The sequence below is a fragment of the Streptomyces sp. NPDC027962 genome (assembly GCF_055566095.1).
The window spans coordinates 134,453-189,606 of sequence record NZ_JBVHTA010000005.1; the positions used below are offsets into that span (position 1 = coordinate 134,453).

55 protein-coding genes and 4 pseudogenes (1 of these 59 cut by a window edge) are annotated in these 55,154 nt (G+C 71.1%); 26 read left to right on the top strand and 33 right to left on the bottom strand.

Going from position 1 to position 55,154, the window contains the following annotated elements; genetic code table 11:
• Together ACZ4SA_RS06755 and ACZ4SA_RS06760 are read right to left on the bottom strand one after the other, a co-directional pair.
• Nucleotides 1–32 carry the beginning of a permease prefix domain 1-containing protein gene (locus tag ACZ4SA_RS06755; protein WP_468270563.1) on the bottom strand. 667 nt of this gene lie to the left of the window's left edge, so 32 of the gene's 699 nt are visible here — the first part of the coding sequence; it begins with the start codon at nucleotides 30–32; the stop codon falls past the left edge of the window.
• Nucleotides 29–373 carry a PadR family transcriptional regulator gene (locus ACZ4SA_RS06760; protein ID WP_468270565.1) on the bottom strand — a complete coding sequence of 115 codons (345 nt, stop codon included), beginning with the start codon at nucleotides 371–373 and terminating at the stop codon, nucleotides 29–31. The genes ACZ4SA_RS06755 and ACZ4SA_RS06760 overlap by 4 nt, the downstream gene beginning before the upstream one ends.
• 81 nt (nucleotides 374–454) lie before the next feature.
• Between ACZ4SA_RS06760 and ACZ4SA_RS06765 the strand changes: the two genes are divergently transcribed.
• Both ACZ4SA_RS06765 and ACZ4SA_RS06770 read left to right on the top strand, forming a co-directional pair.
• Nucleotides 455–928 (top strand): DUF2269 family protein, encoded by a 474-nt coding sequence (locus ACZ4SA_RS06765; RefSeq protein WP_468270567.1) that lies wholly within the window; start codon nucleotides 455–457, stop codon nucleotides 926–928.
• Nucleotides 925–1,194, top strand: coding sequence for a hypothetical protein (locus ACZ4SA_RS06770; RefSeq protein ID WP_468270569.1), 270 nt, complete (start codon nucleotides 925–927; stop codon nucleotides 1,192–1,194). Before ACZ4SA_RS06765 ends, ACZ4SA_RS06770 begins: the two co-directional genes overlap by 4 nt.
• Nucleotides 1,195–1,311: 117 nt before the next feature.
• On the opposite strand, the gene rsgA is transcribed toward ACZ4SA_RS06770, so the two are convergent.
• The 9 genes from rsgA to ACZ4SA_RS06815 form a co-directional block, all read right to left on the bottom strand.
• Nucleotides 1,312–2,475 (bottom strand): ribosome small subunit-dependent GTPase A, encoded by a 1,164-nt coding sequence (gene rsgA / locus ACZ4SA_RS06775; RefSeq protein ID WP_468270571.1) that lies wholly within the window; start codon nucleotides 2,473–2,475, stop codon nucleotides 1,312–1,314.
• 509 nt (nucleotides 2,476–2,984) lie between these two features.
• Entirely contained in the window at nucleotides 2,985–4,007 is a 1,023-nt protein-coding gene (locus ACZ4SA_RS06780; protein WP_468270573.1) for a DNA-directed RNA polymerase subunit alpha, read from the bottom strand.
• A gap of 192 nt (nucleotides 4,008–4,199) precedes the next feature.
• Entirely contained in the window at nucleotides 4,200–5,027 is an 828-nt protein-coding gene (locus tag ACZ4SA_RS06785) for a hypothetical protein (protein WP_468270574.1), read from the bottom strand.
• Between the two features lie 417 nt (nucleotides 5,028–5,444).
• A complete protein-coding gene (ppk2, locus tag ACZ4SA_RS06790) occupies nucleotides 5,445–6,416 on the bottom strand; it encodes a polyphosphate kinase 2 (RefSeq protein WP_468270815.1) in 972 nt (323 codons plus the stop codon).
• A 214-nt stretch (nucleotides 6,417–6,630) separates the two neighbouring features.
• Nucleotides 6,631–6,981 carry a PRC-barrel domain containing protein gene (locus tag ACZ4SA_RS06795; protein ID WP_468270576.1) on the bottom strand — a complete coding sequence of 117 codons (351 nt, stop codon included), beginning with the start codon at nucleotides 6,979–6,981 and terminating at the stop codon, nucleotides 6,631–6,633.
• A gap of 95 nt (nucleotides 6,982–7,076) precedes the next feature.
• Nucleotides 7,077–7,247, bottom strand: coding sequence for a hydrophobic protein (locus ACZ4SA_RS06800; RefSeq protein ID WP_468270578.1), 171 nt, complete (start codon nucleotides 7,245–7,247; stop codon nucleotides 7,077–7,079).
• Between the two features lie 168 nt (nucleotides 7,248–7,415).
• A complete protein-coding gene (locus ACZ4SA_RS06805; protein ID WP_468270580.1) occupies nucleotides 7,416–7,610 on the bottom strand; it encodes a CsbD family protein in 195 nt (64 codons plus the stop codon).
• Nucleotides 7,611–7,762: 152 nt separating this feature from the next.
• Entirely contained in the window at nucleotides 7,763–7,936 is a 174-nt protein-coding gene (locus ACZ4SA_RS06810) for a hypothetical protein (protein ID WP_468270582.1), read from the bottom strand.
• 89 nt (nucleotides 7,937–8,025) lie between these two features.
• Nucleotides 8,026–9,057 (bottom strand): PHP domain-containing protein, encoded by a 1,032-nt coding sequence (locus ACZ4SA_RS06815; protein ID WP_468270584.1) that lies wholly within the window; start codon nucleotides 9,055–9,057, stop codon nucleotides 8,026–8,028.
• Between the two features lie 333 nt (nucleotides 9,058–9,390).
• On the opposite strand from ACZ4SA_RS06815, the gene ACZ4SA_RS06820 reads away from it, so the two are divergent.
• Entirely contained in the window at nucleotides 9,391–9,828 is a 438-nt protein-coding gene (locus ACZ4SA_RS06820) for a subtilase-type protease inhibitor (RefSeq protein ID WP_468270586.1), read from the top strand.
• A gap of 55 nt (nucleotides 9,829–9,883) precedes the next feature.
• On the opposite strand, the gene ACZ4SA_RS06825 is transcribed toward ACZ4SA_RS06820, so the two are convergent.
• The 8 genes and pseudogenes from ACZ4SA_RS06825 to ACZ4SA_RS06860 form a co-directional block, all read right to left on the bottom strand.
• Nucleotides 9,884–10,681 carry a hypothetical protein gene (locus ACZ4SA_RS06825; protein ID WP_468270588.1) on the bottom strand — a complete coding sequence of 266 codons (798 nt, stop codon included), beginning with the start codon at nucleotides 10,679–10,681 and terminating at the stop codon, nucleotides 9,884–9,886.
• Nucleotides 10,681–11,961: a VWA domain-containing protein gene (locus ACZ4SA_RS06830; protein ID WP_468270590.1), complete on the bottom strand. Its 1,281-nt coding sequence runs from the start codon at nucleotides 11,959–11,961 to the stop codon at nucleotides 10,681–10,683. Before ACZ4SA_RS06830 ends, ACZ4SA_RS06825 begins: the two co-directional genes overlap by 1 nt.
• A gap of 185 nt (nucleotides 11,962–12,146) precedes the next feature.
• A complete protein-coding gene (locus ACZ4SA_RS06835) occupies nucleotides 12,147–13,379 on the bottom strand; it encodes a cation:proton antiporter (protein ID WP_468270592.1) in 1,233 nt (410 codons plus the stop codon).
• 6 nt (nucleotides 13,380–13,385) lie between these two features.
• Nucleotides 13,386–13,871: a cation:proton antiporter regulatory subunit gene (locus tag ACZ4SA_RS06840; RefSeq protein WP_468270594.1), complete on the bottom strand. Its 486-nt coding sequence runs from the start codon at nucleotides 13,869–13,871 to the stop codon at nucleotides 13,386–13,388.
• A gap of 623 nt (nucleotides 13,872–14,494) precedes the next feature.
• A pseudogene (locus ACZ4SA_RS06845) lies at nucleotides 14,495–14,725 on the bottom strand (hypothetical protein); the annotation flags it as partial.
• A 6-nt stretch (nucleotides 14,726–14,731) separates the two neighbouring features.
• Nucleotides 14,732–15,610 carry an ABC transporter substrate-binding protein gene (locus tag ACZ4SA_RS06850; RefSeq protein ID WP_468270596.1) on the bottom strand — a complete coding sequence of 293 codons (879 nt, stop codon included), beginning with the start codon at nucleotides 15,608–15,610 and terminating at the stop codon, nucleotides 14,732–14,734.
• A 124-nt stretch (nucleotides 15,611–15,734) separates the two neighbouring features.
• Nucleotides 15,735–16,853: a sensor histidine kinase gene (locus ACZ4SA_RS06855; protein WP_468270598.1), complete on the bottom strand. Its 1,119-nt coding sequence runs from the start codon at nucleotides 16,851–16,853 to the stop codon at nucleotides 15,735–15,737.
• A 5-nt stretch (nucleotides 16,854–16,858) separates the two neighbouring features.
• Entirely contained in the window at nucleotides 16,859–17,566 is a 708-nt protein-coding gene (locus tag ACZ4SA_RS06860) for a response regulator transcription factor (protein ID WP_468270600.1), read from the bottom strand.
• A gap of 110 nt (nucleotides 17,567–17,676) precedes the next feature.
• On the opposite strand from ACZ4SA_RS06860, the gene ACZ4SA_RS06865 reads away from it, so the two are divergent.
• Complete coding sequence (locus ACZ4SA_RS06865; protein ID WP_468270602.1) at nucleotides 17,677–18,069, top strand: VOC family protein; 393 nt, start codon at nucleotides 17,677–17,679, stop codon at nucleotides 18,067–18,069.
• Here ACZ4SA_RS06865 and ACZ4SA_RS06870 read toward each other — a convergent pair.
• Together ACZ4SA_RS06870 and ACZ4SA_RS06875 are read right to left on the bottom strand one after the other, a co-directional pair.
• Nucleotides 18,009–18,725: a helix-turn-helix domain-containing protein gene (locus tag ACZ4SA_RS06870; protein WP_468270604.1), complete on the bottom strand. Its 717-nt coding sequence runs from the start codon at nucleotides 18,723–18,725 to the stop codon at nucleotides 18,009–18,011. The two genes, ACZ4SA_RS06865 and ACZ4SA_RS06870, sit on opposite strands and share 61 nt — an antisense overlap.
• A 427-nt stretch (nucleotides 18,726–19,152) precedes the next feature.
• Nucleotides 19,153–20,391 carry an MFS transporter gene (locus ACZ4SA_RS06875; protein WP_468270606.1) on the bottom strand — a complete coding sequence of 413 codons (1,239 nt, stop codon included), beginning with the start codon at nucleotides 20,389–20,391 and terminating at the stop codon, nucleotides 19,153–19,155.
• A gap of 117 nt (nucleotides 20,392–20,508) precedes the next feature.
• Here ACZ4SA_RS06875 and ACZ4SA_RS06880 point away from each other — a divergent pair, with 117 nt between their 5' ends.
• The gene (locus ACZ4SA_RS06880; RefSeq protein ID WP_468270608.1) at nucleotides 20,509–21,063 is read left to right on the top strand and encodes a MarR family winged helix-turn-helix transcriptional regulator; all 555 of its coding nucleotides are present in this window, start codon (nucleotides 20,509–20,511) and stop codon (nucleotides 21,061–21,063) included.
• Between the two features lie 139 nt (nucleotides 21,064–21,202).
• Here the strand turns inward: ACZ4SA_RS06880 and ACZ4SA_RS06885 are convergent, their stop codons facing one another.
• Nucleotides 21,203–22,411, bottom strand: a complete 1,209-nt coding sequence (locus ACZ4SA_RS06885; RefSeq protein WP_468270610.1) for a YihY/virulence factor BrkB family protein — start codon at nucleotides 22,409–22,411, stop codon at nucleotides 21,203–21,205.
• 17 nt (nucleotides 22,412–22,428) lie between these two features.
• Between ACZ4SA_RS06885 and ACZ4SA_RS06890 the strand changes: the two genes are divergently transcribed.
• The 14 genes from ACZ4SA_RS06890 (at nucleotide 22,429) to ACZ4SA_RS06955 (ending at nucleotide 35,938) form a co-directional block, all read left to right on the top strand.
• Nucleotides 22,429–24,063: an acyl-CoA dehydrogenase family protein gene (locus ACZ4SA_RS06890; protein WP_468270612.1), complete on the top strand. Its 1,635-nt coding sequence runs from the start codon at nucleotides 22,429–22,431 to the stop codon at nucleotides 24,061–24,063.
• Nucleotides 24,064–24,354: 291 nt separating this feature from the next.
• Nucleotides 24,355–25,632, top strand: coding sequence for a helix-turn-helix domain-containing protein (locus ACZ4SA_RS06895; RefSeq protein ID WP_468270817.1), 1,278 nt, complete (start codon nucleotides 24,355–24,357; stop codon nucleotides 25,630–25,632).
• Between the two features lie 164 nt (nucleotides 25,633–25,796).
• Nucleotides 25,797–26,366, top strand: a complete 570-nt coding sequence (locus ACZ4SA_RS06900) for a GNAT family N-acetyltransferase (protein WP_468270614.1) — start codon at nucleotides 25,797–25,799, stop codon at nucleotides 26,364–26,366.
• Between the two features lie 153 nt (nucleotides 26,367–26,519).
• Nucleotides 26,520–26,603, top strand: coding sequence for a putative leader peptide (locus ACZ4SA_RS06905; RefSeq protein WP_310650533.1), 84 nt, complete (start codon nucleotides 26,520–26,522; stop codon nucleotides 26,601–26,603).
• 114 nt (nucleotides 26,604–26,717) lie between these two features.
• Entirely contained in the window at nucleotides 26,718–28,415 is a 1,698-nt protein-coding gene (locus ACZ4SA_RS06910) for a nitrite/sulfite reductase (protein WP_468270616.1), read from the top strand.
• Nucleotides 28,412–28,591, top strand: a complete 180-nt coding sequence (locus ACZ4SA_RS06915; protein ID WP_468270618.1) for a hypothetical protein — start codon at nucleotides 28,412–28,414, stop codon at nucleotides 28,589–28,591. The genes ACZ4SA_RS06910 and ACZ4SA_RS06915 overlap by 4 nt, the downstream gene beginning before the upstream one ends.
• Complete coding sequence (locus ACZ4SA_RS06920) at nucleotides 28,588–29,289, top strand: phosphoadenylyl-sulfate reductase (protein ID WP_468270620.1); 702 nt, start codon at nucleotides 28,588–28,590, stop codon at nucleotides 29,287–29,289. The genes ACZ4SA_RS06915 and ACZ4SA_RS06920 overlap by 4 nt, the downstream gene beginning before the upstream one ends.
• Complete coding sequence (gene cysC, locus ACZ4SA_RS06925) at nucleotides 29,289–29,855, top strand: adenylyl-sulfate kinase (protein ID WP_468270622.1); 567 nt, start codon at nucleotides 29,289–29,291, stop codon at nucleotides 29,853–29,855. The genes ACZ4SA_RS06920 and cysC overlap by 1 nt, the downstream gene beginning before the upstream one ends.
• Entirely contained in the window at nucleotides 29,852–30,787 is a 936-nt protein-coding gene (cysD, locus tag ACZ4SA_RS06930) for a sulfate adenylyltransferase subunit CysD (RefSeq protein WP_468270624.1), read from the top strand. The genes cysC and cysD overlap by 4 nt, the downstream gene beginning before the upstream one ends.
• Before the next feature lie 2 nt (nucleotides 30,788–30,789).
• Nucleotides 30,790–32,136, top strand: coding sequence for a sulfate adenylyltransferase subunit 1 (locus tag ACZ4SA_RS06935; RefSeq protein WP_468270626.1), 1,347 nt, complete (start codon nucleotides 30,790–30,792; stop codon nucleotides 32,134–32,136).
• Nucleotides 32,137–32,358: 222 nt separating this feature from the next.
• On the top strand, nucleotides 32,359–33,468 hold the full coding sequence (locus tag ACZ4SA_RS06940; protein WP_468270628.1) for an ABC transporter substrate-binding protein: 1,110 nt from the start codon (nucleotides 32,359–32,361) through the stop codon (nucleotides 33,466–33,468).
• 35 nt (nucleotides 33,469–33,503) lie between these two features.
• Complete coding sequence (locus ACZ4SA_RS06945) at nucleotides 33,504–34,298, top strand: ABC transporter ATP-binding protein (RefSeq protein ID WP_468270630.1); 795 nt, start codon at nucleotides 33,504–33,506, stop codon at nucleotides 34,296–34,298.
• Nucleotides 34,285–35,193, top strand: a complete 909-nt coding sequence (locus ACZ4SA_RS06950; RefSeq protein ID WP_468270632.1) for an ABC transporter permease — start codon at nucleotides 34,285–34,287, stop codon at nucleotides 35,191–35,193. The genes ACZ4SA_RS06945 and ACZ4SA_RS06950 overlap by 14 nt, the downstream gene beginning before the upstream one ends.
• A gap of 7 nt (nucleotides 35,194–35,200) precedes the next feature.
• Nucleotides 35,201–35,938, top strand: a complete 738-nt coding sequence (locus ACZ4SA_RS06955; RefSeq protein WP_468270634.1) for a sirohydrochlorin chelatase — start codon at nucleotides 35,201–35,203, stop codon at nucleotides 35,936–35,938.
• A gap of 101 nt (nucleotides 35,939–36,039) precedes the next feature.
• On the opposite strand, the gene ACZ4SA_RS06960 is transcribed toward ACZ4SA_RS06955, so the two are convergent.
• The 3 genes and pseudogenes from ACZ4SA_RS06960 to ACZ4SA_RS06970 all read right to left on the bottom strand — a co-directional run.
• The gene (locus ACZ4SA_RS06960; RefSeq protein ID WP_468270636.1) at nucleotides 36,040–36,588 is read right to left on the bottom strand and encodes a DUF1697 domain-containing protein; all 549 of its coding nucleotides are present in this window, start codon (nucleotides 36,586–36,588) and stop codon (nucleotides 36,040–36,042) included.
• A 287-nt stretch (nucleotides 36,589–36,875) separates the two neighbouring features.
• Entirely contained in the window at nucleotides 36,876–38,075 is a 1,200-nt protein-coding gene (locus ACZ4SA_RS06965) for a S8 family peptidase (protein WP_468270638.1), read from the bottom strand.
• A gap of 490 nt (nucleotides 38,076–38,565) precedes the next feature.
• Nucleotides 38,566–38,751, bottom strand: a pseudogene (locus tag ACZ4SA_RS06970) (glycosyl transferase); the annotation flags it as partial.
• Between the two features lie 95 nt (nucleotides 38,752–38,846).
• On the opposite strand from ACZ4SA_RS06970, the gene ACZ4SA_RS06975 reads away from it, so the two are divergent.
• Nucleotides 38,847–39,698: a phosphotransferase enzyme family protein gene (locus ACZ4SA_RS06975; protein ID WP_468270640.1), complete on the top strand. Its 852-nt coding sequence runs from the start codon at nucleotides 38,847–38,849 to the stop codon at nucleotides 39,696–39,698.
• A 50-nt stretch (nucleotides 39,699–39,748) separates the two neighbouring features.
• Here ACZ4SA_RS06975 and ACZ4SA_RS06980 read toward each other — a convergent pair whose 3' ends face one another.
• The 3 genes and pseudogenes from ACZ4SA_RS06980 to ACZ4SA_RS06990 all read right to left on the bottom strand — a co-directional run.
• Nucleotides 39,749–40,471 (bottom strand): exonuclease domain-containing protein, encoded by a 723-nt coding sequence (locus ACZ4SA_RS06980; RefSeq protein ID WP_468270642.1) that lies wholly within the window; start codon nucleotides 40,469–40,471, stop codon nucleotides 39,749–39,751.
• Between the two features lie 144 nt (nucleotides 40,472–40,615).
• Complete coding sequence (locus tag ACZ4SA_RS06985; protein ID WP_468270644.1) at nucleotides 40,616–41,851, bottom strand: SAV2148 family HEPN domain-containing protein; 1,236 nt, start codon at nucleotides 41,849–41,851, stop codon at nucleotides 40,616–40,618.
• Between the two features lie 90 nt (nucleotides 41,852–41,941).
• Nucleotides 41,942–42,103: pseudogene (locus ACZ4SA_RS06990) on the bottom strand (copper amine oxidase); the annotation flags it as partial.
• Nucleotides 42,104–42,769: 666 nt separating this feature from the next.
• Here ACZ4SA_RS06990 and glgX point away from each other — a divergent pair.
• Both glgX and treY read left to right on the top strand, forming a co-directional pair.
• Complete coding sequence (gene glgX, locus ACZ4SA_RS06995; RefSeq protein ID WP_468270646.1) at nucleotides 42,770–44,890, top strand: glycogen debranching protein GlgX; 2,121 nt, start codon at nucleotides 42,770–42,772, stop codon at nucleotides 44,888–44,890.
• Nucleotides 44,891–45,026: 136 nt separating this feature from the next.
• A complete protein-coding gene (treY, locus tag ACZ4SA_RS07000; RefSeq protein ID WP_468270648.1) occupies nucleotides 45,027–47,381 on the top strand; it encodes a malto-oligosyltrehalose synthase in 2,355 nt (784 codons plus the stop codon).
• An 80-nt stretch (nucleotides 47,382–47,461) separates the two neighbouring features.
• On the opposite strand, the gene ACZ4SA_RS07005 is transcribed toward treY, so the two are convergent.
• Nucleotides 47,462–48,010: an FHA domain-containing protein gene (locus ACZ4SA_RS07005; RefSeq protein WP_468270650.1), complete on the bottom strand. Its 549-nt coding sequence runs from the start codon at nucleotides 48,008–48,010 to the stop codon at nucleotides 47,462–47,464.
• A gap of 160 nt (nucleotides 48,011–48,170) precedes the next feature.
• Between ACZ4SA_RS07005 and ACZ4SA_RS07010 the strand changes: the two are divergent.
• Together ACZ4SA_RS07010 and treZ are read left to right on the top strand one after the other, a co-directional pair.
• Nucleotides 48,171–48,476 (top strand): annotated as a pseudogene (locus ACZ4SA_RS07010) (GNAT family N-acetyltransferase); the annotation flags it as partial.
• 206 nt (nucleotides 48,477–48,682) lie between these two features.
• Nucleotides 48,683–50,428 carry a malto-oligosyltrehalose trehalohydrolase gene (gene treZ / locus ACZ4SA_RS07015; protein ID WP_468270820.1) on the top strand — a complete coding sequence of 582 codons (1,746 nt, stop codon included), beginning with the start codon at nucleotides 48,683–48,685 and terminating at the stop codon, nucleotides 50,426–50,428.
• Between the two features lie 38 nt (nucleotides 50,429–50,466).
• Here treZ and ACZ4SA_RS07020 read toward each other — a convergent pair whose 3' ends face one another.
• The 3 genes from ACZ4SA_RS07020 to ACZ4SA_RS07030 form a co-directional block, all read right to left on the bottom strand.
• Complete coding sequence (locus ACZ4SA_RS07020; RefSeq protein ID WP_468270652.1) at nucleotides 50,467–50,943, bottom strand: hypothetical protein; 477 nt, start codon at nucleotides 50,941–50,943, stop codon at nucleotides 50,467–50,469.
• Nucleotides 50,944–51,085: 142 nt separating this feature from the next.
• Nucleotides 51,086–52,057: a hypothetical protein gene (locus ACZ4SA_RS07025; RefSeq protein ID WP_468270654.1), complete on the bottom strand. Its 972-nt coding sequence runs from the start codon at nucleotides 52,055–52,057 to the stop codon at nucleotides 51,086–51,088.
• Between the two features lie 48 nt (nucleotides 52,058–52,105).
• Nucleotides 52,106–52,792: a nucleoside/nucleotide kinase family protein gene (locus ACZ4SA_RS07030; protein ID WP_468270656.1), complete on the bottom strand. Its 687-nt coding sequence runs from the start codon at nucleotides 52,790–52,792 to the stop codon at nucleotides 52,106–52,108.
• A 44-nt stretch (nucleotides 52,793–52,836) separates the two neighbouring features.
• Between ACZ4SA_RS07030 and ACZ4SA_RS07035 the strand changes: the two genes are divergently transcribed.
• Complete coding sequence (locus ACZ4SA_RS07035) at nucleotides 52,837–53,268, top strand: VOC family protein (RefSeq protein WP_468270658.1); 432 nt, start codon at nucleotides 52,837–52,839, stop codon at nucleotides 53,266–53,268.
• A gap of 191 nt (nucleotides 53,269–53,459) precedes the next feature.
• On the opposite strand, the gene ACZ4SA_RS07040 is transcribed toward ACZ4SA_RS07035, so the two are convergent.
• Nucleotides 53,460–54,656 (bottom strand): lactonase family protein, encoded by a 1,197-nt coding sequence (locus ACZ4SA_RS07040; protein ID WP_468270660.1) that lies wholly within the window; start codon nucleotides 54,654–54,656, stop codon nucleotides 53,460–53,462.
• Nucleotides 54,657–54,832: 176 nt separating this feature from the next.
• Between ACZ4SA_RS07040 and ACZ4SA_RS07045 the strand changes: the two genes are divergently transcribed.
• Entirely contained in the window at nucleotides 54,833–55,126 is a 294-nt protein-coding gene (locus ACZ4SA_RS07045; RefSeq protein WP_468270662.1) for a gas vesicle protein GvpO, read from the top strand.
• The last annotated feature ends 28 nt before the right edge of the window (nucleotides 55,127–55,154 follow it).

A 55,154-nucleotide genomic window follows, 5' to 3' on the forward strand; every position in this document is an offset into this window, starting at 1 on the left:
AATGGGTCGGCCTGCCGACCTGCCGCCTTCATGTGGCGAGTCCGGGCGGCGGCCCGGCGGGGTTCAGGACCGAGCCGATCGCCGTGGTGAACTCGGCCCACGCCGTCCGTTCCCCGGCCAGGGTGTGCCGGCCCGCGTCGGTGAGCTCGTAGCACCGCCTGCGCCGTTCACCCTCGGACTGCCAGCTGCTGCTCAGCAGCCCGAGCCGCTCCAGCCGGTTCAGCGCCGGGTAGATCGTGCCCGTGCGCAGCTCGAGCACGCCTCCGCTGCGTCGCTGGACCGCGGCGATGATCGCGTAACCGTGCAGCGGGCCCTGTTCGAGCACGGCCAGCAGCAGTCCGTCCAGGTGCCCTCGCACCGCATCCGCCCTCATGAGTAGGCAGCCTACACAAAAGCACTGTAGACAGTGTATGTATTGGCAGCCAACGCAACTACGAAGGGGGAGGCACCCGCAGTGACCAAGCTGCTGCTGTCCATCCATGTCATCGCGGCGATCCTGGCGGTCGGATCGATCACCGTGGCCGCCTCGATGTTCCCGCGCTATGCGCTGCAGGCATCCGGCGGCGATGATCCGGGCGGGCGGGCCGCCGGGATCGCCGCACTCCTGCACCGGATCTGCCGCGGCTACGCCATCGCCGGCGTCGCTGTGCCGGTCTTCGGCGTCGCCACCGGTGCCCGGCTCGGCGTCCTCACCGACGCCTGGCTGATCGCGTCGCTGCTGCTGACCGTGATCGCCGCGGCCATGCTGGCGCTGGCCATCCTGCCCGCCCAGCAGCGGCTGCTCACATCGGCTCAGGAATCGCCGGCCGAGGACACCGCGCGCCCGATCGCAGCCCGGCTGACCATGCTCACCGGCATGTTCAACGTCCTGTGGGCCGTCGTCGTCGTCCTGATGATCGTCCGCCCCGGCTCCACGACGGGCGCGTGAGTGCCGTGCGCACCTTGCGGTTCGCCGCCGCCGTCGAGGCCGCCTCCTTCGTGGTGCTGCTCGGCAACCTGTTCACCACCCACGCACCGGCGGTCTCGACGCTTGCCGGCCCACTGCACGGCACCGCCTACCTCGTCGTCATCGCGGCCACCGCGGCGGCCCCCTCCGTCGCCTCCTCGGGCGCCCGGTGGCATGCCGCCGTGCCGGGACTCGGCGGGATCCTCGTCCTGCGGCGGATCCGAAGCCGATCCCGAACAGGGCCGTGAGCACGGGCGCAGTGAGGCAGGTGCCCATCACGGCGGTTTGCGGGGTCGTCGCCCCCATGGGCAGCCCACCCATGGGAGCGAGCACCCCCGGTGACGGCGCCTCAGCAGGACGCCGCTTCAGCGGAGACGGCCGCGCTTGGCAGCCATCGCCGCACGGCCCTCCGCGCCCTTCATCTTCCAGTCGCGCCGGATCTCCGCCCGCAGCCTCGCGTCCGTCTTCGCGACGATCCGCTGGTTCTCCCGCAGCAGCTTGCGGTAACTCTCCAGGCGGCGTTCCGGCAGCGCGCCGTCCTCGATCGCGGCGAGCACCGCGCAACCCGGCTCTGCCTCGTGCGCGCAGTCGTGGAACCGGCAGTGTTCCGCAAGGCCGTCGATCTCCGAGAACACCTGGTTCACACCGCTCGCCGCGTCCCACAGCCCCACTCCCCGCAGACCGGGAGTGTCGATGAGGACTCCCCCTGCGGGAAGGACGAGCAGGTTGCGGGTGGTGGTGGTGTGCCGGCCCTTGCCGTCGATATCACGGGTGGCCTGGACGTCCATGACGTCCTCGCCGAGCAGGGCGTTGGCGAGGGTGGACTTGCCCGCGCCGGAGGTGCCGAGCAGGACGCTGGTTCCGTCGGCGACGATCGCCTTCAACACCTCGATGCCCTCCCCCGAAGTGGAACTGACGGGCAGGACCTGGACACCGGGAGCGGCGGCCGCGACGTCCTGCACGAGGTGGGACAGGCCGGTGACGTCGGGCACGAGGTCGGCCTTGGTGAGGACGACGAGCGGTTGCGCACCGCTCTCCCGGGAGAGTGCCGACTCATGCAGCAGCGCATCACCACTGGAGCTGGACATCGCGAGTGCGAGGAACCGTTCGATCCTCCCGAGGTCGAGTTCGACCGCGAGGGAGACACAGATGACGATGTGATCGACGTTGGTGGCCAGCACCTGGCCTTCGGAACGCTTCGATGAGGTCGAGCGCACGAAGGCGGTACGGCGAGGCAGCAGGGTCCGCACGTACCGCGGATCGCCACCTTCAGGATCGACGGCGACCCAGTCCCCCGTGCACACGACCTTCATCGGGTCACGAGGAACGACGAACTCGGTGTCGGCCCGCACGATGCCGTCGGCGGTCATGACATCGCAGAGACCACGGTCGACCCGCACGACACGGCCGGGCAGCAGGCCCTGCCCGGCGTACGGGGCGAACTCAGTCTCCCAGTCCGCATCCCAGCCGTACGGCACGAGTGGGTGCGAGGAAGACGAGGACGAAGCCAGGAGAGAAGAGAAAGACAAGGGGTGACCCTTCACAAGGGTGGCCCCGGCACCGCGCCCACTGGCGCGGGAGAAGAGTGAGGTCAGCCGGAGGCCACGGAGGTGGACTTGATGAACTTCCGGATGCGGGCAGCGCCCATCTCAACGACAGCCATCGGTCACACCTCCCCAACCAGATCAAGTCACCCGCGACAACCCGGGTTGCCGCTCCAACAGAACGGACCCTAGAGGTACCCGGGCCGCGACGCCATCGAATTACGGCAACCAGTGCGGCGACGGGCGCGAGGCGGGCGCGGCATCGTCTGGAGCCCGTGCAGCGTGCGGGTCATGCCGCCAAGCGCTCGACGTGGACGTCATCGGACGAGGGCCGCGCTGCTCCACGCAGGCCACATCCGCGCCGCTGCCGCGGGAGCCGCCCCCACTCCGGTCGAGGAGGGAGGCACATCCTTGGCCGAGGGGCAACCGTCGGTGTGCCGTCTCCTCGTCGCCGGCTCCTCTGCCTTCCCAGCTCCCGCCACCCGGCGCAGCGTTCAGTACTGCTCGGTCTCGACGAAACCGGCGTCCGCGTCGTCGTCGGCGCCGAAGGCGTCGGCGGCGGCGGTCGGGTCGAATCCGGGCGGGCTGTCCTTCAGGGCCAGGCCCATGCCGGCCAGCTTCGCCTTGACCTCGTCGATCGACTTCGCACCGAAGTTGCGGATGTCGAGCAGGTCGGCCTCGGAACGCGCCACGAGCTCACCCACGGAGTGGATGCCCTCGCGCTTGAGGCAGTTGTACGAACGAACGGTGAGCTCGAGCTCCTCGATCGGCAGTACCAGGTCGGCGGCAAGGGCGGCGTCCGTGGGGGACGGGCCCATGTCGATGCCCTCGGCGTCGATGTTGAGCTCACGGGCCAGACCGAACAGCTCGACCAGGGTCTTGCCGGCCGACGCCATGGCGTCACGCGGGCGCATGGCCTGCTTGGTCTCGACGTCGACGATCAGCTTGTCGAAGTCGGTGCGCTGCTCGACTCGGGTCGCCTCGACCTTGTAGGTGACCTTGAGGACCGGGGAGTAGATGGAGTCGACCGGGATACGGCCGATCTCCTGGCCCACCTGCTTGTTCTGCACGGCGGAGACGTAGCCGCGACCGCGCTCGACGGTCAGCTCCATCTCCAGCTTGCCCTTGCCGTTGAGCGTGGCCAGCACCAGGTCGGGGTTGTGCACCTCGACACCGGCCGGCGGGGCGATGTCAGCAGCGGTGACCAGGCCGGGGCCCTGCTTGCGCAGGTACATCACGACCGGCTCGTCGTGCTCCGAGGAGACGACCAGCTGCTTGATGTTCAGGATGAGGTCGGTGACGTCGTCCTTGACGCCCGGCACGGTGGTGAACTCGTGCAGGACACCGTCGATGCGGATGGACGTGACCGCCGCACCCGGGATCGAGGAGAGGAGCGTACGGCGCAGGGAGTTGCCGAGGGTGTAGCCGAAACCCGGCTCCAGGGGCTCGATGAAGAACCGTGAGCGGTACTCGTCGACGACCTCTTCGGTCAGGGACGGACGCTGAGCAATCAGCACGAGGTGTTGCCTCCAGTGGTTCGGCGCCCGCTATGTGACGCCGTAGTCACCACGAAGGGTACGGGCGACACGGGCGATACGGCCTCCGAAGAGACCGAATCGCCCGACTCCGCCCGTCTGCCGGCCGGTCGGCGCGCCCAGCTCTTGCAGGAGTGGAGCCCACGATCAGCTGCTCCTACTCCTGGGCGTCAGTCATACGGAGGGGGGCCGGGACTGGTACAACCGGGTGTGATAGCGGCCTTCCGCCTCCAGTCCGGTGGGGTCGTCGCCGGCACGGAGCACCTGCTCGACGGCGCGACGCTGTTCTCCCGCGCTGGTGAACAGCCGCTGGGGGTAGGTTTGTGCGGAGTCGGTCTCGGTGGTCAGGCCGTGGGCTGCCAAAGTTGCGATCACTGGCTGGTAGGGGACGGTGCGCAGGACGAACGCGCTGACCCAGATCGGCGTCCGTTGACTCCCCAGCAGCGCCTGGAAGGTGCGGTGGGTGATGTAGCCGACGCCCCCGGTGACCGTGATCAGGCCGGTGTCCGCGACGGCGCGCCGCAACTGAGGGCTGGGCGGGTGGTGTTCCAGGTTCTCGGCATGGGCCTCGTCGAGCAGGCCGACGGCCAGGGCGTACTGGACGGCGTTGTCGGCGGTGTCGAGCCCGATGACCGGGGCCGCGTCCGCGCGGCGCCGTGAGGCGTAGAACTTCTTGTCGTGTTCGATGAGTTCGGCCGGCGTGAGGGCGTCGGCCTCGGCGCTCGTGTAGTGCGCGTACAGCTCGGCCAGTGTGACGTGGTGGTTGAGGAGAGCGGCGTTGAAGCCGTACGAACAGCAGAGGTCGAGGACGGTGACGGGGCCGTCGGTGCCGTCGGCCGCGGACCGGTCGGCGCGGGTGCGCCGGAAGACATCCTGCGCATGGTGCGGTATCTCGTACTCCAGCGGGGCGAGCCGGCGGACGTAGGCGCGAGGGTCCGGCTGGTTGTAGATGTCGTCGAATCGAGTCTTGCCCGATGCGGTGCTGACAGGGCTTACAGCCACGGGGCGTACCTCCACACTATGGGGGCGGGTCCGCTGCACAGCTCTATCGGGTTGGTGACACCAACGAATAGACCTCACGGCTGGAACCGGCCACGCGTGGCCCTTGGGTCCCGCGCGGCGCGGCCCCCACACAGGAATCACTGACTGGACATCAGGCAGAGGACTTTGCCTGAAGAATCATCAGAAATTGGCCTTTGATCCGCAGATGAGCCTCTCGTGACGTTCGGATGGCCGGCCGGCGGGTAGGAGCGCGCCGCGGATTTCTTCGACTTCCCGTCCGGGAACAGGCCGGATGTTCGGGATGCCACGGTGGACCACGCCGTGCTCGTCCTCGAAGGGCTCGGCAGTGTCGAGCGAAGCTTGAACAAGGGGAACCCTTCGAAGGGTGGCCCGGCGGCGCGCTCTGCGCGCGGACCGTCAGCCGGCGCCCGGCTCCGTACGGCCACGGGCGGCGGCCTCAGGGTGCTGCCCCCGGCCCATCGCCCGGCCCGACAGCGGTGTGGGCGACAGGTCGCTGCTTTCCTCGCCCGGCTCGAGAAGGGTGTCCGCCGAGCCGACGATCAGCGGATCGGGCACGCCGATCGCCTCGACGTCCTTGCTGGCGTAGTCCAGCCGCCACAACAGGCTGCGCATGGCCTCGAGACGGCCACGGCGCTTGTCGTTGCTCTTGACCACGGTCCAGGGCGCCTCCTGCGTGTCGGTGGCCCGGAACATGTCGACCTTCGCCGCGGTGTACTTGTCCCACAGGTCCAAGGACGCCACGTCGGTGGGCGACAGCTTCCACTGCCGCACCGGATCCACCTGCCGGATCGCGAAGCGGGTGCGCTGTTCGGCCTGGGAGACGGAGAACCAGAACTTCACGAGCAGGATCCCGTCGTCCACGAGCATGCGCTCGAACTCGGGGCACTGGCGCAGGAACCGCTCGTACTCGGTCTGGGTACAGAAGCCCATGACCCGTTCCACGCCGGCCCTGTTGTACCAGGAGCGGTCGAAGAAGACGATCTCACCGGCCGACGGCAGATGCGCCACATAACGCTGGAAGTACCACTGGCCCGCCTCGCGCTCCGTCGGCTTCTCCAGAGCGACCACGCGCGCGCCGCGCGGGTTCAGCCGCTCCGTGAACCGCTGGATCGTCCCTCCCTTGCCGGCGGCGTCGCGGCCCTCGCAGATGACGATGAGCCGCTGCCCCGTGTCCTTCACCCACCGCTGCATCTTGAGCATCTCGATCTGCAGCACCCGCTTGCGCCGCTCGTAGGCGCGCCGAGGCACCTTGCGGTCGTACGGATGGTTCTGCTGCCACGTCTTGATCGGTCGGCCGGCGGCGTCGAGGAGGACGGGACGCTCGGGCCGGCTCTCGTCCACGGTCAGTCCGTGCAACAGCCCGTCCATCGCTTCCTTGTCGTCGCTGCGAGTGTCGCTGACCTTGTCCTTCTCGTCGTCATGCACCGGCGTCACCTTGTCTCGCGGGACCACGCGAACTCCCTGATACCGAAAGGCGGCACCCGGCAAACGGGAGGCGGGGCCGCTCCCGAGGGGGATCACGCGCGGGGCGGGGGGGCGGACGGGAAGATCTCCCCGTCCGCCCCCGCCCCGGGGTCGTGTCTCAGCCCATGAAGCCACCGTAGTAGCCGCCGAGCTTGTCCCGGTATGCCGGGTCGTCGGCGTGTGCGTCCTTCTCGAATTCGGGCGCGTTCTTGATCTCGTCCTTGGTGCGGGAGACATGGACCGTCTCCGCCGCCATGTCGACGCTCGAAACGACGCCGGCGGGCAGCATGACGTGCTTGCCGAAGATCCACGGGCCGGTGTCGACGACGATGTGCGCTGAGCCCACCTCGTCGGAATGCCTGTCCACCTTGCCGATGCTGCCGTCGCTCGCCTCGACCTTGAAGCCGACCAGACTGGTGCCGGTCGCGCGGCCGGAAGCGGGGGTGCAGGCCCAGAGATTCGGGTCCATGAGTGTTCGTGCTCCTCTCATGCCGGATGGTGCCGGTCAGCGGTTGCTCGGCGGGGGCAGGGGGCCGGGAGTCCCCTGCGGATCAGGCCGGATACCTACCAGCGGTACCAGCGGCCCCGACGGCCGCCTGAAGCCGTGGGTCGGACCACGAATCCCAGCAGCCACACAACAAGCACGATGACGGCGATCCACCAGAGAGCCTTGAGGGCGAACCCGGCGCCGAAAAGAATCAGTGCAAGCAATAGGACGAGAAGCAGGGGAACCATTTCTCATCACCTCCGAAAATCCGTATGCCCCGCGCCTGAACCGGCATGCACTCAATTCTGCTTGTTTCTCGGAGAACTTCCCGGGTACACGAAAACGCCACGCACACGCCACGCGAAAAGTGCCGCCGACCACTCGGAAGTGGTCGGCGGCACTTTTCGCGTGGCGTGTCACCGCTTGAAGGCATCCCTCACCTTGCGCACCCCACCCTTGGCCTTTTCCTTGGCATCGCGCATATCACCCTGGGCCTGTTCTGTTCGCCCTTCGGCGGTCAGACTCTCATCGCCCGTGGCGCGCCCTGCGCCTTCCTTGACCTTTCCCCGCGCCTTTTCTGCCTTGGCACGCGCCTTTTCGCTTCCGCTCATGGAAATCACCCTTCACGGTCGTCCTGACTCGCCGTTGCCCGCCGTTCCGCGACGCAAACCGGGAATACGGCAGGAAAAATCGGCATTGCGGCAAGCTGCATATCGACGGCTCGCCCTACGGGGCCTGGCCGCGGCCCCGCCGGCGGCCAAAGTCACCGGCGGCTCGAGCCCGCCCGGGTGCGGAGCGTGTGCACGAGCCCACGGACGACAGCCATGGCGGAGACGCCGTGCGGACCTCTGCCGAGGCGGGAGTCCACGGCCGGCCGGCGACGGGCGGGCCCGTGCCGCCGCAGTTCACGGACGATGGTGGTCAGTTTGGAAGCCATCCGGGCATCCCCCTCTGTTTCGGCGTCCGGGGCGGTGCACCCCGCTCATCGGTTGCCCCGTGGGGCCCTCGGCATGCCCGGTGCACCGGTCAGGGCCGGGGTTGCCGCCGGCTGCGGGTCCATTCGATGAGCTCGTCCGCGGACCAGGCGTTCACGACCCGCTCCTTCGGGACCCCGCACTCCTCGGCGCGTGCGCAGCCGATGCTCTGCCAGTCGAGCTGACCCGGCGCGTGCGCGTCGGTGTCGACGGCGAACAGGACACCCGCGTCGACGGCTCGCCGCAGCAGCCTGCGGGGCGGGTCCCGCCGTTCCGGGCGGCTGTTGATCTCCACGGCGGTGCCGTGCTCCGCGCAGGCGGCGAACACCCGGTCGGCGTCGAACTCCGACTCCGGCCGGGTGCCCCGGCCACCGGTGACAAGCCGTCCCGTGCAGTGGCCGAGGATGTCGGTGAGCGGATTCTCGACGGCCCGGAGCATCCGCCGGGTCATGGTGGCGGAGTCCATGCGCAGCTTGGAGTGGACGGACGCGACGACGACGTCGAGCCGCTCGAGCAGTTCCGGTTCCTGGTCGAGGCTGCCGTCGGGGAGGATGTCGCACTCGATGCCGCTGAGCAGCCGGAAGGGCTGCCACTCGAGGTTGAGGCGTTCCACGATCTCGAGCTGGGCGAGCAGCCGTTCCGCGCTGAGACCTTTGGCGACGGTGAGGGTGGGCGAGTGGTCGGTGAGGACCGCGTAGTCGTGCCCGATCCCGGCGGCGGCGCGGCCCATCTCGTCGATGGGGCTGCCGCCGTCCGACCAGTCGGAGTGCATGTGGCAGTCGCCGCGCAGCGCGGCGCGGAGGTCGGCGCCGCCGTCGGCGAGCGGTGCGCGGGCCTCTTCCTCGAGCCGTTGCAGGTATGCGGGTGTTCCCCCGGCGAGGACCTCCTCGACGACCTTGGCGGTCTTGGGGCCGATGCCTTTGATCTTGACGAGTGTTCCGGCCGCGGCGCGGTCGGCGATCTCCTGCGCCCCGAGGCCGTCGAGCGCCGCGGCGGCGGTCCGGAAGGCCCGTACGCGGTAGGTCTCCGCGAGCGAGCGTTCCAGGAGAAAGGCGACACGTTCCAGTGCCTCCACCGGTTCCATCGGCACCTCCTGGCCCCTCCAGCCCAGTGAACCCCGGCCTGGGCCAACCGTCCAACGCTGCATGACGCAGGCATGAACGTCACCCCACCCTTTCAATCAATGGTTCAAGTATCCCCACACCTAAAAATCAATACCTCAACAACCCCGAACGTCTCTCTTCGGCCGATTCGGCGGGCTACTGAACCGCTGGTCAGCAGCAAGAACCCGGTCACCGCCTGCCCGCAAGGCATCACATGGCGTGACTGAAAGCAGACGTACGGCTGTGCGTTCTTCACCGGGTTCAGTCAGACTCCCGTCCGATTTCCGAAACAACAACCCCTAGGAGTGTTCGAAATGCGGTACATCGCCAGAGGACTCGCGCTCGCGACCACCACCACGCTGGCTCTCGTCGCGGCGCCCGCGGTGGGCAGCGCGGGCGCGGCACAGCCCGGCGCGCAGAGCCTGTACGCGCCCTCGGCCCTCGTGCTCACCGTCACGGCCGGGGACAACGCCGTGGACGGGGCGGTGCTGCGTGCGGTGACGCTCAACTGCACTCCGACGGCCACCGGCACCCACCCTGCCCCGAAGGCGGCCTGCGCCGAACTCCGCGCCAACGAGGGCCGCTTCGACGCCATCACCACGCGTGACTCCGGCGTCGCCTGTACCAAGCAGTGGGACCCGGTGACCGTGACCGCCGACGGCGTGTGGGACGGCAAGCGCGTCAGCTTCGTGCACACCTTCGGCAACGCGTGCGTCAAGAACACCGCCAGCGGCACGGTGTTCACGTTCTGACGCGCGGGGCACGAAGAGCGGCCGCATGGCATGCGGCCGCTCTTCGTGCCGGGGCTCAGGCCCCCGGCGGCACCCGTGAGGGGCGGGCGGAGGCCCGGCTCAGGCCGTATCCCGCGACACCGGCGAGCGCCGCGAGCAGCCCGCCCGCCGCTGTCCAGATCCAGCGGTCGGACCACCGGCCGGAGGACCAGTCCAGCCGGGGCTCCTCCTCGTTCCGCTGGCCGTCGGCGGACACACCCGGCACCAGCGGCTCGGCGAGCGCGCCGTCGACCGCGTACCCGCCGCCCGCGTCCTTCGCGACCGCCTCGACCTCGGCACCGACCGGCAGTCCGAGATCCTCCTCGGGCAGGCCGGTCACGGTCAGGCGTACGTAGTAGCTGCCGGGCAGCGGGTCGTCGGACCACGGCTCCGCGAGCGAACGCACCGTCCGCAGAACGCAGGACAGTTCCACGTCCGGAGCGTCCTGGGCCGCCGTGCGGGCCTGCATGCCGTACATACAGGCCTGGCGGCGGCGCAGTCCGTCGTACACGTCGATCCGCCACGTCGAAGGGCCGTGCCGCTCGGCCGCGTCGGGCAGCGTGACCCGGGCCCTGACGGTGGGCCGCTGCTCGGCGTCGGCGGGGAAGACCCAGTACAGGTAGTCACCGCTGGACGCGTTCGCTGTGGCCTTCTGGTCCTGCTCGATCGGGGTGGCCGTACGGAACGTGGTGCCTGCTTCGGTGGGCCCGGCCTCCGAACCGGTTGTGCTCGCGCCCGGACCCGGGGATGCGTCGTCCGCCAGGGCCGCGCCCGCGGGGGCGAGCAGCGTGGCGGCGGCCAGCGCACCGGCCGTCAGTATGCGTGCGATACCCATCAGCTGGTCCTCCAGACGGCGATGCGCCAGCGCGAGACCCAGCCCCACAGGAGCCCGGCCACGAAACCGGTGAGGACGAGGACACCCAGCAGCCACCAACCGCGGCCGAGGCCGAACGAGGCCACGTCCGAGGCCTCGGCGGGAGCGTCGACCACGTCGACGGTGAGCTCGACGGGCAGGCCGGGCTCGGTCTTGACGGCCGGGGGCGCGGAGAAGGAGTTGCTCACCTGCAGGCACACCGTTTCCGCCGCCGGCTTCACGTCGGTGTCGTCGGCGTCGTCGGGCTCCGGCTTCGGATGGCGCAGGCCGGTCGAGACGAGGTCGGTCCGGCCGTCTCCGGCCTCCGAGCCACGGACGATCTCGCGGCCGTGCACGGTGACGGCACGCAGCAGCACACCGTAGTCCCTGTTCACCGCCCGGTCGGCGCCGATGCTCACGGAGGCGCGGAGCTCCTGGCCGGGCAGTACGTCCACCCGGTACCAACGGTGCTCGCCGAACTTCTCGCGGTCCGTGTAGAGACCGGGGGCGAGCAGGGGTGCGTCGGCGCACCGCGCGGCGCCCTCGGTCGCCACCGGGGTGACGACCGGGTCGGCCGCGCGGTCCACCAACTGGCTGACGCGGTCGGAGAGTTCATCGGTGTGCTGCACGGACGTGTACGTGCCGCCGGTGGCCTCCGCGATACACCTGAGCTGGGCGCGGGTCTTGGCGTCGGGCACCAGCCCCAGGGTGTCGATGACGAGGTGGATGCCCTTCGCCGCGATCTCGCGTGCGACCTCGCACGGGTCGAGCGGCGCGCAGGTGTCCTCGCCGTCGGTGATGAGCACGATCCGCCGGGTGGCGTCCCCGCCCTCCAGGTCGTCCGCCGCCCCCAGCAGCGCGGGACCGATCGGCGTCCAGCCGGTGGGCGCGAGGGTGGCGACGGCGGTCTTCGCCTCCGTCCGGTCGAGCGGTCCCACGGGGTAGAGCTGCCGGGTGTCCTTGCAGCCGCGCTTGCGGTCGTCACCGGCGTAGTCGGCGCCGAGGGTCCGGATCCCGAGCTGCACCTCTTCCGGGACGGCGTCCAGCACCTCGTTGAACGCCTGCTTGGCGGCGGCCATACGGCTCTTGCCGTCGATGTCGCGGGCCCGCATGGAGCCGCTGACGTCGAGCACGAGCTCGACCTTGGGGGATTCCTTGGCCACCGGTTCGTCGGCGGCGGCCGCTCCTGCCGGGAACAGCGCGGCGACCAGGGCTGCGAGCAGGGCGCAGGCCCGGGCCGCGGGCCGTTTTCTTATGATCATCCGCGGATCGTATTGACGATCCGCGGATGCTCCAAAACGGGGCTCGCGAGCGGGCTTCGGCCCGGCCGGGCGCGGTCCGGTTCCCGGGTGGCGGCGTCCGGCTCGCGCACTCGGGCGCGGTCCGGTTCCCGGGTGGCGGCGTCCGGGTGACGCTGCGTCGACTTCAGGCCCGGACCGCTTCGCGGTCAGCTCGCCGTGGCCGCAGTCGACGTCGACTCGGGCGCCGTCGACTCGGGCGCCGTCGGTGACGGCTTGCCCGACGGAGGCGGTGTCCGCAGGAAGCGGCGCACGATCGGCTCTGTCCAGCGTGCCGTCAACGGGCCGATGATGACCAGGATCAGGACGTACGCCGTGGCCAGCGGCCCGATGCGCGGCTCGACGCCGACCGCGAGGCCCGCGATGACGATGGAGAACTCGCCCCGGGCGACAAGCGTGCCGCCCGCCCGGAGGCGCCCGCGGACTCCGATGCCCGCGCGGCGGGCCGCGTACCACCCGGTGGCGACCTTGGTCAGCGTGGTGACGACGGCGAGGATCAGCGCCGGGACGATGACCGGCGGGATGTCCGCCGGGTTGGTCGACAGACCGAAGAAGACGAAGAACACCGCGGCGAACAGGTCCCGAAGCGGCGCGAGCAGGTTGTGCGCGCCCTCTGCCACCTCGCCGGAGAGAGCGATGCCGACCAGGAACGCTCCGACGGCCGCGGAGACTTGCAGTTCCTGCGCGATGCCGGCGACGAACAGCGTCAGGCCGAGGACGACCAGCAGCAGCATCTCGGGGTTGTCGGAGGAGACGGCCCGGCTGATCAGGCGTCCGTGGCGCAGCGCGACGTACAGCACGATGCCGACGGTGCCGAGTGAGATGAGCAGCGTCAGGCTGCCGCCCGCGAGGCTCAGGCCGGCGAGCAGGGCGGTGAGCAGGGGCAGGTAGACCGCCATGGCGAGGTCCTCGATGACCAGGACGCCGAGGATGACGGGTGTTTCGCGGTTGCCGAGCCGCCCGAGGTCGCCGAGAACCTTGGCGATGACACCGGAGGACGAGATCCAGGTGACGCCGGCGAGTGCGACCGCGGCCACCGCCCCCCAGCCGAGGATCAGCGCGGCCGCCGCACCGGGGAGCGCGTTGAGGACGAAGTCGACGAGCCCGGAGGGGTACTGCGTCTTGAGGTTGGTGACGAGTTCGGAGGCGCTGTACTCGAGTCCGAGCAGGAGCAGCAGGAGGATCACGCCGATCTCGGCGCCGGTCGCGATGAACTCCTCGCTGGCGTTCATCGGCAGGAGGCCGCCGTGCCCGAAGGCGAGCCCGGCGAGCAGGTACAGCGGGATGGGCGAGAACCCGATGCGTCCGGCGAGCCGGCCGAGCAGGCCCAGGGCGAGGATGATCGCCCCGAGTTCGATGAGCAGCGCGGTGGTGTCGTGCACGGGTGTCTATCCTCCGGTGATCAGTTCGGCGACGGCGTCGACGCCTTCGCGCGTGCCGACGACGACGAGCGTGTCGCCGATGGCGAAGCGGAAGTCCGGGGTGGGCGAGGGGAAGGCCGCGGTGCGACGCAGTACGGCGACGATGGACGCGCCTGTGCGGGTGCGCGCCCGGGTGTCGGCGAGCAGCCGGCCGGCGTAGGGGGACCGTTTGGTGACGGGGATGTGCTCGGTGACGAGGTCGATCTCGATGTGCTGGTGCAGGTGGGCGACGGGGTCGGGGACGAGCAGTTCGGACAGCGCGGTCGCTTCGTGCGGGGCGAGCGCGGCGGCGTCCTTGCAGTTGTCGTCGTCCTCGGGGTCGTGGAAGGCGAGGATGCGGCGCCCGTCCTGGTGCACGACGACGGACAGGTGCGCACCGGCGTCGGTCTTGAGGTCGTAGCGTGTGCCGACTCCGGGCAGCGCGGTCTTGCTGACGTGGGCCGTGGGTTCCATGGGGGCTCCATAGGGGCGGTCGGTGACAGGTGCGGGCGCGGGTGTCCTGCTCCGGCTGGGCCGTCGACGGGTGAGTCGGCGGCCGCCGGAGGGGATTCTGCATCACGTGTCGCACACCGGCACCGGCCGGCCGTGGATCGGTCGGTCGGCAGGGTCCGTCGGTCGGCCGGCTGATCGGTTCGGTCGTCAGCCGGTGCGAACCGGGTCGGGAACACCGTTGCGCGCACGTGTGTCGATCCGCGCGGACACGACGGGAGCGCGCCGCGGGGGCGCGACGGGCGAACGGGCCGTGGACGAAGGAGACATGGAGGGAACCGGGGCCTGGCTGCTGTACGCCGTCACGTGCCCCCTCCTTTCCGGCCGGCGCCCCGGGCGCCGGCGGCCCCCTCGTGCCGCTGATCGCATTGCCGCACTGCGGGAGCGAGACAATGACTCGGCAAAGAATCCTACCGTAGGACAAATGGCTGGAATCGTACGGCGCCTGGCGCACAGCGCATGTCAACCACTCAAGGGCACCTGCGAACGGCGCCGGAGGAGTTCGGCAACTCCTGCCGCCGGGGCGTCCGGCGCCGAGACGTTGGACAGGCACTCAAGGATGTCGCCGACTCGAGGATGTCGCCGACTCAGGGATGCGCGTCTCCGTCGGTGTGCCCGTCCGCCGCACTCTCCTTGTCGGCCGCCGTACCGGACGTGGTGACGGTGAACGCGGCGGTGCGCACCTTCCCCTCGTGCTTGAAGTCGACGAAGAGCCGGTAGGCACCGGCACTCGGGGCCGTGGCGCCGAACGTCACGGCGGGGCCCGGTCGGGACGTTCCGTCACCGGGTGCGCCGCCCGGGTGGACGTGGAACCGTGCCGGGAGCTACTGGGACCGTGAGGCCGCCTCCAGTGCCTCCGCGACCGCGTCGAAGAAGCGGGCGTGGGCGGCGGCGCTGGGCGGGATCTCCGGGTTCCACGGCAGGAGCCGCGCCCCGGCCTCGATCGCCTCCCAGTCACCCACCCCGCCGAGACGCTCGACCGGGAACGCGTTGGACCGGGCATCCGCCAGTACGACGTCCGGTTCCAGCCGACGCGCGGCAGCCCAGTCGGCCGTGGACCACGATGCCCCGGCGCCCGGTTTTGGCGCGGCCACCGTGACCCCGCACCCGGACAGCGCCCTCAGGTCCGCCCACGCGTCCGGCCGGGCGAGGTGGACGCTGTCCGTACCCGCCGGCGACAGTGCCAGGACCCGTCCGCCTGCCGCCCCGGCCGCCGCCGCGCCCAGACGCTCCCGGGCCGCGTCGAGTCCTGCCCCGGCCGGCGCCCCGGCGCCGAGCGAGCGCGCGAGCGCGCCGAACCGGTCGCGCATCTCGTCGAGCGAACGCCCCTGCCCGACGTCGAGCACCACGATCGGGAGGCGTTCTTCCACATACTTCGCCGTGTCCGGGTCCATGCCGTAGATCTGGTCGGAGCCGTACGTCACGGCCACCAGCAGCTCCGCGCCGGTCGCAAGCACCGCGTCCGCCTCCACACCCGGGCCCGACCCGAGGTAGACGACGCCGTCGAGCGGCAGCGCCCCGGCCTTGGCGGGATCGGGGTGCGCGCCGTCATGAGCGGATCCGAACACCCCCTCGGGCCTGACCCCGTGGTCGAACAGCGCGGCACCCGCCTGGATGTAGGCGACCAACCGGGAGGGTGTGCGCGGCGCCGCGGCCAGCCGGCCGCGGTCGTCGAGGAATTCCCACTGCGTCTGCTGCGCCATACGGCCCGCCCCCAGTCCGATCAGTCGTCCCCGCCGTCGACGTGTCCCTGCCCCACCGCCCACCGGCTCACTCCTGGCGACCGCAGCCGATTCAACTACCTCTCTGGGGCCCGGCCGGCACCACTCAGAGCGGCGCGGCAGCCGCCGGGAGGGACACCTCGAAGCGGCAGCCGCCGCTCACATTGCGCACCTCGGCGTGCCCGGCGTGCGCCTCGACGATGCCGCGGACGATCGCGAGGCCCAGTCCCGCGCCGGCCGGCGGTGTACGGGCCTGGGAGCCCCGCCAGCCCGTGTCGAAGACGCGCGGCAGGTCCTCCTCGGGGATACCGCCGCAGCCGTCGGTCACGGACAGGACCACCCACTCCTCGCGCCGCTCGGCGGCGACGGCGACCGTGCCGTCGGCCGGGGTCCGCCGGATCGCGTTCACCAGCAGATTGGCGAGGACCCGGGTCATCTCCTTGCCGTCCACCTCCACCGGGACCGGCTCGACGCCGTCGCCGACCAGCCGCACCCCGTGCTCACGGGCCAGCGGATCCGCGCCGGCGAGCGCCTCGCCGACCAGGTCGTACATCGACATGCGGGTCGGAGTCAGCGCGAGCGCGCCCGCGTGGATCCGGGAGAGCTCGAACAGGTCGCCGACCATCGAGTTCAACCGGTCGACCTCGGTACGGATCTGGCGGAAGTAGCGCTCGGGGTCCTGGACGACTCCGTCCTCCAGCGCCTCCGACATGGCGCGCAGACCGGCGAGCGGGGTGCGCAGATCGTGGGAGATCCAGGCGACGAGTTCACGCCGGGACGTCTCGAGGGCGCGTTCGCGTTCGCGAGATGCCGCGAGCCGGTCACTGGTCGCGGCCAGCTCCCTGCTGAGCGCGTCCAGTTCGGCAGTGGACACGCCGCCGGGAGCGGCGAAGGAGCCGCCGTCACCGAACGAGCGGGCGGCCAGGGCAAGTTCCCTGCTCCGGGCGACCACCCACCTGCCGAGCAGCAGCGCCGTCGCCAGCGACACGACGGCCGCCATCGCCACGACCATGGTGACGACGGTCAGGTCGTGCGGGGAGAGAAACATCGCCTGCGCGACCGCCAGCGTGCCGGCAAGCATCGCGGTGACCGTGACGGCCGCTACGACGGTCAGGGACACGGCGACGGAACGATGGCGCAGCAGCCGCAGCACCAGCGCCCCGACGACACCGGCAGCCGCGGCGCCCAGCAGCGCATAGCAGGCGATGAGCAGCATGTCCTGCACGGTGGTCAGCCCTCCTTCGGAGCGTCGGGCCCCGGTGTGTCGAAGCGGTAGCCGACGCCCCACACCGTCTGGATCAGCCGCGGCCGTGCCGGATCGTCCTCGATCTTGCCCCGCAGCCGCCGCACATGAACGGTCACCGTCGACAGGTCGCCGAACTCCCAGCCCCATACGTCGTGCATCAGCCGCTCCCGGCCGATCGCCTCGCCCCGGTGCCGCATCAGATGCGCGAGCAGGTCGAACTCCCGCAGTGTGAGCGCCAGCTCCCGCCCGTCCTTGACGGCCCGCCGGGCCGCCGGGTCCAGCACGATGCCGGCCGCGGACAGCTGCGGACCGGCGCGGCGCTCCCCCGCCGAGCCGCCCCTGCGCAGCACCGACTCCACCCGCAGGACCAGCTCGCGCGGGCTGAACGGCTTGGTCACATAGTCGTCCGCGCCTACTTCCAGCCCCAGAATGCGGTCGTCCTCGTCGCCGCGTGCCGTCAGCATGATCACCGGCACGGGAGCGGCCTCGCGCAGCCTGCGGCACACCTCCAGGCCGTCCATGCCCGGCAGCATCAGGTCGAGCACGACCAGATCGGGCCACCGGCCCGCGGCAAGCCCGAGCGCCTGCGGCCCGTCCTCCGCCCGGTCGACGGCGAAGCCCGCGCGCTCCAGATACCCCGTGACGACCTCGGCGACCGTCGGATCGTCGTCGACGACGAGAATGGTGTGCATACCACCAGTGTCGTCGCCCGCGGCGCCCGCCGGCGGGGGCGGCGCCTTACGAAAAGATGACGTCCGATTCGTTCAAGACGACCGGTCGCGCCGCGTCCTACGTTGAGGTCATGACTCCACGACTCGACGCCATCGGCCTCGTCGTCAGCGACATGGCCGCCTCGCTCGCCTTCTATCGCCGCCTCGGCCTGGAGATCCCCGCGGACGCGGACTCCGCCCCACACGCGGAAGCCACGCTTCCGAGCGGCCTGCGCCTGCTGTGGGACACCGAGGAGACCATCCGCTCCTTCGACCCGAGCTGGTCGGCGCCCACCGGCGGCGAACGCATGGGTCCGGCGTTCCTCTGCGACAGCCCCGCGGAGGTCGACGCGGTCTACGCAGAACTGACCACCGCCGGATACCGGGGACACCTCAAGCCATGGGACGCCGTCTGGGGCCAGCGCTACGCCGTCGTGCTCGACCCGGACGGGCTCGGCATCTCGCTGTTCGCCAACGCCTCGTAGGCACCGAGGGTGAGGCCGGCCATGGACCGCATCTCCCTGGCGAGATGCGACTGGTCGGCACAGCCCGCGGCGAGCGCGGCGTCCCCGTACGGCACGCCCTGCCGCACCAGTGCGAGAGCGCGCTGCAGCCGCAGGACGCGGCCCAGCGTCTTGGGGCCGTAGCCGAACGCGTCCAGTGCCCGCCGGTGCAACTGCCGGGCCCCGAGCCCGGCCGCGTCGGCCGCCCCTTTGACCGTGCCGCCGGCGTCCAGGTGCCGCACGACGGCCTGCAGCACCGGGTCCGGCGGCCCGGTCCCGGCCGCCCTCCGCAGCGCGACGGCCTCCAGCTCGGCCGACCGGTCGGCCGCCTCCCCCACGCGCTCGGCGAGCCTGCGCGACTCGGCGGCGCCCCACAGGTCCGCAAGCTCCACCCGCCGGTCGCGCAACTCGTGCGCGGGCACCCCGAAGAACACGGGCGCGGCACCGGGCGCGAACCTCACCCCCACCCACACCGCGCCCCCGGCAGGCGCGTGGGCATGCGTGTCGGGCCCGGCGACGAGCAGCCGCCCCTCGGACCACAGCAGGTCCATGCACCCGTCGGGGAGCACCGGACCCGTCATACCGGTGCCCGTCCACACCACCGCGCCCGGCACCCGGGACGCCCACTCCTCGTACACGCTCCCGAGGCTAGGGGCTTTCGTTCGGATCGCCCCGGTCAGTGAGCGCGGTCCGGTGCCGTGGATCGCACGAAGAGGAGCGAGGCACGGCGGAGCCAAGGCGACAGGCGGCAACGCTGCGAGACGCGGCACAGGGCGCGCGAGCCCGGCACGCTCCAGACGAACGCCCTTGCCCCCTCCCGGCAGGCTCTGCGCTCCACCTGCCGCACCATCCGCACGCGGCCCCCGTAGCCCTTCGGGCACGGCAGGTGCGCCCATGCCGCGTCGGCCGAAGGGTCTGGAGGCTCAGCCACCAGGACATGCGGCGAGCTTGCGATCACACACGCGGGACGACGCTCCTTGTGCGGGCCGACATGGCCGGTCACGGCCGGTCGTCTCAACCGTCACCGAGCAGATCAGCGGCAGGTGCTGGGCGCCCGCCGGGCCACTAACGCCGGCCGGTGAGCGCGGTCAGGGCGGCGATGGCGGGACCGAAGGCACCACCCAGCTGGTAGCAGAGGTGGAACAGGCCTATCGCCGTGGGGCGCAGGGAGCCCGGTGCGTCCCGGGACGCGTACAGGGCGAGCGTGGCATTGCCCGCCGTCGTCGCGAGGACCGCCGTCGCGAAGGCCGGCAGGAGCAGCGGCGCCCAGGGGCTCAGGTCTGCGGTCAGCCGGGCGAGGAGGCCCAGGGCGATCAGCAGCGCCACGACCCTGGACCTGCCCATCCGGGTGGCTGCCGCGGCCAGCAGCCAGGAGAGCACCGATCCGGTGAGCAGAGCGACGAGCTGGCCGGTGCCGATGGCGGCGGTGGACCAGCCTGCTCTCGTGGAGAGCTGCTGCGGGAGGGCGAAGAGGAGAGTGAAGTAGGAGGTGGACAAGGCGCAGGCGAGCAGTGCGCTGAGCACGAACGCGGGGGTGCGCAGGAGCACGGCCGGCACGAACCCGTCGGGGCGGGCCCGGACGTGCAGAGCCAGGAGCGTTCCGCCCGCAAGGGCCGCGATCGCCGCCGGGAGAGGGTAGCGCGGCGTCAGGACCAGGAAGGTCGCCAGCATGGCGAGCAGGGTCGCGCCTCGGAGGTCGAAGCGGGTGGGAGGGGTCGGCGGTGCGGACGGCCCGGCACCGATGACCGCGGGCAGCGCAAGCAGCGCCGGTGTGGAGAGCATGAGCGAGGCGCGCCAGGTGAACGCGTCGGCGATCAGCGAGCCGAGCAGCGGACCGATCGCAGCGAAGACTCCGAAGCCCGCGGCGACGATTCCCATCCGGCGAGCCGACCGGGCCAGGCTCATGGCAGAGGCGACGAGCCCGGCGCCGCCGATGGCCTGAGCCGCCCGGCCCGGCAGGGCGAGGGCAGCCCAGGGGGCGAGGGCGACTGCCACCGAACCCACGACGAGCAGGGACGCGCTTACCCGAAGGGTGGTGTGCAGTCCCCGGCGGCGCAGCAGGCTCGCCGTCAGCGGGGTGCCGACCGCCATGCCCCACGCGAAGACGGTGACGAACCAGGTGGCAGTTACGGGCGTGGTCGCGAACGAGCCCGCGATGTCCGGAAGGATCAGCACCGGACTGTTGGCACCCGCCGCCATGGGCGCAGCCAGCAGGGCCGGCCAGAAGGCCGGTATCTCGCGGTGGGGTGGCGCGCCGGGTGGGTGGTGCGCGGTGGACTCCGCCGCGGAGTCATGGGCAGACACGAGAACTCCCTCGTTCACTCAATATTAAGAGTCTTAACGTTGAGAGATAGAATCAGGGGGCTCCCCCGACGTCAATTGTCTTAATGTTGAGAAGTGCTGTTTCGAAGGGAGTCACGCGTGAGCGACGCCGTGGACGCGATCACCGACCAGTGGACCGAGGAACGGCCGGACCTTGCGGAGCGCCTCTGGCCGCTGCAGGTCCTCGGGCGGCTCCAGCGCCTCGGGCGGGTGCTGGACAAGGAGTTCAAGGCGTTCGCCGCCGGGTATGGGCTCGAACTGGGCGAGGCCGACATCCTCGCGACGCTGCAACGCTCCGGACCGCCGTACGAACTGTCGGCGGGAGCACTGCTGAAGGCGTCCATGGTGACCTCGGGCGCCATCACCAACCGCATCGACCGCATGGAAGCCAAGGGGCTGGTGGAACGTGTGCGCCACAGCGGTGACCGGCGGACCGTGAACATCCGCCTCACCGAGCGCGGACAGCGCCTCGTCCACGACTACATCGCCGACCACCTCGACAATGAGGCCCATCTGCTGAGGGCCTTCAGCCGCGACGAGTGCGAGCAGTTGGGCGACTCACTGCGCAGACTCCTCGAGTCGCTCGGCGACACGCCGGACGGCCCCGGCACGGCTCATCGGACACGGCGCACCGGCCGGCAGACCGGCGCCTGAGGCCGTGCGCGGCACGGCGTCCAGGAGCGTTCCTCTGCCGCGCCCGCGACTCGGTTGCCCGGCCCGGCCGGACAGGGGCCGACCCGGGCCGGGACGCGGAGCCGACACCCCGGCACCCCACCCCGCACCGGCACGAGTGTCAGTGACCGGCCTGCTCGTGGCCGTTCTCGCGGCCGTCCCGGCTGCTCGCGCGCCCGCTCCCGCGCCCGTTCTCCCGGCCGTTCTCGCGGGTCGTGTGCAGCCGCGCCCGGACGTCGTCCACCGGGAGGAACTTGGACCAGCGCTCCGGGAACTCGGACGGCATGTCACCGCCACCCTCCTCGTCGTCGTCCCCGTCCTCGTCCCCGTACATCTCGGCGGCCCGCGCCCTCGCCAGCAGCTCCGCCGCGTCGGCCGCCCGCGCGCGCTCGTTCGCCGCGCGGGCCGCCGCAGTGGCTACGGACGGCCAGACGCGGTCGATCGCCGCGTTGACCGCCGCGCCGACGAGGACGGCGAACGCGGAGATGCCTATCCAGAGCAGGAAGGCGATCGGCGCGGCGAGCGAGCCGTAGATCGTGGGGCCTTCGACCGTGCTGGTCAGGTAGATGCGGAGCAGGAAGCTGCCCAGTACCCACATGCCGAGCGCCACGAGCGCGCCCGGCACGTCCTCCACCCAGGGGGACCGCACCGGCACGGACACGTGGTACAGCGTGGTCAGGAAGGCGATGGAGAGCAGGATGACGACCGGCCAGTACAGGGCCCGGACGACTTCCGTGCCCCAGGGCATGAGTTCCACGACCCGGTCGGGGCCGACCACGGCGAGCGGGAGCACGACGGCCCCGATGAGCAGGGCGATGATGTAGAGCAGGAACGCCAGGAGCCTCGTCGCGACGATGCCCCGCTGCCCGTCGAGCCCGTACATGACGGTGATGGTGTCGATGAAGACGTTGACGGCTCGCGAGCCGGACCACAGGGCGATGGCGAAGCCGATGGAGATGAGGTCGGGCCGGCCGCCCTGGGTGACGTCCTCCAGCAGCGGTTTGGCGATGTCGTTGACGCCGCGGTCGGAGAGGACGGTGCCCACGGCGGTGAGGATGTTCTCCTCGATCGAGGCGACGGTGGTGGTGTTGGTCCAGTCGTCGATGTAGCCGAGCAGGCCGATCAGGCCGAGCATCAGCGGCGGCACGGACAGCAGCGTGAAGAACGCCGCCTCCGCCGCGAGCCCGAGGATGCGGTACTCGATGCACGAGTTGACAGTGTCCTTCAGCAGCAGCCATGCCATCTTCCGCTTCGAGACGTTGCGGTAGAGGACTCTGGCCCGGTGGAGCCGGCCCGAAGGCCGCTCGGGTGTTTCGTTTGCTGCCTGCACCTCCTTACCGTATCGGCATGGCAGCCAGCACCCACACAGTGACCAACCAGGCTCCGCCCCTGGTGGGGTACGACGTCTTCGCCGCGGACCTCGCCCTCACGGAGGCGGTCCGCCGCCATGTCGCGCCCGAGCTCCGTGACACGGCGTTCGAGGAGCTTTCCGGGCTCGGGCGGACGGCGGGCTCGGCCCAGGCGCATGAGTGGGGCAGGCAGGCCGACGAGCATCCGCCGCGGCTGCGGGCGTACGACCGGTACGGCAACCGGATCGACGAGGTGGAGTTCCATCCGGCCTGGCACCGGCTGCTGGGCCATGCCGTGTCGGCGGGTCTGGTGAGCGCCTGGGGCAGGCCGGGCGGGCATGTCCGCAGGGCGGCCGGTTTCCTGGTGTGGACGCAGGCGGAGGCCGGGCACGGCTGCCCGTTGTCGATGACGCACGCGGCGGTGCCCGCGCTGCGCACCGACGCGGGGCTCGCCGCCGAGTGGGAGCCGCGGCTGACGTCGACGGTGTACGAGGAGGGTCTGCGCCCGGCCGCGCTGAAGGGCGGTGTCCTGTTCGGGATGGGGATGACGGAGAAGCAGGGCGGCAGCGACGTACGGTCGAACACGACCCGCGCGGAGCCGCTGGCCGAGGACGGCGCGTATCTCCTGACCGGTCACAAGTGGTTCTGCTCCGCGCCGATGAGCGACGGCTTCCTGGTCCTCGCACAGGCCGCGGGTGGACTGACCTGCTTCCTGGTGCCCCGGGTACTGGAGGACGGCACGCGCAACGTCTTCCGGATCCAGCGGCTGAAGGACAAGCTGGGCAACCGGTCCAACGCCTCGAGCGAGGTCGAGTTCGAGGGGACCTGGGCCCGCCGGGTGGGCGAAGAGGGGCGCGGGGTGCGCACCATCATCGGGATGGTGGCGGCGACCCGTCTCGACTGTGTTCTCGGCTCCGCGGCGTTGATGCGGCAGGCGGTGGCGCAGGCGGTCCACCACTGCGCGTACCGCAGCGCGTTCGGCGCGCTGCTGATCGACAAGCCGCTGATGCGCAATGTTCTGGCCGATCTTGCTCTGGAGTCGGAGGCGGCGACGACGCTGGGGCTCCGGTTGGCGGCGGCCTACGACGCGGACACGGAGGCGGAGCGGGCGTTCCTGCGGCTGGCGGTGCCCACGGCGAAGTACTGGGTGACGAAGCGGTGCACGCCGGTGGTGGCGGAGGCGCTGGAGTGCCTGGGCGGCAACGGGTACGTGGAGGAGTCGGGCATGCCGCGGCTGCTGCGCGAGTCGCCGCTCAACTCGATCTGGGAGGGTTCGGGCAATGTGCAGGCGCTGGATGCGCTGCGTGCGCTGCAGAGAGAGCCGCAGGCGCTGAACGCGTTCCTCCAGGAGGTCGGCAAGGCGCGGGGTGCGGACCACCGGCTGGACGCGGCGATCAAGGACCTGCTGACGGAGCTGGCCGACCTGGACGGCATCGAGGCCCGGGCGCGGCGGGTGGTGGAGCGTATGGCGCTGGTGCTGCAGGGGTCGCTGCTGGTGCGGTGGGCCCCGTCGGAGGTGTCGGACGCCTTCTGCGCGTCGCGGCTGGGCGGCGACCGGGGGGCGGCGTTCGGGACGCTGCCCCACACGCTGGGGCTGGCGGCGATCGTGGAGCGGTCGCGCGCCGTTGTGTGAACCGCGCGGCCCCGGGTCCGGGTCCGGACAGGAACGGGCGCGGGCCGTATGGGACGGTCCGCGCCCGTGGGACTTGGTTGGGTGGTGCTGCGCCGACACGGCACCACCCCCACCGGCGAACCGGTGTTCCGTCACCTTCGTACACGCGCACGCCCGTTCGCGACGGTTGCAAAGGGTTGCATCCTTGTGTGCCATAAGGTGCCGCGCGGCGGCCCGGGGAGGCCATGATGGGCGGGCCACCCCCCGCACACCGGACACCGGCGTCGCCGAGGAGGCACCGTGGAGAAGCCCGTGAAGAACTCATCGCTCGATCTGGCCAGGCTGGCGGCCATGGACAGCGCAGAGGCCATGCGGCTGCTGAAGGGAGTGCGGGACGCGGCTCTTTCGGGCCGCAAACCCGAGGTCGGGCCTCGGACGGACATCGGCGAGTCGTGGCAGCGGATGCTGCAGCGGGGCGTGGATCCGGACCGGGACCGCAGGGCGGGGCTGCTGCCGCTGGAGGAGATCGAACGCCGGAGGCTCTCCTCACCGCTGCTGGAGGTCCTGCCGGTGCTGCGGGACGGGCTGGTCTCGATCGCGGAGGCCGCGCACCACATCATGGTCATCGCCGACGCCGAGGGCCGGCTGTTGTGGCGCGAGGGCAGTGCGGCGGTCCTCCGCAAGGGCGACTCGCACGGCTTCGTCCTGGGCGCCGCCTGGAACGAGGAGTTGGTCGGCACGAACGGTATCGGCACCCCTCTGGTGTCCCGGCGGCCCGTACAGGTGCACTCGGCCGAACATTTCGTCTCCACGCACCACACCTGGACCTGTGCGGGGGCGCCGGTCACCGATCCGCGGGACGGCAGGCTGATCGGGGTCGTCGACATCAGCGGCCCGCTGTCCACCATGCATCCGGCGACTCTGGCACTGGTCACCTCGGTCACCCGGCTTGCGGAGGCCGAGCTGCGGGGCCGTCACCACGAATCGCTCGACCGGCTGCGCAGCGTCGCCGCCCCCCTGCTGGGGCAGCTGGGCGGCCGGGCCCTGGCGGTCGATACGGACGGCTGGCCGGCGGCCGTCACGGGCATGCCGCCGACGGGCCGGCTGCCGCTGCCGAAGTCGGTCCGGGCGGGCCGGCTCTGGCTGCCGGCGCTCGGGATGTGCACGCTCGAGCCGTTGCCGGGCGGCTGGCTGGTACGGGTCGACGGGGCGCAGCACGAGGCGGCGCCCGGCCGGGTCGTGCTGGACCTGAGCCGGTCACGGCGGCCCTCGGTGACCGTGACGGGCGGTTCGGGGAGCTGGTCGCAGGAGCTGAGTCCCCGCCATGCGGAGCTGCTGTACGTGCTGGCCAGGCACCGGGACGGGCGGACCGCGGCTCAGCTGGCGCAGGACCTCTTCGAGGATCCGACGCGGACGGTGACCGTACGGGCGGAGATGTCGCGCCTGCGGCGCCATCTCGCGCAGATCCTGGCGCACCGCCCCTACCGTTTCGCGGAGGAGGTCGAGGTGGAGCTGATACTCCCGGAACGGCCGGCGGACGTGCTCCCGTATTCAACGGCCCCGGCGGTGCGGCGCGGGCGCAGCGGCTGACACCACGCCGCGGCCGTCCGGCGCGGTGCGTACCCGTGGCTCCCCGCCCGGCCGTGCGCCGCGGGCCCGCCGCGTAACCCCGCACCCCGCCGTCCGGCGCGGGGCCCCGTAACTCCCCGCCCCGACCGTGCGCCGCAGACCCGCAACGTGATTCCCTGGCCCGCATGAGCACCATCACTGTGACCACCTGGTCCCTGGAGCAGACCTCCCCCGCGGACCAGCGGCCCGCGGCCGCTCCCGGGGGCGACATACGGATCGTCCGGGCCGAGGTGCCCTCGCCCGAGTTCAGCCGGTTCCTTTACACGGCGGTCGGCGGGGACATCCGCTGGACCGACCGGCTCGGCATGACGTACGCCGAGTGGCAGGAGTGGCTCGACCGTCCGGGGGTCGAGACGTGGGTCGCGTACGAGAAGGGGACGCCGGCCGGTTACGTGCAGCTCGAGGCGCAGGACGACGGGGCGGTGGAGATCGTCTACTTCGGGCTCATCCCGGCGTTCCGCGGGCGTCGGATCGGTGGTCATCTGCTGTCGCAGGGGGTGGCCCGGGCCTGGGATCTGGCCGAGCGGTGGCCCGGTCTTCCGCAGACGAAGCGGGTGTGGCTGCACACCTGCTCCAAGGACGGCCCGCACGCGATGGACAATTATCTTCGGCGCGGGTTCCGTCTCTTCGACACCAAGGTCGATCAGGATCCCGACGTCGAGACGCCCGGCCCCTGGCCCGGCGCGGCGGTCTGACCGACCCGGCGCGCGGTCCGACCGACCGCACGCGGACGACCGGCCGCACGCGCACCGGTGACCCAGGACACACTGTCTCACGATGCGGGACAGTGGTGTCCACATCCTGGATGAAGGTGGACTGGGTCCAAAGTGGCATGACACGCTTCCGTCATGTCCAGCACTGGAATTGCCTTGGTGAGTCGGCGGCACGTCGACCTCGGCCGCATGTCCAGCGCCATCTGTCCGGCCTGCTGAGAGCCCAGCACCGCCGCACCCCCCTTCTTTTCACCCCGCCCTGCGCACTGCCGCGCTCTTCGCGCGAGTGTGCAGCTCAGAGCCGCCCTCCTGCAGTCTCGAAGGACTATCACCATGGCCGCCAGCCCCGAAAAGCCCGCCTCCGCCACGCCCCGTCGCAAGGCCGGACGCCACCGCGGCGAGGGTCAGTGGGCCATGGGCCACCACACGCCGCTCAACGGCAACGAGCAGACCAAGAAGGACGACGACGGTCTCAATGTGCGGACACGCATTGAGACGATCTACGCGCACCGCGGTTTCGACTCGATCGACGGCGCCGACCTGCGCGGACGTATGCGCTGGTGGGGCCTCTACACCCAGCGCAAGCCCGGGATCGACGGCGGCAAGACCGCGATCCTGGAGCCGGAGGAGCTGGACGACGAGTTCTTCATGCTGCGGGTGCGCATCGACGGCGGTCGGCTGACCACCGAGCAGCTGCGGGTGATCGGCGAGATCTCGGAGGAGTTCGCGCGCGGCACCGCCGACCTCACCGACCGGCAGAACGTGCAGTACCACTGGATCCGCATCGAGGACGTCCCGGAGATCTGGCGGCGCCTGGAGGCCGTGGGCCTGTCGACGACCGAGGCGTGCGGCGACACCCCCCGCACCATCCTCGGATCGCCGGTCGCCGGGATCGCGCAGGACGAAATCGTCGACGGCACCCCCGCCATCGACGAGATCCACCGCCGGTTCATCGGCAACAAGGAATTCTCCAACCTGCCCCGCAAGTTCAAGACGGCGATCTCCGGCTCCCCGCTGCTGGACGTGGCGCACGAGATCAACGACGTCGCCTTCGTCGGGGTGAACCACCCCGAGCACGGCCCCGGCTTCGACCTGTGGGTCGGCGGCGGCCTGTCCACCAACCCCAAGCTCGGTGTGCGCCTCGGCGTGTGGGTCCCCCTCGACGAGGTCCCCGACGCCTGGGAAGGCGTCATCTCGATCTTCCGTGACTACGGCTACCGCCGGCTGCGCAACCGCGCGCGCCTGAAGTTCCTGGTCGCCGACTGGGGCGCAGCGAAGTTCCGCCAGGTGCTGGAGGACGAGTACCTGGGACGCAAGCTGGTCGACGGCCCCGCGCCCGAGCAGCCCGTCGAGCACTGGCGCGACCACGTCGGCGTCCACCGCCAGCAGGACGGCCGGTTCTACGTCGGCTTCGCGCCGCGCGTCGGACGTGTGGACGGCGCGACGCTGACCAAGATCTCCGAGCTCGCCGCGGCGCACGGCTCCGGCCGACTGCGGACCACCGTCGAGCAGAAGATGATCGTGCTCGATGTCGCCGAGGACCAGGTCGACTCGCTCGTCTCCGGCCTCGAGGCGCTGGACCTCCAGGTCAAGCCGTCGCCGTTCCGGCGCGGCACGATGGCATGCACGGGCATCGAGTTCTGCAAGCTGGCCATCGTCGAGACCAAGGGCCGCGGCTCCGCGCTCATCGACGAACTCGAGCGCCGGCTGCCGGAGTTCGACCAGCCCATCACGATCAACCTCAACGGCTGCCCCAACGCCTGCGCCCGCATCCAGGTCGCGGACATCGGTCTCAAGGGCCAGCTCGTCCTCGACGACGACGGCAACCAGGTCGAGGGCTACCAGGTGCACCTCGGCGGCGCGCTGGGTCTCGACCCGGCGTTCGGCCGCAAGGTCCGCGGCCTGAAGGTCACCTCGGCGGAGCTTCCGGACTACGTCGAGCGGGTCCTCAAGCGTTTCGAGGCGGAGCGCGAGGACGGCGAGCGCTTCGCGACCTGGGCGGCCAGGGCGTCCGAGGAGGCCCTGTCATGAGCGAGCGGGCTGCACCGTTCTACTGCCCCTACTGCGGCGACGAGGACCTGCGTCCCAGCGAAGAAGGTCACGGCGCCTGGGAATGCGCGGCATGCAATCGAGCTTTCCAGTTGAAGTTCCTCGGGCTGCTGACCCGTGGACTTCAGCTGGGCGACCGTGGAGGGGAAGAGATATGACGACGGTTCAGGCCGAGCGGGATCTCAAGTCGCTGGCCGAGCAGGCCGGGCGCGACCTTGAGGACGCCTCGGCTCTCGAGATCCTCAAGTGGGCCACCGACACCTTCGGCCCGCGTTTCTGCGTCACCTCCTCGATGGAGGACGCGGTGGTCGCCCACCTCGCCTCCCGTGCCGTGCCCGGCGTCGACGTCGTCTTCCTGGACACCGGCTACCACTTCGAGGAGACCATCGGCACCCGCGACGCGGTGGACGCGGTGATGGACGTCAACGTCATCACGCTCACCCCCCGGCAGACGGTCGCCGAACAGGACGCCGAGTACGGCCCGAAGCTGCACGACCGCGACCCCGACCTGTGCTGTGCCCTGCGCAAGGTCAAGCCCCTCGAAGAAGGCCTGACCGGGTACGACGCGTGGGCCACGGGCCTGCGCCGCGACGAGTCCCCGACCCGGGCCAACACCCCGGTCGTCGGCTGGGACGAGAAGCGGCAGAAGGTCAAGGTGTCGCCGATCGCCCGCTGGACGCAGGACGACGTGGACGCCTACGTCGCCGAGCACGGCGTGCTCACCAACCCGCTGCTGATGGACGGCTACGCCTCCGTGGGCTGCGCGCCCTGCACCCGCCGGGTGCTGGAGGGCGAGGACGCACGCGCCGGCCGCTGGGCCGGCCGGGGCAAGACCGAGTGCGGGCTGCACGGCTGATGACGGACAACAGGGAAGTTCAGGAGAAGCAAGTGACCGGAGCCACCATCTGGCTCACGGGTCTGCCGAGCGCCGGCAAGACCACGATCGCGTACGAGCTGGCGGGCCGGCTGCGCGAAGAGGGCCATCGGGTCGAGGTGCTCGACGGCGACGAGATCCGCGAGTTCCTGTCGGCGGGCCTCGGTTTCACCCGTGAGGACCGGCACACCAACGTGCAGCGGATCGGTTTTGTCGCCGAGTTGCTGTCGTCCAACGGTGTGAAGGCCCTGGTGCCGGTCATCGCCCCGTACGCCGAGAGCCGGGAGGCGGTGCGCAAGCGCCACCAGCAGGAGGGCACCGCGTATGTGGAGGTGCACGTGGCCACCCCGGTGGACGTGTGCTCGGTACGCGATGTGAAGGGGCTGTACGCCAAGCAGGCCGCGGGCGAGATCAGCGGGCTGACCGGGGTCGACGACCCTTACGAGGAGCCCGAGTCGCCCGATCTGCGGATCGAGTCCCAGAACCAGACCGTGCGGGAATCCGCCGACGCGGTCCACGCACTGCTTGCAGAAAGGGGTCTGGCATGACGACCGCCGCCACTGTGCACGAGGACGTCGACAGCCCGTACGCGCTCTCCCACCTGGACGCGCTCGAGTCCGAGGGCGTGCACATCTTCCGCGAGGTGGCGGGCGAGTTCGAGCGGCCGGTGATCCTCTTCTCCGGCGGCAAGGACTCGATCGTCATGCTGCATCTGGCGCTGAAGGCGTTCGCCCCGGCTGCCGTTCCGTTCACGCTGCTGCACGTGGACACCGGGCACAACTTCCCCGAGGTGCTGGAGTACCGCGACCGGACGGTCGCCCGGCACGGGCTGCGGCTCCATGTCGCCTCCGTGCAGGAGTACATCGACGCCGGCAAGCTGCGCGAGCGCCCGGACGGGACCCGTAACCCGCTGCAGACCGTGCCGCTGACCGAGGCCATCCAGCAGCACCGCTTCGACGCGGTGTTCGGCGGCGGCCGGCGCGACGAGGAGAAGGCCCGCGCCAAGGAGCGGGTGTTCAGCCTCCGCGACGAGTTCTCCCAGTGGGACCCGCGCCGTCAGCGCCCCGAGCTGTGGCAGCTCTACAACGGCCGCCACGCGCCCGGCGAGCATGTGCGGGTCTTCCCGCTGTCCAACTGGACCGAGCTGGACGTGTGGCAGTACATCCAGCGCGAGAAGATCGAGCTCCCCCAGATCTACTTCGCGCACGAGCGTGAGGTGTTCAAGCGCTCCGGCATGTGGCTGACCGCCGGCGAGTGGGGCGGCCCCAAGGACACCGAGACGACTGAGAAGCGGCTGGTCCGCTACCGCACCGTCGGCGACATGTCCTGCACCGGCGCCGTCGACTCCGACGCCACCACGCTGGACGCCGTGATCACCGAGATCGCCGCCTCCCGTCTCACCGAGCGGGGTGCGACCCGCGCCGACGACAAACTGTCGGAGGCGGCGATGGAAGACCGCAAGCGCGAAGGGTACTTCTAGAGATGACCACCCCCACCGAGCAGCTGGCCGAGCAGCTCTCCGCCACGACCCTGCTGCGTTTCGCCACCGCGGGGTCGGTCGACGACGGCAAGTCCACCCTGGTCGGGCGGCTGCTGCACGACTCCAAGTCAGTCCTCGCCGACCAGCTGGAGGCGGTCGAGCACGCGTCCCGCAGCCGCGGCCAGGAGGCGCCGGACCTGGCGCTGCTCACCGACGGCCTGCGGGCCGAGCGGGAGCAGGGCATCACCATCGACGTGGCGTACCGCTACTTCGCGACGCCCCGGCGCCGGTTCATCCTCGCCGACACCCCCGGGCATGTGCAGTACACCCGCAACATGGTCACCGGCGCGTCGACGGCCGAGCTGGCGGTCGTGCTCGTCGACGCCCGCAACGGCGTCGTCGAGCAGACCCGCCGCCACGCCGCGGTCGCCGCGCTGCTGCGCGTCCCCCATGTGGTGCTGGCCGTCAACAAGATGGACCTCGTCGACTACGCGGAGCCCGTCTTCGCGAAGATCGCGGAGGAGTTCACCGCCTACGCGGCGTCCCTCGGCGTTCCCGAGATCACCGCGATCCCGATCTCGGCCCTCGCCGGCGACAACGTGGTGGACCCGTCCGCGAACATGGACTGGTACGGCGGCCCGACGGTGCTCGAGCACCTCGAGACCGTGCCCGTCAGCCATGACCTGACCGGCTGCCACGCCCGGCTGCCCGTGCAGTACGTGATCCGTCCGCAGACCGCGGAGCACCCCGACTACCGCGGCTACGCGGGCCAGATCGCCGCCGGCACGTTCCGCGTCGGCGAATCGGTGACCGTCCTGCCGTCGGGCCGTACGTCGAAGGTCACCGGCATCGACCTCCTCGGCAAGTCCGTGGACGTCGCCTGGACGCCGCAGTCGATCACCCTCCTTCTGGAGGACGACATCGACATCTCCCGCGGCGACATCATCGTGCCGACCCACGACGCCCCGCCGACCACGCAGGACGTCGAGGCGACCGTGTGCCACGTCGCGGACCAGCCGCTCACCGTCGGCCAGCGGGTGCTGCTCAAGCACACCACCCGTACCGTGAAGGCGATCGTCAAGGAGATCCCCTCACGGCTCACCCTCGACGACCTCTCCCAGCACCCGGCCCCCGGTCAGCTGGTCGCCAACGACATCGGCCGCGTCAAGGTCCGTACGGCCGAACCGCTGGCACTCGACTCGTACGCGCACTCGCGCCGCACCGGGTCGTTCCTGCTCATCGACCCCGCCGACGGCACGACGCTCGCCGCGGGCATGGCGGGCGACGCCTTCGCCGCCGAGACCACCCCCGCCGAGCAGTCCGCCGACGACGCGGCCTGGGACTTCTGATGACCGACGTCTTCTCGACCTTCGCCAAGGAGGGCGGCCGCGTAGGCAGCGGGGCTCTCGGCGCGGGCACGGGCGGGGTGGCGCGATGTGCGCGATGACCGCAGTACCGAGGGCGCTGCCCGAGCGCGCCCCCGGCGTCCCGCACCGCCGAAAACCTGACCGCCCGCCGACGACCCGGCCCGACCTGACGTAGGGACCGGGCCTACGAGAGGAAGACCTCCCGTGCCAGCCACCCGTACGTTCCTGGGCCGCGGCCTCGCCGCCGCAGCCGCCCTGCCGCTCCTCGCCGTGGTCCTCACGGCCTGCGGCTACGGCTCCCAGGCCGTGAAGGCACCCGTCGCCCACGCGGCGAAGGGTCCGCAGGTCGGGGGTCTGGACACCGTACGGATCGGGTACTTCCCCAACCTCACCCATGCCACCGCGCTCGTGGGCGACCGGGAGGGCATCCTCCAGCGGGAGCTGGGCGGCACCAAGGTGTCGACCGCGAGCTTCAACGCCGGCCCCTCCGAGATCGAGGCCCTGAACGCGGGCTCGATCGACATCGGGTTCATCGGCCCCTCCCCCGCCGTCAACGCCTATGTGAAGTCCGGCGGCGAGAGCCTGCGGATCATCGGCGGTTCCGCGTCCGGCGGGGTGAAGCTCGTCGTCAACCCGGAGAAGATCACCTCCCCGGCCGACGTCGAGGGCAAGCGGATCGCCACCCCGCAGCTCGGCAACACGCAGGACGTGGCGTTCCTCAACTGGGCCGCGGAGCAGGGCTGGAAGATCGACCCCCAGAGCGGCAAGGGCGACGTCTCGGCGGTCCGGATGCAGCCCAAGGTGACGCCGGGCGCCTACCGGTCCGGGGCGATCGACGGGGCCTGGATGCCGGAGCCCGCCGCCTCCAGGCTGGTGGCCGCGGGCGCGAAGGTGCTGGTGGACGAGGCGGACCTGTGGCCGGACGGGAAGTTCGTGATCACGAACATCGTCGTGTCGCAGCAGTTCCTCGAGAAGCACCCGGCCGTCGTCGAGGCGGTGCTGCGCGGCACGGTGAAGACCAACGAGTGGATCGCCGCCAACCCCGAGCGGGCCAGGGCCTCGGCCAACGCCAAGCTCGAGGAGCTGACCGGCAAGCCGCTGCCGCCGGAGGTGATCGACCCGGCGTGGAAGTCGCTCCGGTTCACCGACGACCCGCTGGCCGCGACGCTCGACACGCAGGCGCACCACGCGGTGCGGGCGGGCCTGCTGGAACAGCCCGACCTCGCCGGGATCTACGACCTGAAGCCGCTGAACAAGGTCCTCGGCGCCGCGGGCGCGCCCGAGGTCTCCGACGCCGGACTCGGCGTCAAGTGATCCGTACCAGCCGAGTTCCCCAGGAGGTGACGACCATGGCCACTGCCCTCGCCAAGGCCGAGGACCGCGTGAGTGTCGAGCAGACGTACGCGGCCCGTATCGGGCATGTCTCCAAGTCCTTCAACGGGCCCGCCGGGCCGCAGCTCGTGCTGGACGACATCACGCTCGATGTCGCGCCGGGCGAGTTCGTCACCCTGCTGGGAGCGTCCGGCTGCGGCAAGTCGACGCTGCTGAACCTGGTCGCGGGGCTCGACCGGCCGACCGCGGGCTCCATCGAGACGCCCGGCGGGCGGCCCGCCCTGATGTTCCAGGAGCACGCCCTGTTCCCGTGGCTGACCGCGGGCAAGAACATCGAACTGGCGCTCAGGCTGCGCGGCGTACCGAAGAACGTACGGCGCGGCGAGGCCGAGCGGCTGCTGGAGCTCGTACGGCTGGGGGGCGCGTACGGCAAGCGGGTGCACGAGCTGTCGGGCGGTATGCGCCAGCGGGTCGCGATGGCACGCGCGCTCGCCCAGGACAGTCAACTCCTGCTGATGGACGAGCCCTTCGCGGCGCTCGACGCCATCACCCGGGACGTGCTGCACGACGAGCTGACCCGTATCTGGCGGGAGACCAACGTCTCGGTCCTTTTCGTCACCCACAACGTCCGTGAAGCGGTGCGGCTCGCGCAGCGAGTGGTGCTGCTGTCGTCACGGCCGGGGCGGGTCGCCCGCGAGTGGACCGTCGACATCGACCAGCCGCGACGTATCGAGGACACCGCCGTGGCGGAGCTGTCCGTCGAGATCACCGAAGAACTGCGTGGGGAGATCCGCCGACATGGCCAGCACTGACACGACCACGACGGCCGCCGGCAGGACCGCCGACAAGGCCGACGACCTGGCCGGCCTGGAGGCGGGACTCGACGCACTGGACGCGGTGCAGGTGAACCGCACCCCCGTGCGCCAGGTGCTGGTGCAGAAGGTGCTGCCGCCGATCACCGCCGTGGCGCTCGTACTGGTCGCCTGGCAGGGCCTGGTGTGGGCCGAGGTCACGGAGGACTACAAGCTGCCCGCGCCGTCCGCCGTGTGGGACAGCCTGTCCCGCATGTGGCTCCAGGGCACTCTGCTGGAGGTCATCTGGACCAGCGTGTCGCGCGGCCTCCTCGGCTTCCTGCTGGCGCTCGCCATCGGTACCCCGCTCGGCCTGCTGGTCGCCCGGGTGAAGTTCGTCCGCGCGGCGATCGGTCCGGTCCTGTCGGGCCTGCAGTCCCTGCCGTCCGTGGCCTGGGTGCCTCCGGCCGTCATCTGGCTCGGCCTGAACGACTCGATGATGTTCACCGTCATCCTGCTGGGCGCGGTCCCCTCGATCGCGAACGGCCTGGTCTCCGGCGTCGATCAGGTGCCACCGCTGTTCCTGCGGGCGGGCCGCACGCTCGGCGCGACCGGGCTCAGGGGCACCTGGCACATCGTGATGCCGGCGGCGCTGCCGGGGTATGTGGCGGGCCTCAAGCAGGGCTGGGCTTTCTCGTGGCGTTCGCTGATGGCCGCCGAGATCATCGCCTCCTCGCCGGACCTGGGCCTCGGGCTCGGCCAGTTGCTGGAGAACGGCCGCAACAACGCCGACATGCCCGGCGTGTTCCTCGCCATCCTGCTGATCCTCGTGGTGGGCATCGCCGTCGACCTGCTGGTCTTCAGCCCGCTCGAGCGGTGGATGCTCCGCAGTCGCGGGCTTCTCGTCAGGAGCTGAGTGCACGATGAACGACTCCGTCCTGCTCGTCATCGCCCACGGCAGCCGAGACCCGCGCCACGCGGCGACCGTCCACGCCCTCACCCGGCGCGTACGGTCGCTGCGACCCGGCCTGCGCGTGGAGACGGCGTTCCTCGACTTCAACGCCCCGGCGGTGCCCCAGGTCCTCGGGCGTCTGGCGGCCGACGGCGTACGGGACGTGGTGGCGCTGCCGCTGCTGCTGACCCGCGCCTTCCACGCCAAGGCGGACATCCCGGCAGTGCTGCGGCAGGCGCCCCCGTCGCTGCGCGTGCGGCAGGCCGAGGTCCTCGGCCCGTCACCACTGCTGCTGGGCGCCGTCGAGCGGCGGCTGTACGAGGCGGGGCTCGGCCCCGCGGACAAGAGCTCGACCGCCCTGGTGCTGGCCGCGGCGGGCTCCACGGACCCGGAGGCGATCGCAGCGATCGCTCACACAGCGCGGGAGCTGCGGCACACCGGTTGGTGCGCCGTGCGGCCTGCGTTCGCCTCCGCATCTCTGCCCCGCACCGAGGACGCCGTCCGCGCGCTGCGGGCCGAGGGCCACGCGCGCGTCGCCCTCGCCCCGTACGTGATAGCCCCCGGCCGGCTCCCCGACCGCATCGCGGCCGGAGCGAGCGAGGCGGACGTCGTCGCGGACGTGCTGGGCGCGTCGCCCGAACTGGCGCGGCTACTGCTGGACCGCCACGACGAGGCTCGGATCGAGTACGCGTCGGCGGTCTCCGCGTAGCGCCGGAGCTTCATGACCCGGCTGACCGGGCCATTTCCCCGGCACCGACGAGCGCGGTGAGCTCGTCGAGTGTCTGACGGCCTCCGTCCGTCCGCGGGAAGTCAGTCACGGGTCATCTCCACCAGTTTCACGACCGTGTTCCAGTTGCGGCTGGTGGCGACGACGCCCTTCAGCAGACCGGGCCTCGACAAGGCCGCCGCGAGCTTCGAGCGGCCGAGGCCGTCCGGCGCGTACAGGTACAGCGCCCGGTCGCCGAGCCGGAACTCCTCCGGCAAATGGGCCGCGGTGTCGATCGACGCCAGTCGGCGCGGCGCCACGGTCTCGGAGAGAAAGGTGACGTGGAGCTGTTTCCCCTCCAGCGAGGCAGCGGGGAAGGGGCAGGCGTCGGCGACCGCCCGCAGATAGGGGCCGCTGCGTACGAGTGTGTCGACACGGAAGCCGAAGGCCTTCTCGACGGCCGCCTCGATCCCGTCGGCGAGCACGTCCTCGTCGGTGTCCGCGCTGCTGAAGACGGCGTTTCCGCTCTGCAGGTAGGTGGCGACGTCGCTGTGGCCCAAGTCGCCGAGCAACGAGCGGAGTTGCGCCATGGGGACCTTCCTGCTGCCACCCACGTTGATCCCGCGCAGGAGCGCCGCGTACTTCGTCGTCATGCTCAAACGATAAAGGCGGTCGCCGTGCCCCGTGGGGGAGGGCACGGCGACCGCCGGTCCGGCGGCGAGCGCGCCGTGGGTGTGGGGGGGGGGGGGGGGGGGGGGGGGGGGGGGGGGGGGGGGGGGGGGGGGGGGGGGAGGGAGTGGGGGAGGAGGGGGATCTCTTTTTTCTCTCCTCCTCATCCCCCCTCCCCCCCCCCCCCCCCCTCCCCTTTCCCCTCCCCCCCCCCCCCCCCCCCCCCCCCCCCCCCCCCCCCCCCCCCCCCCACACCGGGGTCATACCTGGGTCACTCGACGACCTTCAGCAGCTTGTTCGGCGTGCCCGCACTCGGGTTGGTGATCTTGTCGGCCGTGGCGCCCTCGGTGAGGGCCGTGGCGATCTGCTCCGGGGTGGCGTCCTGGTGGCCGGCGAGGTAGACCGCCGCGGCGCCGACGACGTGCGGGGTCGCCATCGAGGTTCCGGAGATGGTCTTGGTGCCCTCGTCGCTGTCGTTCCACGCCGAGGCGATGTCGGAGCCGGGTGCGTAGATGTCCACGACCTCACCGAAGTTGGAGAAGTCCGACTGGGCATCCTCCTCGGTGGAGGAGGCGACGGTGATGGCTTCCTTGACCCTCGACGGAGAGCCCTGGCCCGCGTCGGAGGACTCGTTGCCGGCCGCGACGCCGAAGGTGACGCCGGCGGCGATGGCCTTGCGGACGGCCTCGTCGAGAGCCTCGTCGGCGCCACCGCCAAGGCTCATGTTGGCGACGGACGGGCCTTGGTGGTTCTGGGTGACCCAGTCGATGCCCGCGACGACCTGCTCGGTGGTGCCGGAGCCGTTGTCGTCGAGCACGCGAACGGCGACGATCTTCGCCTTCTTGGCGACGCCGTGCGCCGCGCCCGCTATGGTGCCGGCGACGTGCGTGCCGTGGCCGTTGCCGTCGTCGGCCGAGTCGTCGTTGTCCACGGCGTCGAAGCCGTGCGTAGCGCGGCCCTCGAAGTCCTTGTGGGAGATACGGACTCCGGTGTCGATCACGTACGCGGTCACGCCCTCTCCGGCGCTGTCCGGGTAGTTGTACTTGCTGTCGCCGGCCGTGTCGGCCTGGTCCACCCGGTCCAGACCCCAGGACGGCGGGTTGTCCTGGGTCGCGTTGATGGTGAACTTCTTGTTCTGGACGACCTTGGCGACCGCCGGGTCGGCGGCGAGACGCTTGGCCTCCGTCTCGGAGAGACCGCTGGCGGAGAAGCCGTTGATGGCGGAGCTGTAGTTGCGCTCCAGCGTGCCGCCGTACTCCTTGGCCAGGCCCTTCTTGTCGGCCTTCTCGTCCAGCATCACGATGTAGCTGCCGGCGACGGCGCCCTTGGCGTTCGCGCCGTAGATCTTGCCTTCGACGGGAGCGGCGGCTCCTGCGAAGGACGTGTTGAGCAACGTGACGCCGGCTGCGGCGGCCACGGCGGTGATGGCTGCGGTGAGCTTGATCCTGCTCGCGCGCTTGTGAGTTGCCATGAAGAGGGGTCTCCTCGTCAATTTTTGTGGGGGGATCGGCCCACGGACGGAATTTCTCCGGGGACTGGCTCGAAACCCTGACCGATTGACGCGCCCAGATCAAGACCTTCATGCAGCTGTGACTTAGAAAACAAGCTTTCGCAATAAGAAATCGGCCAGGGCGACGCAAGTCGGGCATCGACCCCAACAGCCGTCTGCAGAAAGGGGCTTGCGTCCCACTTCCTGGGTTCGCGCCCCCTCCCCGAGAGGCGACCGCACCCCGCCGCACATCACTGCCCGGCAGGGCGGGACGACCTGAATACGTCCCTGATTTCGACGCGGATCCGGGGCCCGTGCACAGAAAGCACGCACACACACCTCACGCATGCATCACGGATATGACCATTCGTCCACGCCATTTACACATTCGCGCACGCGGGCGGCGAAGCACGAATTCACGAAAGGCTGACGGGGCGGCTGCGCCAGGCCGCCGCCTCCGATGCCGCGTGCCTCACCGGGACGGGAGTTCCGCCTCGATCAGGTCGGCCGCGCGTCGCGTGCCGCCCTCGCCGGCCATGCCGGACTTGATCTTCGCCAGCCGTGCCGCCACCTGCGGGTCCCCCACCAGCTCGAGGACCGCGTCGCGCAGTTCCCCGGCCGGGGCGTCCGTCCCGAGACGTCGCGCCACCCCCAGGCCCCCGGCGGCCCGGTGCTGACGGGCTGTCGGTTCGTCGAGGCGGCCTGCACGGATGCGAGACTTTGTCGGGTTCACGACGATGCCGGAAGAGGGCGATGGACGAGACACGAGCACGCGAGGTGCTGGCGAGGGCCGGGCTGCGGGCCGACGCGCCGCTGCTGGCACTCGGCGAGAACGCCGTGTTCGCGGCGGACAAGATGGTGATCAAGGTCGGCCGGGACGCAGAGCTGCTGCCGCGTGCCGAGCGTGAACTGGCCGTCGCCGCCTGGCTGGAGGCCGCGGGTGTGCCTGGCGTACGGGCCGCGGAGCCCGGGCCGCGGCTGGTCGCCGGACATCCGGTGACGGTGTGGCACCGGCTCCCGGACGCCGTACGGCCCGCGCAGCCCGCCGACCTCGCGCGCCTGCTGCGGCTCGTCCACGCGCTGCCCTCCCCTCCCTTCGAGTTGCCCCGCCGGGAGCTGCTCGGCGGGGTCGAACGCTGGCTGCGGCTGGCCGGCGACGCGATCGACCCCGCCGACGCCGCATATCTGCGGGCACGCCGCGACGGTTTCGCCGAGGCGGCGGCCGCGCTCACCCCTCATCTGCCGCCGGGTCCCATCCACGGCGACGCACTCCCCCGCAATGTCCATGTGGGCCCGGATGGTCCCGCCCTCGTCGACCTGGAAACCGTCTCGTCGGATCTGCGCGAGCACGACCTGGTGGTCATGGCCCTCTCCCGCGACCGCTACGGCCTCGATCCCGCCGCTTACGACTCGTTCACCGGGACCTACGGCTGGGACGTGCGCACATGGGACGGCTGCGCCGTACTGCGCGGCGCCCGCGAAACCGCCAGCTGCGCCTGGGTCGCCCAGCACGCCCCGTCCAACCCCGCGGCGCTGGCCGAATTCCGCCGCAGGGTGGCGTCCCTGCGGGACGACGACCCCGAGGTGCGTTGGTACCCCTTCTGACGATGCCGGACCGGCGCGCCGCCCATGGCCTGCCCGCCGCACCGGTGCGTTCAGCCGGCGACCGGCGCGAGCTCCCGCAGCGGCCACGAGGCGTCGACCACCGCGTCGGGAGATCCCTTGCGACGCAGAAATCCCTGGAAATCGGCCGCCCACTGCGCGTACCAGACCACTTGTTGCTCATGCAGCTCCGCCACCGCGAGGCCCGCCACCATGGCGTGCCGCTCCGCTATCGCACGGGCGACCAGCACCGCGGCGTGCGCGTCCGCGTCGGCGTGGTGGGCGCTGTCGAGGGCCACCCCGTACTCGACGCAGACCGCTTCGAGCGTGCGCTTGCCCCTGCGGTAGCGGTCGACGGCCCGGTCGATCGTGTACGGGTCGACGACGGGGCCGATCGGCCGGCCGCCCAGCCGCTCGTCCAGGGACGGCAGTCCGTGCCGCCGCAACTCGGCGGCCAGCAACGTCAGGTCGAAGGCCGCGTTGTACGCGACGACGGGGACGCCCTGCTGCCAGTGGCCGGTCAGCGTCCGGGCGATCTCGTCGACCACCTCTCGGGCGGGGCGGCCCTCTGCTGCGGCCCGCTCGTTGCTGATGCCGTGGATGGCGGAGGCCTGTGCAGGAATGCTTATCCCCGGGTCCGCCATCCAGCCGTGCCTGCGCACCGGCTCCCCGGCCCGCAGCTCGACGACGGCGGCCGTCACGATGCGTGCGTCGAGCGGATCGGTGCCCGTCGTCTCCAGATCGAAGCCGACCAGCAGCTCGCGGTGCCAGGACATGAGTGCCCCCTTCTCAGTGATGCGGTGGTGCTTCCCCCAGTTGACGACCACTCTCGCACGCACCACTGACAGCGGGTTCGGGCGGCCGTCCCGACCGGGGCACCGATCCGCGGCTGCGCCCCGGGGGCCCTGTGCGGACGGCCGTCACGACACAGGGCGCGAGTCGGCCCATACCGACTCGAACTCCTCGCGGTATGTCTGGAAGAGACCCGTTTCTCCGTCCTGGCCGGCGCGCACGACCGAACGCCCGGCGCCACGCAGCACCAGCACGGGCGCCTCCATGCCGCGTGCGCGGCGGAGGTAGGACTGGATGACGGCGAGACCGTCGGGCCCGTCGCCGTCGACGAGGTAGGCGGTGAAGCGCGGTGTCTCGTCGAAGACCTGTATCTCGAAGGCTCCGGGGTCACGCAGGCGGGAGCGGACCCGGCGCATATGGAGGATGTTCATCTCCACAGTGCGACTCAACTCGCCCTTTTTGATGCCGAGTTCGCGCTCGCGGCGCTTGACGGCGCTGCTCGCCGGGTTGAGGAAGAGCAGCCGGACCCGGCAGCCCGACTCGGCGAGGCGGACCAGCCTGCGGCCGGAGAAGTTCTGGACCAGCAGGTTCAGTCCTATGCCGATCGCGTCGACGCGGCGCGCGCCGCCGAAGAGGTCCTCGGCGGGCAACTGGCGCTGGAGTCTGACGCGGTCGGGGTGGACGGAGACGACGTCCGCGTACCGGTCGCCGACCAGGTCCTCGACCGCATCGACCGGGAGCCGGTCGGCGGAGGGCACACCGGCGCCGCTGCCGAGTATCTCCAGCAGCCGCGAGGAGGCACGCTCGGCCTGGGCGAGCACCGCCTCGTTCAGCGCCCGGTTGCGGGAGACGACGTTGCGGGCGACCTCCAGCTCGTCGAGTGCCAGCTCGACGTCGCGCCGGTCATCGAAGTACGGCTCGAAGCAGGGCCAGTGCTGGACCATCAGCTCGCGCAGCTGCGGGAGGGTGAGGAAGGACAGGACGTTGTCGTCCGCCGGGTCCAGCAGATAGCCCTTGCGGCGGGAGACCTCGCGCACCGCGACGGCACGCTGCACCCATTCGTGGCCCGCCGGGCCGGCCGCGGCGACCACCCAGTCGTCGCCGTGCACCGGCTCGTAGATGGGGCGCAGCACGGCGGCGACGACCGCCCTCAGCCGCTGTTCCACCAGATTCAGCCAGATGTAGGCGCGCCCGGCGCGCTGGGCGCGGGTGCGCACCTCGCTCCATGCGTCGGCTCCCCAGTCCAGCTCGGCCCCGATCTCCATCGGCCGCGCGAGCGAGACCGCTCCTGGCGGGACCTCGGCGGAGTCTCCCCCCTCGTGACCCGTGTCACCGGGGGGTAGCTCCAGCCCTCCCGAGCTCACCCGCGCACCGCCTTCCCTGCCCCCTCCAACGATCAAGGAAGCCTACTCCGCCGACGGGAGGCGGTGCAGCAGGATGAGCCGGGAGTTTTCTCAACTCCCGTGGCGGTGCGAGCCGTTCTGGTCGGCGAGATCGGCCGGAGTGAGGGGATTCATAGCGGTCACGTCACTGGGGCGAGCTGGAAGCCCTGCCAGTGGACCGGCATGGGGCTACTTCTCGCCCCGGGCGACGGGATGGAACCCGATGTTGACCCAGGCCGGTGCGGCGACGGCTGGCCCCGTGCCGGGGGCCGGTCCGCTCCACCTTGCCCGTGTCGAGATGGACGGTCCGGGTGACGAGTGCGCCGATACGATCATCGCAGAATCCCACCTCGGCCCGGCGTGGCGCGGCGGTGCCGTCCGCCTCGGAGGGCGGCGGCTCGGCGAGGTTTGCCGCCAGGTGCTGCGGGCCGCGGCCGCCGACCGCGTTCTGGCCGTCCCGCCGTGCGGCGGGAGGCAGCGCCGGCCTCCGCCCCGCGTCAACTCGTCGCCGGTGAGCGGATCGCCCCCGGCCCCTTTCCTGCGGCGCGTCGGCGATGACGCCGGGCCGCGGGACGTCGGCCGGTCCCGACTCACCGGCCGCGGGGCTGCCGCCGGCCCCGGACGCCGTTCCCTTCCCCGGCCGGAATCATCGGCCCCCGCCGTGCCCGGCAGCGTGATCCGCACCATCACTACGGTCCCCCGTCACCGCGATGGCGGCACCCGCCATCGGCTTCCCCAGGTGACGACGCGCCAATTGGCGTACTGGTCCCCCATTTCCCCCTCGTTTGTGACTGGTCACCCGGTAGGACGGTACGAAGTCCTAGGAGGTTGCCCCACTTTGGGGGAGGATCTTGTCCGAGTAGCCCCAATACCCGGATCAGAAATGGAAGAGTCCTATCTATGCAGGTCTGGCCGGGACAGGCGTATCCCCTCGGTGCCACCTACGACGGCGCCGGCACGAACTTCGCGGTGCACTCCGAGGCCGCACACCGAATCGAGCTGTGTCTGCTCCACGACGACGGCTCGGAGACAGCGGTAGAGCTGCGCGAGACGGATGCCTTCGTGCGGCATGCCTATCTGCCGGGCATCATGCCCGGCCAGCGCTACGGCTTCCGGGTCCACGGCCCGTACGAGCCCGCGCGCGGGCAGCGCTGCAACTCAGCCAAGCTACTGCTCGATCCGTACGCACGTGCGATCAGTGGCTCCATCGAGTGGAACGAGTCGGTCTACGGCTACCACTTCGGCAGGCCCGATTCGCGCAACGACCTCGACTCCGCTCCGCACACGATGACATCGGTGGTGGTCAACCCGTACTTCGACTGGGGCGACGACCGCCTGCCACGCACCGACTACCACCGGACCGTGATCTACGAGGCCCACGTGAAGGGCCTCACTATGCTGCACCCGGAGCTGCCGCCCGAGCTGCGCGGTACGTACGCCGGGCTCGCGCATCCCGCCGTGATCTCGCATCTGACGGAACTTGGCGTCACCGCACTCGAGTTGATGCCCGTGCACCAGTTCGTCAACGACCACCGGCTGGTGGACGCGGGACTGAACAACTATTGGGGCTACAACACGATCGGCTTCTTCGCCCCGCACAATTCGTACGCCTCCTGGGGCGACCGCGGTGAGCAGGTCCTGGAGTTCAAGCAGGCCGTGCGGGCACTGCACCAGGCCGGTATCGAGGTCATCCTCGACGTGGTCTACAACCACACGGCGGAGGGCAACCACCTCGGCCCCACCCTCTCCTTCCGCGGCCTCGACAACGAGTCGTACTACCGGCTCACCGAGGACCGCCGCTACTACATGGACACCACCGGCACGGGGAACTCCCTGTTGATGCGCAGTCCCCACGTGCTGCAGCTGATCATGGACTCGCTGCGCTACTGGGTGACCGAGATGCATGTCGACGGATTCCGCTTCGACCTCGCCGCGACGCTCGCCCGCCAGTTCCACGAGGTGGACCGGCTGTCGTCCTTCTTCGACCTGGTCCAGCAGGATCCGGTGGTCAGCCAGGTGAAGCTGATCGCCGAGCCGTGGGACGTCGGCGAGGGCGGCTACCAGGTGGGCAACTTCCCGCCGCTGTGGACCGAGTGGAACGGCAAGTACCGCGACTGCGTACGGGACCTGTGGCGGGGCGAGCCGCGCACCCTCGCCGAGTTCGCGTCCCGGCTGACGGGCTCCTCCGACCTGTACCAGGACGACGGGCGACGCCCCCTGGCCTCGATCAACTTCACCACCTGCCACGACGGCTTCACCCTGCACGACCTCGTCTCCTACAACGACAAGCACAACGAGGCCAACGGCGAGAACAACCGCGACGGCGAGAGCCACAACCGCTCCTGGAACTGCGGCGCGGAGGGCGACACCCACGACGAGGGCGTGCAGGAACTGCGCGAGCGGCAGATGCGCAACTTCATCGCGACGCTGATGCTCTCGCAGGGCGTACCGATGCTCAGCCACGGCGATGAGTTCGGGCGCACCCAGGGCGGCAACAACAACGCCTACTGCCAGGACAACGAGATCGCCTGGGTGCACTGGCCGGAGCCGGGCGACGACGAGGAGGGCTCGCTGCTCGCCTTCACCAGGACGATGGTGTGGCTGCGGCGCGACCATCCCGTCTTCCGGCGACGCAGGTTCTTCCACGGCCGGCCGGTGGAGGGGACCCACGACGAGCTGACCGACATCGCCTGGTTCACCCCGCAGGGCGACGAGATGGTCGCGCGGGACTGGCAGGCGGCGCACGCCAAGGCGCTGTCCGTCTTCCTGAACGGCCACGCGATCTCCGAGCCCGGACCGCGCGGCGAGCGGATCTCCGACGACTCGTTCCTGCTGATGTTCAACGCGAGCGCGGAGGAGCTGGAATTCACGGTGCCGGTGAGCCACGGCGAGGAGTGGCAGGTGGTGGTGGACACGGCCTGCAAGGAAGGAGTGCCGCCGGGCAACGGTCCGATGGTCGCCGCCGGGGACGAGCTGCGACTGGTGGGCCGCAGTATGACGGTGCTGCGACGGCCGGCGTAGGCACGTCCCGCACGGGGCACACTGGAGAGCGTTCGTCCAGCTGGGACGCCCGGACGAGTCCCCACATCACCCGTTCGGCCCACACGTTCCACCGGGCCGGGCGCAGGAACCTCTCAGGGCGGGTACGTATGTTCGCATGACGCCCACCTCCACGTACCGGCTCCAGCTCCAGCCCGGTTTCCCGTTCTCGGCCGCGGCGGCGGCCGTGCCGCACATAGCCGCGCTCGGCGTCTCCCATCTGCATCTGTCTCCGGTCCTGGAGGCCGTCCCCGGCTCCACCCACGGCTACGACGTGGTCGACCACAGCCGGGTCCGCCAGGAGCTGGGCGGCGAGGCGGGTCTGCGGGATCTGTCCCGTACGGCACGCGAGCACGGCATGGGGCTCGTCCTCGACATCGTCCCCAACCACATGGCGGCGGCGCCGCGCCACAACCGCGCCCTGTGGGAGGTGCTGCGGGACGGGCCGGTGTCGTCGTACGCCCGCTGGTTCGACATCGACTGGGAAGCAGGCGGCGGGCGGCTCCTGCTGCCGGTGCTCGCCGGCCGCGTCGGCGACGAGATGGAGAAGATGCACGTCGAGGGTGACGTCCTGCATTACGGCGAGCAGCGTTTCCCGCTGCGGGAAGCGACGGCGCGCCTGCCGATCGCCGAGCTGCTGGACGCCCAGTGGTACCGCCTGGGCTGGTGGCGGCTGGCCCGCACCGAGCTCACCTACCGCCGCTTCTTCACCGTCTCCGAGCTCATGGGTGTGCGCGTCGAGGACCCGGAGGTCTTCGACGCCACCCACAAGAAGATCGTCGAGCTGGTGCGGGACGGCGTCGTCGACGGTCTGCGGGTGGACCACCCCGACGGGGTGGCCGACCCCGAGGGATATCTGCGCAGGCTCGACAAGGCGACCGGAGGGGACTGCTGGATCGTCGTGGAGAAGATCCTCACCGGCGACGAACGGCTGCCGGCCGGCTGGGCCGTCGCCGGGACCACCGGGTACGACGCGCTGCGGCGGCTCGACGGTCTGTTCACCGATCCGGCCGGAGCGGCGGTGCTCGCCGCCGACCACCGGCAGTTCACGGAGGCGGCCGAGGAACTGGGCGGCCGCTGGGACGCCACGGCGCGGCACGCCGCGCACGAGGTGGTCACCCATGAGCTGGCCGCTGAGACCGCGGCGCTCGTGCGACTCGCCGAACGGGTCTGCGCCGCCGGCCCCCGCCTGCGGGACCACGCCCCGTGGGCACTGCGCACGGCGATACGGGAGCTGCTGGTCCGCGTTCCGGTCTACCGCCCCTACGGCGTCGCCGACGAGGAAGCGCTGCCCGAGGAGGCGGTCCTCGCCGCGAAGGAGGCGTTCACGGTACCGGAGGAGGCTACGGCCGTGGACGTGGTCAGGGAGCTGGCGCTCGGGCTGCTCGGCACGGGGCCGGACCACGATGCCTTCCGCGCCCGCTTCGCCCAGACGGCGTCGGCGCTGCGGGCCAAGTCCCTGGAGGACAAGGCCTTCTACCGGTACGGCCCGCTGCTCTCGGCGAACGAGGTCGGCGGCGACCCCGGCGATCCGGCGATCGGCCCCGAGGCGTTCCACGCGTACTGCGCCCGGCTGGCCGCCGACTGGCCCACGACCGGGACCGTGCTCACCACGCACGACACCAAGCGCAGTGCGGACGTGCGGGCCCGTATCGCCGTGCTGTCCGAATGCCCGGAGCGCTGGGCGGACTTCCTCGCCCAGATGTCCGAGGAGGCGGAGAGCGTGCCCGGCGGCATCGCCCCCGACCCGCAGGTGGCGTGGACGGCCTGGCAGACCGCCGTCGGGTTCTGCATTCCGGACGCCGGTCGGCTGGAGACGGCCCTGCTGAAAGCTGTCCGCGAGGCGGGGCTGCGCACGAGCTGGACGGAGCCGGACGCGGGGTACGAGAAGGCGGTGTCGGCGTTCGTGGACGCGGGGCCGGCGGGCCCGCCGCAGCACTCGGTGGCACGGTTCGTCCACGAACTCGATCCGTACGTGCGGGCGAATGTACTCGGTGCGACGCTGCTGCATCTGACGATGCCGGGGGTGCCCGACGTGTATCAGGGCTCGGAGCGCGAGTTCCTCGCCCTGGTCGACCCGGACAACCGGCGTTCGGTGAAGTTCGGCGGACCGACCCACGCGGGGCCGGGTGCCGAGAAGGAGGCCCTGACCGTGGCCGCCCTGCGGCTGCGCCGGGACGCGCCCGACCTGTTCGGGGCATCGGCGACCTACACCCCGCTCCTGCCGCACGGGCCGGCGGCGGACCACTGCGTCGCCTTCTGCCGCTCGGGCGAGGTGGTCACGGCGGTGACCCGCCTCTCACTGCGACTGGCGCGGACCGGCGGCTGGGCCGACACGGAACTGCCACTGCCGACGGGCCGATGGTCGGACCTGCTCGCCCCGGAACGCGACTTCCCGTCCGGACCGGTGCGTCTGGCGGACCTGTTCGCGACCCGCCCGGTGGCGCTGCTGAGGCGAGTGGACGTGGCGTAGGGCCCTTCGTTCGAATCCGGACGACCGGTTCGGCACAACCGCCGGGCCCGCCGCGACCGGTGACGGTCGGGCGGAGTCGCTCAGCGTGCGGTGAGGCGGAAGGTCACGCTGCCGAAGCCGACCATGTCCCCGTCGTTGACGACGATCGAGCCGGTCACCCTGCGGCCGTTGACGGTGGTGCCGTTCGTCGAGCCGAGGTCGCGGAGCACCCACAGCCTGCCCTGGTGGCTCAGCTCGGCATGCATACGGGACACGGTGTCGTGGCTGAGCCGCAGGCCGTTGGCCGGGTCGCGGCCGATACGGAGGGGATGCGGTCCCGGCTCGGGCAGGAGCAGCGGCGGCAGCTTCTCCGCCTGCCACGCCCTGCGCAGCCGGACCGAGAACGCGGAGATCCGGCCGACCACGCCGAACAGCCGGCGTGACCAGCGGCCCTCGTCGACCAGGTCCGCGGTGAGCGCCGCCAGTTCTTCGGAGCGGCGTGCGGCGAGGACCAGTTCCATCCGGTGCACAAAGGTCTCGTGCGACAGCTTGCCCTGGGCCGCACCCTCCCTGAGCACGTCGAGGACACGCTCGCGCTCGGCATCGGACAGCCGCGCGGGATACGTGTTGGACTCGAAGGAGGACGTCACGTTCCAGATTGTCGGCCCCAAAGGGCCGAGGTGTCCAGACGAAGCGATACCACCGCCCGTCCTGACCTGCACGGAAGCGTGGATTCCGCCCCACTTGGCCACAGTCGGCCGCCAGTTGCGGCCGAACCACTTGTCCGCGGTCGGCCCCCAGTTGCGGCCGCCGTCGCCGCGCGAATGGTGGCAGCTCGCCCGCACGCCCGACGGTGAACTGGTCGGCCTCCACATCCCCGCGCACAACCCGTCGGGCCCGTGCATCGGCTTCATCGGAGTCGTACCGGAGCAGCGCGGTCGCGGCTACGCGTACGACCTGCTGGCGGAGTGCACGCACTATCTCGCCGAGCGCGGCGCCGAGTTCATCGCGGGCGCCACCGACCAGGGGAACTTCCCCATGGCGGCGAACTTCGCCAGGGCCGGGCACCCGGTCGTCCAGGAACGGATCCACTTCCTGCCCGCGTCGCAGCGCTGACAACTGCCGGCGTCACAGCTCCGGTGACGCAGGGGGCGCCCGTGGCCACCGGGCGCCCCTGCCATCGACGGCGCCACTCGGGGAAGCCCAGGGCGTCGACATGGCTCGTGACCTCAATGGCCCAAGCGTCCCGCCTGGAGGGCACGGACTTGCCAGGATGGTCGGGACGGGTGTCAGGGGCATCGACGACGAGGGGACCTCCTGTGCTGCTGTTCGAGGTGTGGGCGCCGAACGCCGAGGAGCGGGTCACGTTGTGGCTGGAGGGTGCGGAGCACCCGATGGAGCGGGCTCAGGGGCGGGACGGCTGGTGGTTCGCGGAAGCGGCGGCACGGGACGGCGCCCGGTACGGCTTCGCCCTGGACGGTGGCCCGGTGCGGCCCGACCCCCGCTCGCGCCGCCAGCCGGACGGCCCGGACGGCTTGAGTGCCGTCGTGGAGCAGGACGCCTATGCGTGGCGGCGGGACTGGGCGGGCCGGGGTCTGGCGAGTGCGGTCCTGTACGAGCTGCACGTCGGCACCTGCACGCGCGAGGGGACGCTCGACGCGGCTGCCGAACGGCTCGGTGAGCTTGCCGAGCTGGGCATCACCCATGTGGAGCTGATGCCGCTGTGTTCCTTTCCCGGTGTGCACGGTTGGGGTTACGACGGTGTCTCCCCTTGGTCGGTGCACGAGCCGTACGGCGGCCCCGTGGCACTGAAGCGCTTTGTCGACGCGGCGCACGGGCACGGCCTCGGCGTGGTGCTCGACGTGGTCCACAACCACCTCGGCCCGTCGGGCAACCATCTGCCCGCCTTCGGCCCGTACTTCACCGACACCCACCACACGCCGTGGGGCTCGGCGGTCAATCTGGACGCCCCCGGGTCCGACGAGGTGCGCGCCTATCTGCTGGGCAGCGCGCTCGCATGGCTGCGTGACTACCGCCTCGACGGGCTGCGGCTGGACGCGGTGCACGCGCTGGCCGACAACCGGGCGCTGACGTTTCTGGAGGAACTGGCGGCCGCGGTCGACGGGCTCGCCGGAGATCTCGGCCGTCCGCTGTTCCTCATCGCCGAGTCGGACCGGTGCGACCCTCGGACGACAACACCCCGCGCCCAGGGCGGTACCGGTATCCACGCCCAGTGGAACGACGACTTCCACCACGCCCTGCACACCGCCCTGACGGGCGAGTCGCAGGGGTACTACGCGGACTTCGCCCAGGCTCCGATGGCGGCCCTCGCCAAGACGCTGACCCGCGTCTTCTTCCACGACGGCACCTACTCCGGCTTCCGCGGCCGAACCCACGGCCGGCCGATCGACGTGGTGAACACTCCGGCGCACCGCTTCCTCGGCTACGCGCAGACGCACGACCAGATCGGCAACAGGGCGCTGGGCGACCGGCTGTCCGCCACCCTCTCCCCCGGGCTGCTGGCGTGCGCGGCGGCACTCGTACTCACCGGCCCGTACACACCGATGCTGTTCATGGGCGAGGAGTGGGGTGCGGGCACGCCCTGGCAGTACTTCACCGACCACACCGACCCGGAGCTCGCGGAAGCCGTACGGGCGGGAAGGCGGCGGGAGTTCGCCGAGCACGGCTGGTCAAAGGAGCAGGTTCCCGACCCGCAGGACCCGGCCACCCGGGAGCATTCCTGTCTGGACCGCTCGGAGCGGGAGCGGGAGCCGCACGCCGGGCTTCTGGCGTGGCATCGGGAGCTGATCGCCCTGCGCCGCGCCCTGCCGGATCTGTCGGACCCGGACCTGGCGGCGGTGAAGGTCGCCTTCGACGAGCAGGCACGCTGGCTGGCGTTCCGGCGCGGCGATCTGCGGGTGGCGGTCAACTTCGCCAAGGAGCCGGCCGAGATTCCGCTGGGCGGCGGTGGCCGGATTGCCGCGGCATGGGGCGAGGTACGGCCACCGGACGCCGAGGGTCTGCTGCACCTGCCGCCGCAGAGCTGTGCAGTGCTCGCCGACTCGTGAGCCGCGTGCCTCGTGCCGGCACGCTCATGAGTCCGGGGTCAGCGCCCCCTGGAGCCGTACGAGTCGCGGCAAAGGGCGGTGATGTTCGGGTCCGTGACGCCGTCGGCGGCGTCGCACACGCTGCTCATGTCGTACGACGCACGGGGCTGCGGGTGCCGGAACTGATGCGGGCGGGGGCGCTGCGCCCTGCGCTCGGACGCCTGGGCGCGGCGGACCGGAGGGGCCGGCTCGGCGCGTGGCGAAGCTGCCGCGGGCCGCTGCTCGCGCACCGGCCGGCTCTCCGGCTCCCGTTCCTTCTGCCGCTTCTCCTTCGGGCCGGTGGAGGCCAGTGCCTCGCGCGCCGACGGCTGGACCGGCCGGCTCCGCTCCACGGGCAGCGCGGACCGCTCCCCCGCAGGCACCAGACTCTGCGCCGGTGCGGGCGGCGCGGCGGGAACGGACACACAACCCGTCACACAGCCGGTCGCAGCGAGCAGGACAAGGACGGGGACAGCAGAAATCCGGGAAGAGCGCATCCGTCCACTGTGCCGCACCAAAGCTCCCTGAAACTGCCCCCACCTGCGACAACGCGACCGGAACCACCGGCACGAGTGACGCGGTCAACGCGGCGCGCCGGTCGCCCGCTCCGCCGTCGGCAAACAAGGAGTGCCGGCCGGCTCAGCCTTCGTCGCCGAAGCGCCGGTTCTCCTCGGCGACCAGCCGTTCCAGCAGCGCCTGGAACTCCTCGCCGATCACGATCTGCAGCCCCTCGCCGTCCTCGTCGCGATTGCTGAGCTGGGTGAGAGTGCCGCCGCGCCACCAGTACACATACGGGCTGATGGCTCCCGGGGTGTCCTCGAAGCCGGTGGCCGCGAAGGCGGCCATCGCGTTGAGCGCGGACAGCATGCCGGTGTCGTGAATGGCGTGGAACGCCAGCTGGTGCCGGAACGGCATGGCCACCAGCGCGCCGTCGGCGGGCAGCTCCTCCCCGGTGACCTGCCTGACGAGCGTCTCCAGCGCCAGGACCCGGCTGGCGGTGTAGAAGGAGTCGCCGAGTACGACCTCGAAGTGCATGCCTTCGGAGTCCTTGACGGTCTCGTGCGCCTCGACCGGCAGGCCACGGAGGTTGTAGAGCGCCTGGTCGCGCAGATAGGGCAGGTCGCCGAGCGGTTCGAGGGCCTCGTCGGTGAGCATCATGACGCTCTCGGGGAGGTCGAGCGCGAGGATCTCGTACAGGCCGGGGGCGACGGGACGGGCGTAGGCGAAGTTCCGCGGGTCCAGTCCCTCTGCGCCGACAACGCGGGGGTACAGCTGGGCGCGGATCTGTTCCGGGGGCAGAGTCTCCAGCGCGGACGGGGCGTCCATGGCGCGCAGCACCATGCCGACGTGCTGATGGACCAGCTCCGACCACGCGCGCGGTCCGCGGTCGTCGTTGTGGCACACCGCGGCGAGGTTGCCGAGCCCGAACTGCCGCCCCGCACTGTCGGAGACCATGTCGGCGTAGACCGTCACCTCGAGGCCCCGCTCGGCGAACGCCTCACGGACCAGGGAGCGGAACCGTGCGCCTTCGTCGGCGGAGAAGAAGGAGAACTCGGGGTCCCGGGGCGCATCGCGTCCATCACGCTTCGGCCCTCGTCGGAACAGCCCCACGTCAACCGCCCTCCGCTCCAACGTGTCAGTCATTCGAGCGTACCGACATCAGATGAACGGAGTGTCTCCGGCATCGTCCCGGCTCATCGGGCCGGCATCGCCCCGGCTCATCGGGACGACAAGATCGGCCCGGCCGCGGCCGCGGCCGATCAGCCGCGCATTGGGTTCGTCGCTGTCGCGGACCCAGCTCTCGGCGTGCGGACGTTCCTTGCCGAAGCGCACGTGCCGGTCGACGAGCCGGGCCACCCGCTCCTCCTGGTCGAGCTCCAGGAACCACACCTCGTCGAGGAGCGGGCGGATCCGCGCCCAGGGCCCTTCGTCGTGCAGCAGGTAGTTGCCTTCGGTGACAACGAGGGGGACGCCGGGGTCGACGGGGATGCTCCCGGCGACCGGCTCCTCGAGGGCCCGGTCGAAGGCGGGCGCGTACACGGTGGCTCGGGTGCCGTGGTCCCGCAGCCGGGCGAGCAGGGCGGCGTATCCGGCGACGTCGAAGGTGTCGGGGGCACCCTTGCGGTGGGCACGGCCGAGGCGCAGCAGTTCCTGCTGGGCGAGGTGGAAGCCGTCCATGGGGACGAGCACGGCCGGCCCGTCCAACGCGTCGACAAGGTGGACGGCGAGGGTGGACTTTCCGGCTCCGGGGGCCCCGGCGATCCCGAGGATGCGTCGGCCGCCGGTCGCGGCGAGGGAGCGGGCGCGCTCCAGGAGATGCGGCGGAAGGTACTGCGGGACGGGCATGCGGACCATTGTCGCACCCGGCGTAATACGTATAACGTACCCTTATGCCGAGCATCGCCCTGGTCACTCTCGTCGTCCGCGACTACGACGAGGCCATCGCCTTCTACACCGACGCCCTCGGCTTCGAGCTGGTCGAGGACACCGACAGGGGCGACGGCACCCGATGGGTCGTCGTCCGCCCGGCCGGATCCGGACCCGGCACCGGCCTGCTGCTCGCCCGTGCCGGGGACCAGGGCCAGCGGGCAAGCATCGGCGCGCAGACCGGCGGCCGGGTCGGCTTCTTCCTGCACACCGACGACTTCGCGCGCGACCACGCCCGGATGACGGCGGCGGGCGTGCGCTTCCTGGAGGAGCCGAGGCACGAGCCGTACGGTTCGGTGGCCGTCTTCGAGGATCTGTACGGCAACAGGTGGGACCTGCTCCAGCCGAAGCAACCCCCAGGGCCGAGACCGCCGCCGGAAACCAACGGAAGGTGAAGGCAGACCGAGTTCGCGTACACCTACGGGGAGCCGCCCGCCGATTCCATTGCCGCGGGGTTCCTGCGCCATCTGGCCAACGAGGTCGGCAGGGACATCCTCCGTTCGCACGGCCACCGCCCCTGTGCCGAACTGGACAAGCCGCAGCTGTGCCGCCCCACGTGAATGGGCCGGCGCCCTGGTCGGTGCGTCTACAGCGGCAGCGCGCACACCGCGACGGGTGACGTGAACGCGGTTCCGGTGGGGCGCAGTTCGCCCGATTTCCTGTCGACGTGGAAGACGGTGACCGTACTGGAGCGCTGGTTCGCCGCGAAGAGCAGGCCGCCGGACGGGGAGAGCGCGATGTGGCGGGGGAAGTCGCCGCCGACCGGGACGGTGTCCAGCAGACGCAGGCGGGAGCCGCCGGACTCGATCGCGTAGCGGGTCAGGCTGTTGTGACCGCGGTTGGCCAGGTACGCGTACCTGCCGTCGCCGGTGACGACGAACTGGGCGGGGTAGCTGGTCCCGGGGCCCGTTCCGGTCGACTGCGGTTCGCCCGGACCGAGTTCGCCGCTCCGGCGGTCGTATGCGCAGACCACGACCGTGTTGTCGAGCTCGTTCGCCACGTACACATGGCGGCCCGAGGGGTGGAACGTCAGATGCCGGGGGCCCGCGCCGGTCCGCAGCGTGAGGTGCGAGACCTCGGTGAGCCTCCCCGCCGCGGTGTCGAGGCGGTATGTGTACACGGTGTCGTTGCCGAGGTCGACGGCGAGGACGTGGCCGCCGTCCGGGCTGGTGACGATCTGGTGGGCGTGCGGTCCCTGCTGTCCCGGCCCGGGCGGCGGGGTGCGGTGCGTGATCAGCTCCGTACGCTCGCCCAGCGCGCCCGATGCGGCGATGGGATGGACGGCGACGCTGCCGGAGCCGTAGTTGGCGCTGAAGAGCCACCTTCCGCTGGGATGCACCGACAGATGACAGGGGGCGGCGCCTCCGGTGTCACGGCTGCCGAGCACCCGGTGCCGGCCGTCCTCGGCGAGCCGTACGGCGGTCACCGCGCCGGCTTCCCGCTCGTCGACGGCGTAGAGGGTCCGCCTCGAGGGGTGGAGGGCCAGGTACGAGGGGTCGCCGACGCCCTCGACGACGCCGGTGCCGGTGATCCGACCGGTGCGCTCGTCGTACGTGGCCAGCCCGATGCCCTTCCCTCCCCCTGCGACGGAGGTGTACGTCCCCAGGAACAGCGGCCGCTCCGTGCGGGCTCGGGGGGTGGGGGTGGGGGCCATCTGCGATCGTGACCGCGAGGCGGAGTCCGGTGGCGCTCCGCACGCGGGCAGTACGGCAGCGGCGGCGACGGCGGAGAGCGCCCCGATGAAACGACGCCGGCCCGGGTGTGCAGCGTTGCCCATGCCCATGCCATGCAGCCTAGGGCCTGCGGACTGTTCCAATGCCTGCTCCGTGCCGTGGTGTTGGGGATGCGGGAGCCGAGAGGCAGACAGCCCGCCAGGACAGCGGAATATATGCCTATATCCTGCAATTGTACGTTTCGCACGCGACGAGCGGTGTCGACTCAGACCGATGAGAAGGTCCTATGGCTTCCTCAGAACCCGCCAAACGGCGAACCAAGCCCAAGGCGGCGACGATCATGCGCTCCGCGGCCGACCAGCTCTCCGAGTTGCTCGGGCGCCCGCCCGAGTCCGTCTCGGCGCTCAAACGCACCGAGGACGGCTGGGAAGCGGACGTGGAGGTGCTGGAGCTGGAACGGATCCCCGACACCACCAGCGTGCTGGCCAGCTACAGGGTCAACCTGGACGACGAGGGCGATCTCGTGGAGTACCGGCGGACCCGGCGCTATACGCGCGGACAGATCGACCGGCCGTCCTGAGCGGACCTTCCGACGGTCCTGTCGAGGG

Coding starts and splice junctions, on each gene's coding strand:
- glgX (WP_468270646.1), top strand. CDS start 42,770: ATGCAGGTCTGGCCGGGACAGGCGTATCCCCTCGGTGCCACCTACGAC.
- cysC (WP_468270622.1), top strand. CDS start 29,289: ATGACGGACAACAGGGAAGTTCAGGAGAAGCAAGTGACCGGAGCCACC.
- ACZ4SA_RS06815 (WP_468270584.1), bottom strand. CDS start 9,057: ATGGAACCGGTGGAGGCACTGGAACGTGTCGCCTTTCTCCTGGAACGC.
- ACZ4SA_RS07030 (WP_468270656.1), bottom strand. CDS start 52,792: ATGCCCGTCCCGCAGTACCTTCCGCCGCATCTCCTGGAGCGCGCCCGC.
- ACZ4SA_RS06840 (WP_468270594.1), bottom strand. CDS start 13,871: ATGGAACCCACGGCCCACGTCAGCAAGACCGCGCTGCCCGGAGTCGGC.
- ACZ4SA_RS06795 (WP_468270576.1), bottom strand. CDS start 6,981: ATGGACCCGAATCTCTGGGCCTGCACCCCCGCTTCCGGCCGCGCGACC.
- ACZ4SA_RS06965 (WP_468270638.1), bottom strand. CDS start 38,075: ATGGCAACTCACAAGCGCGCGAGCAGGATCAAGCTCACCGCAGCCATC.
- ACZ4SA_RS06915 (WP_468270618.1), top strand. CDS start 28,412: ATGAGCGAGCGGGCTGCACCGTTCTACTGCCCCTACTGCGGCGACGAG.
- ACZ4SA_RS07045 (WP_468270662.1), top strand. CDS start 54,833: ATGGCTTCCTCAGAACCCGCCAAACGGCGAACCAAGCCCAAGGCGGCG.
- ACZ4SA_RS06955 (WP_468270634.1), top strand. CDS start 35,201: ATGAACGACTCCGTCCTGCTCGTCATCGCCCACGGCAGCCGAGACCCG.
- ACZ4SA_RS06820 (WP_468270586.1), top strand. CDS start 9,391: ATGCGGTACATCGCCAGAGGACTCGCGCTCGCGACCACCACCACGCTG.
- ppk2 (WP_468270815.1), bottom strand. CDS start 6,416: ATGGACGGGCTGTTGCACGGACTGACCGTGGACGAGAGCCGGCCCGAG.
- treY (WP_468270648.1), top strand. CDS start 45,027: ATGACGCCCACCTCCACGTACCGGCTCCAGCTCCAGCCCGGTTTCCCG.
- ACZ4SA_RS06910 (WP_468270616.1), top strand. CDS start 26,718: ATGGCCGCCAGCCCCGAAAAGCCCGCCTCCGCCACGCCCCGTCGCAAG.
- ACZ4SA_RS06850 (WP_468270596.1), bottom strand. CDS start 15,610: ATGGCGCAGCAGACGCAGTGGGAATTCCTCGACGACCGCGGCCGGCTG.
- cysD (WP_468270624.1), top strand. CDS start 29,852: ATGACGACCGCCGCCACTGTGCACGAGGACGTCGACAGCCCGTACGCG.
- ACZ4SA_RS06945 (WP_468270630.1), top strand. CDS start 33,504: ATGGCCACTGCCCTCGCCAAGGCCGAGGACCGCGTGAGTGTCGAGCAG.
- ACZ4SA_RS06905 (WP_310650533.1), top strand. CDS start 26,520: ATGTCCAGCACTGGAATTGCCTTGGTGAGTCGGCGGCACGTCGACCTC.
- ACZ4SA_RS06920 (WP_468270620.1), top strand. CDS start 28,588: ATGACGACGGTTCAGGCCGAGCGGGATCTCAAGTCGCTGGCCGAGCAG.
- ACZ4SA_RS06805 (WP_468270580.1), bottom strand. CDS start 7,610: ATGAGCGGAAGCGAAAAGGCGCGTGCCAAGGCAGAAAAGGCGCGGGGA.
- ACZ4SA_RS06865 (WP_468270602.1), top strand. CDS start 17,677: ATGACTCCACGACTCGACGCCATCGGCCTCGTCGTCAGCGACATGGCC.
- ACZ4SA_RS06860 (WP_468270600.1), bottom strand. CDS start 17,566: ATGCACACCATTCTCGTCGTCGACGACGATCCGACGGTCGCCGAGGTC.
- ACZ4SA_RS06810 (WP_468270582.1), bottom strand. CDS start 7,936: ATGGCTTCCAAACTGACCACCATCGTCCGTGAACTGCGGCGGCACGGG.
- ACZ4SA_RS07035 (WP_468270658.1), top strand. CDS start 52,837: ATGCCGAGCATCGCCCTGGTCACTCTCGTCGTCCGCGACTACGACGAG.
- ACZ4SA_RS06960 (WP_468270636.1), bottom strand. CDS start 36,588: ATGACGACGAAGTACGCGGCGCTCCTGCGCGGGATCAACGTGGGTGGC.
- ACZ4SA_RS06825 (WP_468270588.1), bottom strand. CDS start 10,681: ATGGGTATCGCACGCATACTGACGGCCGGTGCGCTGGCCGCCGCCACG.
- ACZ4SA_RS07040 (WP_468270660.1), bottom strand. CDS start 54,656: ATGGGCATGGGCAACGCTGCACACCCGGGCCGGCGTCGTTTCATCGGG.
- ACZ4SA_RS06935 (WP_468270626.1), top strand. CDS start 30,790: ATGACCACCCCCACCGAGCAGCTGGCCGAGCAGCTCTCCGCCACGACC.
- ACZ4SA_RS06830 (WP_468270590.1), bottom strand. CDS start 11,961: ATGATCATAAGAAAACGGCCCGCGGCCCGGGCCTGCGCCCTGCTCGCA.
- ACZ4SA_RS06890 (WP_468270612.1), top strand. CDS start 22,429: ATGGCAGCCAGCACCCACACAGTGACCAACCAGGCTCCGCCCCTGGTG.
- ACZ4SA_RS06950 (WP_468270632.1), top strand. CDS start 34,285: ATGGCCAGCACTGACACGACCACGACGGCCGCCGGCAGGACCGCCGAC.
- ACZ4SA_RS06760 (WP_468270565.1), bottom strand. CDS start 373: ATGAGGGCGGATGCGGTGCGAGGGCACCTGGACGGACTGCTGCTGGCC.
- ACZ4SA_RS07020 (WP_468270652.1), bottom strand. CDS start 50,943: ATGCGCTCTTCCCGGATTTCTGCTGTCCCCGTCCTTGTCCTGCTCGCT.
- ACZ4SA_RS06980 (WP_468270642.1), bottom strand. CDS start 40,471: ATGTCCTGGCACCGCGAGCTGCTGGTCGGCTTCGATCTGGAGACGACG.
- ACZ4SA_RS06800 (WP_468270578.1), bottom strand. CDS start 7,247: ATGGTTCCCCTGCTTCTCGTCCTATTGCTTGCACTGATTCTTTTCGGC.
- ACZ4SA_RS06900 (WP_468270614.1), top strand. CDS start 25,797: ATGAGCACCATCACTGTGACCACCTGGTCCCTGGAGCAGACCTCCCCC.
- ACZ4SA_RS06975 (WP_468270640.1), top strand. CDS start 38,847: ATGGACGAGACACGAGCACGCGAGGTGCTGGCGAGGGCCGGGCTGCGG.